General features: G+C 62.4%; 55 protein-coding genes and 1 pseudogene (1 of these 56 running past the window's edge). 23 read left to right on the top strand and 33 right to left on the bottom strand.

Annotated elements, in window-relative coordinates:
* Positions 1–57, bottom strand: partial view of a cation-transporting P-type ATPase gene (locus AC22G6_RS02475; RefSeq protein ID WP_487365467.1) — the start only. 2,655 nt of this gene lie to the left of the window's left edge; the window shows 57 of its 2,712 coding nt (coding positions 1–57); its start codon is at positions 55–57; its stop codon lies off the left edge, out of view.
* Between the two features lie 208 nt (positions 58–265).
* Here AC22G6_RS02475 and fusA point away from each other — a divergent pair, with 208 nt between their 5' ends.
* A complete protein-coding gene (gene fusA / locus AC22G6_RS02470; RefSeq protein ID WP_487365466.1) occupies positions 266–2,302 on the top strand; it encodes an elongation factor G in 2,037 nt (678 codons plus the stop codon).
* Positions 2,303–2,403: 101 nt separating this feature from the next.
* Positions 2,404–2,667, top strand: a complete 264-nt coding sequence (locus AC22G6_RS02465) for a DUF4212 domain-containing protein (protein ID WP_487365465.1) — start codon at positions 2,404–2,406, stop codon at positions 2,665–2,667.
* 85 nt (positions 2,668–2,752) lie between these two features.
* Here the strand turns inward: AC22G6_RS02465 and AC22G6_RS02460 are convergent, their stop codons facing one another.
* From AC22G6_RS02460 to AC22G6_RS02450, 3 genes are all read right to left on the bottom strand, one after another.
* Positions 2,753–3,157, bottom strand: coding sequence for a hypothetical protein (locus AC22G6_RS02460; protein ID WP_487365464.1), 405 nt, complete (start codon positions 3,155–3,157; stop codon positions 2,753–2,755).
* A gap of 151 nt (positions 3,158–3,308) precedes the next feature.
* Positions 3,309–5,117, bottom strand: coding sequence for a sodium:solute symporter family protein (locus AC22G6_RS02455; RefSeq protein WP_487365463.1), 1,809 nt, complete (start codon positions 5,115–5,117; stop codon positions 3,309–3,311).
* Between the two features lie 11 nt (positions 5,118–5,128).
* Positions 5,129–5,383, bottom strand: a complete 255-nt coding sequence (locus tag AC22G6_RS02450; protein ID WP_487365462.1) for a DUF4212 domain-containing protein — start codon at positions 5,381–5,383, stop codon at positions 5,129–5,131.
* A gap of 321 nt (positions 5,384–5,704) precedes the next feature.
* Here AC22G6_RS02450 and AC22G6_RS02445 point away from each other — a divergent pair, with 321 nt between their 5' ends.
* Positions 5,705–6,163, top strand: a complete 459-nt coding sequence (locus AC22G6_RS02445) for a universal stress protein (RefSeq protein ID WP_487365461.1) — start codon at positions 5,705–5,707, stop codon at positions 6,161–6,163.
* Between the two features lie 104 nt (positions 6,164–6,267).
* Here the strand turns inward: AC22G6_RS02445 and icd are convergent, their stop codons facing one another.
* Positions 6,268–7,512: an NADP-dependent isocitrate dehydrogenase gene (gene icd / locus AC22G6_RS02440; RefSeq protein ID WP_108949172.1), complete on the bottom strand. Its 1,245-nt coding sequence runs from the start codon at positions 7,510–7,512 to the stop codon at positions 6,268–6,270.
* A 241-nt stretch (positions 7,513–7,753) separates the two neighbouring features.
* Here icd and aceK point away from each other — a divergent pair, with 241 nt between their 5' ends.
* A complete protein-coding gene (gene aceK / locus AC22G6_RS02435) occupies positions 7,754–9,535 on the top strand; it encodes a bifunctional isocitrate dehydrogenase kinase/phosphatase (protein ID WP_487365460.1) in 1,782 nt (593 codons plus the stop codon).
* A 119-nt stretch (positions 9,536–9,654) separates the two neighbouring features.
* Here the strand turns inward: aceK and soxB are convergent, their stop codons facing one another.
* The 8 genes from soxB to AC22G6_RS02395 form a co-directional block, all read right to left on the bottom strand.
* Entirely contained in the window at positions 9,655–11,379 is a 1,725-nt protein-coding gene (gene soxB, locus AC22G6_RS02430) for a thiosulfohydrolase SoxB (protein WP_487365459.1), read from the bottom strand.
* 123 nt (positions 11,380–11,502) lie between these two features.
* Complete coding sequence (gene soxX / locus AC22G6_RS02425) at positions 11,503–12,102, bottom strand: sulfur oxidation c-type cytochrome SoxX (RefSeq protein WP_487365458.1); 600 nt, start codon at positions 12,100–12,102, stop codon at positions 11,503–11,505.
* 12 nt (positions 12,103–12,114) lie between these two features.
* On the bottom strand, positions 12,115–12,915 hold the full coding sequence (soxA, locus tag AC22G6_RS02420) for a sulfur oxidation c-type cytochrome SoxA (RefSeq protein WP_487365457.1): 801 nt from the start codon (positions 12,913–12,915) through the stop codon (positions 12,115–12,117).
* A 107-nt stretch (positions 12,916–13,022) separates the two neighbouring features.
* Positions 13,023–13,334, bottom strand: coding sequence for a thiosulfate oxidation carrier complex protein SoxZ (soxZ, locus tag AC22G6_RS02415; RefSeq protein WP_199915261.1), 312 nt, complete (start codon positions 13,332–13,334; stop codon positions 13,023–13,025).
* A gap of 30 nt (positions 13,335–13,364) precedes the next feature.
* The gene (soxY, locus tag AC22G6_RS02410; RefSeq protein ID WP_487365456.1) at positions 13,365–13,832 is read right to left on the bottom strand and encodes a thiosulfate oxidation carrier protein SoxY; all 468 of its coding nucleotides are present in this window, start codon (positions 13,830–13,832) and stop codon (positions 13,365–13,367) included.
* Between the two features lie 22 nt (positions 13,833–13,854).
* The gene (locus AC22G6_RS02405) at positions 13,855–14,931 is read right to left on the bottom strand and encodes a c-type cytochrome (protein WP_487365455.1); all 1,077 of its coding nucleotides are present in this window, start codon (positions 14,929–14,931) and stop codon (positions 13,855–13,857) included.
* Positions 14,915–16,252, bottom strand: a complete 1,338-nt coding sequence (soxC, locus tag AC22G6_RS02400) for a sulfite dehydrogenase (RefSeq protein WP_487365454.1) — start codon at positions 16,250–16,252, stop codon at positions 14,915–14,917. The genes AC22G6_RS02405 and soxC overlap by 17 nt, the downstream gene beginning before the upstream one ends.
* 54 nt (positions 16,253–16,306) lie before the next feature.
* Entirely contained in the window at positions 16,307–16,663 is a 357-nt protein-coding gene (locus tag AC22G6_RS02395) for an ArsR/SmtB family transcription factor (protein WP_108949180.1), read from the bottom strand.
* Between the two features lie 262 nt (positions 16,664–16,925).
* Here AC22G6_RS02395 and AC22G6_RS02390 point away from each other — a divergent pair, with 262 nt between their 5' ends.
* Both AC22G6_RS02390 and AC22G6_RS02385 read left to right on the top strand, forming a co-directional pair.
* Positions 16,926–17,231 (top strand): c-type cytochrome, encoded by a 306-nt coding sequence (locus AC22G6_RS02390; RefSeq protein WP_108949181.1) that lies wholly within the window; start codon positions 16,926–16,928, stop codon positions 17,229–17,231.
* An 18-nt stretch (positions 17,232–17,249) separates the two neighbouring features.
* The gene (locus tag AC22G6_RS02385; RefSeq protein WP_487365453.1) at positions 17,250–18,524 is read left to right on the top strand and encodes an FCSD flavin-binding domain-containing protein; all 1,275 of its coding nucleotides are present in this window, start codon (positions 17,250–17,252) and stop codon (positions 18,522–18,524) included.
* Positions 18,525–18,603: 79 nt separating this feature from the next.
* Here the strand turns inward: AC22G6_RS02385 and AC22G6_RS02380 are convergent, their stop codons facing one another.
* From AC22G6_RS02380 to coaBC, 4 genes are all read right to left on the bottom strand, one after another.
* Complete coding sequence (locus AC22G6_RS02380; protein ID WP_487365452.1) at positions 18,604–19,224, bottom strand: c-type cytochrome; 621 nt, start codon at positions 19,222–19,224, stop codon at positions 18,604–18,606.
* Positions 19,225–19,308: 84 nt separating this feature from the next.
* Positions 19,309–19,746: an NUDIX hydrolase gene (locus AC22G6_RS02375; protein ID WP_487365451.1), complete on the bottom strand. Its 438-nt coding sequence runs from the start codon at positions 19,744–19,746 to the stop codon at positions 19,309–19,311.
* Positions 19,747–19,752: 6 nt separating this feature from the next.
* Positions 19,753–20,202, bottom strand: a complete 450-nt coding sequence (gene dut / locus AC22G6_RS02370; RefSeq protein ID WP_108949185.1) for a dUTP diphosphatase — start codon at positions 20,200–20,202, stop codon at positions 19,753–19,755.
* 12 nt (positions 20,203–20,214) lie between these two features.
* A complete protein-coding gene (coaBC, locus tag AC22G6_RS02365) occupies positions 20,215–21,420 on the bottom strand; it encodes a bifunctional phosphopantothenoylcysteine decarboxylase/phosphopantothenate--cysteine ligase CoaBC (protein ID WP_487365450.1) in 1,206 nt (401 codons plus the stop codon).
* 46 nt (positions 21,421–21,466) lie between these two features.
* On the opposite strand from coaBC, the gene radC reads away from it, so the two are divergent.
* The 3 genes from radC (at position 21,467) to rpmG (ending at position 22,710) form a co-directional block, all read left to right on the top strand.
* Positions 21,467–22,144 carry a RadC family protein gene (radC, locus tag AC22G6_RS02360; RefSeq protein ID WP_108949187.1) on the top strand — a complete coding sequence of 226 codons (678 nt, stop codon included), beginning with the start codon at positions 21,467–21,469 and terminating at the stop codon, positions 22,142–22,144.
* Positions 22,145–22,252: 108 nt separating this feature from the next.
* Positions 22,253–22,489 carry a 50S ribosomal protein L28 gene (rpmB, locus tag AC22G6_RS02355; protein WP_108949188.1) on the top strand — a complete coding sequence of 79 codons (237 nt, stop codon included), beginning with the start codon at positions 22,253–22,255 and terminating at the stop codon, positions 22,487–22,489.
* 53 nt (positions 22,490–22,542) lie between these two features.
* Positions 22,543–22,710, top strand: coding sequence for a 50S ribosomal protein L33 (rpmG, locus tag AC22G6_RS02350; protein ID WP_108949189.1), 168 nt, complete (start codon positions 22,543–22,545; stop codon positions 22,708–22,710).
* Positions 22,711–22,841: 131 nt separating this feature from the next.
* On the opposite strand, the gene AC22G6_RS02345 is transcribed toward rpmG, so the two are convergent.
* Entirely contained in the window at positions 22,842–23,045 is a 204-nt protein-coding gene (locus tag AC22G6_RS02345) for a cold-shock protein (RefSeq protein WP_108949190.1), read from the bottom strand.
* 390 nt (positions 23,046–23,435) lie between these two features.
* On the opposite strand from AC22G6_RS02345, the gene clpS reads away from it, so the two are divergent.
* The 4 genes from clpS to aceA all read left to right on the top strand — a co-directional run bounded on the left by clpS (position 23,436) and on the right by aceA (position 28,264).
* Complete coding sequence (clpS, locus tag AC22G6_RS02340; protein WP_108949191.1) at positions 23,436–23,744, top strand: ATP-dependent Clp protease adapter ClpS; 309 nt, start codon at positions 23,436–23,438, stop codon at positions 23,742–23,744.
* Positions 23,745–26,018 (top strand): ATP-dependent Clp protease ATP-binding subunit ClpA, encoded by a 2,274-nt coding sequence (gene clpA, locus AC22G6_RS02335; protein WP_487365449.1) that lies wholly within the window; start codon positions 23,745–23,747, stop codon positions 26,016–26,018.
* Positions 26,019–26,159: 141 nt separating this feature from the next.
* Positions 26,160–26,639, top strand: coding sequence for a ribonuclease E activity regulator RraA (gene rraA, locus AC22G6_RS02330; protein ID WP_487365448.1), 480 nt, complete (start codon positions 26,160–26,162; stop codon positions 26,637–26,639).
* 323 nt (positions 26,640–26,962) lie between these two features.
* Positions 26,963–28,264, top strand: a complete 1,302-nt coding sequence (gene aceA / locus AC22G6_RS02325; RefSeq protein ID WP_487365673.1) for an isocitrate lyase — start codon at positions 26,963–26,965, stop codon at positions 28,262–28,264.
* Between the two features lie 125 nt (positions 28,265–28,389).
* Here the strand turns inward: aceA and AC22G6_RS02320 are convergent, their stop codons facing one another.
* Positions 28,390–28,932 carry a Spy/CpxP family protein refolding chaperone gene (locus tag AC22G6_RS02320; protein WP_487365447.1) on the bottom strand — a complete coding sequence of 181 codons (543 nt, stop codon included), beginning with the start codon at positions 28,930–28,932 and terminating at the stop codon, positions 28,390–28,392.
* A 206-nt stretch (positions 28,933–29,138) separates the two neighbouring features.
* On the opposite strand from AC22G6_RS02320, the gene AC22G6_RS02315 reads away from it, so the two are divergent.
* On the top strand, positions 29,139–29,903 hold the full coding sequence (locus AC22G6_RS02315) for a response regulator (RefSeq protein WP_487365446.1): 765 nt from the start codon (positions 29,139–29,141) through the stop codon (positions 29,901–29,903).
* A complete protein-coding gene (locus AC22G6_RS02310) occupies positions 29,900–31,222 on the top strand; it encodes an ATP-binding protein (protein WP_487365445.1) in 1,323 nt (440 codons plus the stop codon). The genes AC22G6_RS02315 and AC22G6_RS02310 overlap by 4 nt, the downstream gene beginning before the upstream one ends.
* Positions 31,223–31,261: 39 nt before the next feature.
* Here the strand turns inward: AC22G6_RS02310 and AC22G6_RS02305 are convergent, their stop codons facing one another.
* Complete coding sequence (locus tag AC22G6_RS02305; RefSeq protein ID WP_487365444.1) at positions 31,262–32,830, bottom strand: glycerol-3-phosphate dehydrogenase/oxidase; 1,569 nt, start codon at positions 32,828–32,830, stop codon at positions 31,262–31,264.
* Positions 32,827–34,317, bottom strand: a complete 1,491-nt coding sequence (glpK, locus tag AC22G6_RS02300; RefSeq protein ID WP_487365443.1) for a glycerol kinase GlpK — start codon at positions 34,315–34,317, stop codon at positions 32,827–32,829. Before glpK ends, AC22G6_RS02305 begins: the two co-directional genes overlap by 4 nt.
* A 140-nt stretch (positions 34,318–34,457) precedes the next feature.
* Between glpK and AC22G6_RS02295 the strand changes: the two genes are divergently transcribed.
* The 3 genes from AC22G6_RS02295 to AC22G6_RS02285 are packed head-to-tail and all read left to right on the top strand — an operon-like array spanning position 34,458 to position 36,580.
* A complete protein-coding gene (locus AC22G6_RS02295; RefSeq protein WP_487365442.1) occupies positions 34,458–35,306 on the top strand; it encodes a DMT family transporter in 849 nt (282 codons plus the stop codon).
* 57 nt (positions 35,307–35,363) lie between these two features.
* On the top strand, positions 35,364–35,726 hold the full coding sequence (locus AC22G6_RS02290; RefSeq protein ID WP_108949199.1) for a SpoIIAA family protein: 363 nt from the start codon (positions 35,364–35,366) through the stop codon (positions 35,724–35,726).
* Positions 35,723–36,580, top strand: coding sequence for a sulfurtransferase (locus AC22G6_RS02285; RefSeq protein ID WP_487365441.1), 858 nt, complete (start codon positions 35,723–35,725; stop codon positions 36,578–36,580). Before AC22G6_RS02290 ends, AC22G6_RS02285 begins: the two co-directional genes overlap by 4 nt.
* Before the next feature lie 6 nt (positions 36,581–36,586).
* Here AC22G6_RS02285 and murI read toward each other — a convergent pair whose 3' ends face one another.
* Together murI and tyrS are read right to left on the bottom strand one after the other, a co-directional pair.
* Positions 36,587–37,396 (bottom strand): glutamate racemase, encoded by an 810-nt coding sequence (gene murI / locus AC22G6_RS02280; RefSeq protein ID WP_108949201.1) that lies wholly within the window; start codon positions 37,394–37,396, stop codon positions 36,587–36,589.
* Between the two features lie 43 nt (positions 37,397–37,439).
* Positions 37,440–38,636 carry a tyrosine--tRNA ligase gene (gene tyrS, locus AC22G6_RS02275; protein WP_487365440.1) on the bottom strand — a complete coding sequence of 399 codons (1,197 nt, stop codon included), beginning with the start codon at positions 38,634–38,636 and terminating at the stop codon, positions 37,440–37,442.
* Positions 38,637–38,715: 79 nt separating this feature from the next.
* On the opposite strand from tyrS, the gene AC22G6_RS02270 reads away from it, so the two are divergent.
* Positions 38,716–40,044: a peptidoglycan DD-metalloendopeptidase family protein gene (locus tag AC22G6_RS02270; RefSeq protein ID WP_487365439.1), complete on the top strand. Its 1,329-nt coding sequence runs from the start codon at positions 38,716–38,718 to the stop codon at positions 40,042–40,044.
* 69 nt (positions 40,045–40,113) lie between these two features.
* Here AC22G6_RS02270 and erpA read toward each other — a convergent pair whose 3' ends face one another.
* The 3 genes from erpA to rplM all read right to left on the bottom strand — a co-directional run bounded on the left by erpA (position 40,114) and on the right by rplM (position 41,637).
* Positions 40,114–40,464 carry an iron-sulfur cluster insertion protein ErpA gene (erpA, locus tag AC22G6_RS02265; protein WP_108949203.1) on the bottom strand — a complete coding sequence of 117 codons (351 nt, stop codon included), beginning with the start codon at positions 40,462–40,464 and terminating at the stop codon, positions 40,114–40,116.
* A gap of 340 nt (positions 40,465–40,804) precedes the next feature.
* Complete coding sequence (gene rpsI / locus AC22G6_RS02260) at positions 40,805–41,197, bottom strand: 30S ribosomal protein S9 (protein WP_108949204.1); 393 nt, start codon at positions 41,195–41,197, stop codon at positions 40,805–40,807.
* An 11-nt stretch (positions 41,198–41,208) separates the two neighbouring features.
* Positions 41,209–41,637 (bottom strand): 50S ribosomal protein L13, encoded by a 429-nt coding sequence (gene rplM, locus AC22G6_RS02255; RefSeq protein ID WP_108949205.1) that lies wholly within the window; start codon positions 41,635–41,637, stop codon positions 41,209–41,211.
* A gap of 555 nt (positions 41,638–42,192) precedes the next feature.
* On the opposite strand from rplM, the gene AC22G6_RS02250 reads away from it, so the two are divergent.
* Positions 42,193–42,612 carry an OsmC family protein gene (locus AC22G6_RS02250; RefSeq protein WP_108949206.1) on the top strand — a complete coding sequence of 140 codons (420 nt, stop codon included), beginning with the start codon at positions 42,193–42,195 and terminating at the stop codon, positions 42,610–42,612.
* 33 nt (positions 42,613–42,645) lie between these two features.
* On the opposite strand, the gene coq7 is transcribed toward AC22G6_RS02250, so the two are convergent.
* The 3 genes from coq7 to AC22G6_RS02235 all read right to left on the bottom strand — a co-directional run bounded on the left by coq7 (position 42,646) and on the right by AC22G6_RS02235 (position 44,410).
* Positions 42,646–43,266, bottom strand: a complete 621-nt coding sequence (coq7, locus tag AC22G6_RS02245; RefSeq protein WP_108949207.1) for a 2-polyprenyl-3-methyl-6-methoxy-1,4-benzoquinone monooxygenase — start codon at positions 43,264–43,266, stop codon at positions 42,646–42,648.
* Positions 43,266–43,817, bottom strand: coding sequence for a CNP1-like family protein (locus tag AC22G6_RS02240; protein WP_487365438.1), 552 nt, complete (start codon positions 43,815–43,817; stop codon positions 43,266–43,268). The genes coq7 and AC22G6_RS02240 overlap by 1 nt, the downstream gene beginning before the upstream one ends.
* Positions 43,818–43,882: 65 nt before the next feature.
* Positions 43,883–44,410 (bottom strand): RNA pyrophosphohydrolase, encoded by a 528-nt coding sequence (locus tag AC22G6_RS02235; protein WP_108949209.1) that lies wholly within the window; start codon positions 44,408–44,410, stop codon positions 43,883–43,885.
* A gap of 171 nt (positions 44,411–44,581) precedes the next feature.
* Between AC22G6_RS02235 and AC22G6_RS02230 the strand changes: the two genes are divergently transcribed.
* The gene (locus AC22G6_RS02230; protein WP_487365437.1) at positions 44,582–46,327 is read left to right on the top strand and encodes a proline--tRNA ligase; all 1,746 of its coding nucleotides are present in this window, start codon (positions 44,582–44,584) and stop codon (positions 46,325–46,327) included.
* A gap of 20 nt (positions 46,328–46,347) precedes the next feature.
* The gene (locus tag AC22G6_RS02225) at positions 46,348–47,001 is read left to right on the top strand and encodes a lytic transglycosylase domain-containing protein (protein WP_108949211.1); all 654 of its coding nucleotides are present in this window, start codon (positions 46,348–46,350) and stop codon (positions 46,999–47,001) included.
* A gap of 23 nt (positions 47,002–47,024) precedes the next feature.
* Here AC22G6_RS02225 and AC22G6_RS02220 read toward each other — a convergent pair whose 3' ends face one another.
* The gene (locus tag AC22G6_RS02220; RefSeq protein WP_487365436.1) at positions 47,025–47,663 is read right to left on the bottom strand and encodes a bactofilin family protein; all 639 of its coding nucleotides are present in this window, start codon (positions 47,661–47,663) and stop codon (positions 47,025–47,027) included.
* 438 nt (positions 47,664–48,101) lie between these two features.
* Between AC22G6_RS02220 and AC22G6_RS02215 the strand changes: the two are divergent.
* Positions 48,102–49,064: pseudogene (locus AC22G6_RS02215) on the top strand (sigma-54 interaction domain-containing protein); the annotation flags it as partial.
* A 7-nt stretch (positions 49,065–49,071) separates the two neighbouring features.
* Here AC22G6_RS02215 and tldD read toward each other — a convergent pair.
* The 3 genes from tldD to AC22G6_RS02200 form a co-directional block, all read right to left on the bottom strand.
* Entirely contained in the window at positions 49,072–50,514 is a 1,443-nt protein-coding gene (gene tldD, locus AC22G6_RS02210; protein ID WP_420094095.1) for a metalloprotease TldD, read from the bottom strand.
* 78 nt (positions 50,515–50,592) lie between these two features.
* A complete protein-coding gene (locus AC22G6_RS02205; RefSeq protein WP_487365435.1) occupies positions 50,593–51,423 on the bottom strand; it encodes a carbon-nitrogen hydrolase family protein in 831 nt (276 codons plus the stop codon).
* A 12-nt stretch (positions 51,424–51,435) separates the two neighbouring features.
* On the bottom strand, positions 51,436–55,341 hold the full coding sequence (locus tag AC22G6_RS02200) for a YhdP family protein (protein ID WP_487365434.1): 3,906 nt from the start codon (positions 55,339–55,341) through the stop codon (positions 51,436–51,438).
* Between the last annotated feature and the right edge of the window lie 18 nt (positions 55,342–55,359).

The raw sequence follows: 55,359 nt of genomic DNA, 5'->3' as shown, positions 1-55,359 counted from the left end.
ACTGGCGTGCCATTCAGCCTGCGCGCCACCCGGTTCATGTTCAAATCTGGCATTCATTTGCGGACACCTGGATCAGGTTCGGAAACACTGCATACATGCTTGCACATATCTACATGCAATGACGGCTTTGGTTCCCTTGAAACACGTGCTGACGTGCAAATGGGCGTTGGGGAGTGCGCCCGGATCATCCGGCTTGATATAGCGCATTGCCATCGCTTCGACACTGGCGGAAACTTGAGTCATTCGTTTTCCGGAGGGATGTGCCATGACGCCAGAGTCGGTTCACGACATCCGCAACCTCAGCCTGCTCGGCCACGCCGGCTGCGGCAAGACCTCATTGCTCGAAGCGCTGCTCGCAGCGTCCGGCGCAGTTCCGAGCGGTGGCAGTGTGGCACGTGGCGACACCGTTTCCGACCACGACCCGCAGGAAAAGGCCATGGGGCATTCGCTGGCCGCAAGCCTGACCCATCTCGAATGGTCGAGCCACTGGATCAACCTGCTCGACACGCCGGGGCTGCCCGATCTTGCCGGACGCGCACTCGCCACCCTGCCTGCGGTCGAAACGGCGGCAATCGTGGTTCATGCGGCGACCGGGATCGAAAGTGGAACGCGCCGCATGATGGCGGCTGCAGCGGGAAAATGTCGCATGATCGTGGTGAACGCCATCGACGCGGCCGGCGCCGACTTTGCAGCGCTCACCGCTTCCATCGCCGACGAATTCGGCAGCGAGTGCCTGCCGATCAACCTGCCCTCGGCCGACGGCAGTTCCGTTGTCGATTGCTTTTTCGCGCCCGACGCTTCGCTTGCGACCGCATTCTCGACGCCCGCAGCCGCGCACGACGCAATCGTCGATCAGGTCATTGAGCTCGACGAAGCGCTTATGGCGCGCTATCTCGAACAGGGCGAAGCACTCGACCCCGAGCAGCTGCACGCCCCCTTCGAACAGGCATTGCGCGAAGGCCATCTGATTCCGGTCTGTTTCGTGTCGGCCCGAACGGGCGCCGGGGTCAGCGAGCTCCTCGATATCCTGGGGCGGCTGATGCCCGACCCGACCGAGGGCAACCCGCCCCGCTTCATCAAGGGCGAAGGGCCGGCGGCCATCGCCGTCAGCACCGAGCCCGATCCGGCACGACACGTCCTGGCCCATGTATTTCAGATCAGTAACGACCCCTACCGCGGCAAGATCGCACTTTTCCGCGTTCATCAGGGAACGGTCGAGCCCGGCAGCGCGCTGTTCATCGGCGATGCGCGCAAACCCTTCAAGGTCGCCCACCTCCTGCGCCTGCAGGGACGCAACGTAACCGAAACCGCGCACGCAGTACCGGGCGACCTGTGCGCCGTCTCGCGCGTCGACGACCTCCATCGCGATGCCGTCCTGCACGACTCGCACGACGAGGACCAGTTCCACCTCGAACTGCCGGCCTATCCGCAACCCGTGTTCGGCCTGGCGCTGATCGCACGCAAACCGGCTGACGAACACAAGCTGGCCGAGGCCCTGGTGCGCCTGACCGACGAGGATCCCTGCCTGGAGGTGAGCTACGACGCGCGCGGACACCACACGGTCGTGCGCGGGCTGGGCGAGCAGCACCTCAAGATCGTGCTCGATCAGCTCGCCAGTCGCTGGAACCTGCAGCTCGACACCGCCCCGCCGGCAATTCCGTACCGCGAAACCATCTCCGCGAAGGCAGAGGCGCGTTACCGTCACAAGAAGCAGAGCGGCGGTTCGGGGCAGTTCGGCGAAGTTGCCCTGCGCGTCGAGCCGCTGTCCCGCGGCGAGGGCCTGCAGCTGGCCGACGAAGTAAAGGGCGGCGCCATTCCGACGCATTTCATGCCCGCGGTCGAAAAGGGCGTCCGTCAGGCGCTGGCCGAAGGTGCCGTGGCAGGCTTCCCGATCCACGACCTGCGCGTAATCGTGACCGACGGCAAGCACCATGCGGTGGATTCGAACGAGATCTCGTTTTCCACCGCGGCGCGTCACGCCCTGACCGAAGCCGTGCTCGCCGCCCGCCCGCAGATCCTCGAGCCCATGCTCGAGATCACGGTGAAGGTGGCTGACGACCGTTTTGGCGAGGTCAGCGCCGAGCTTGCCGGGCGTCGCGGCCACCTCACCGCCACCGACAGTCCCGCGAGCGGCTGGACCATGATCTCGGCACGTGTGCCGATGGCCAGCATGGATGGGTTTGAAGCGCGGCTGAAAGCAATTTGCGCAGGCGAGAGCGAATTCATGATCGAAGCCGGCGGCTACGAGCCTGCCGCGGCCGAAACACAGGCACAATTGCGCCGGGAACACAGCGCGCAGTAGTCCCGATGCAAGGCCGGCGCGGCTTGCGGGTCACGCCGGCGAATTCATTGACCCGGCATGCCTGGTTGCCAGAAAAAACCTGAGTCGCGACCCGAAACGCAATGGAACTGTCCGAACGTCACCTCACCTACTGGCGGCGCAACCTGATGCTGACCGGCACCCTGCTGGCCATCTGGTTCGTCGGCACCTTCGTCGCCGGCTACTACGCTGAAGAACTCAACACCCTGAGCTTTATGGGTTTTCCGCTCGGATTCTACGTCTTCGCACAGGGCTCGCTGATCGCCTATCTCGTGATCATCGGCATCTACGTGCGGGTCATGAACCGGATGGACCGCCGCTACGGCGTGTCCGAACGCCGCTCCTGAGCCCGCCCCGGCCGGCCTGCTTGCCGAGCCACGAACCTGCCTCCGCAAGACATGAATCTCAAGCCCGAAACATTGCGGCAGGTGCTTACTGCCCCGGCTTTTCTGCGGCGGATGCAGGCTTGCCGCGCTTCTTGATCACCATCGGATGCGCTTGCCGGCTGAGGATGAAGTCGGCGAAGAACTTGCACCAGATCGTGCTGCCAGCAACTGCGCTCCAGGTCTCGTAGTCAGGCGCAGTTCCGCCAACGCCAAACGCGACATACAAAACAACCCAGCCGACGATGAAAATGATGACGCCGGCGCCAATCAGGTTGATCGCTGCTGCATAGGGTGCGTACTTTTCAGGATTGGGTGGTGCCTCGCCACGCTTGAGCGCAACCTCGGAAAAATCCCGCTTGAAGACGATGCGCCACGCACGTCTCATCCAGAAGAAAGTGATAGGAAACAAGGCCAGGAAAAGAATCCAGGTAATGGCAACACTAATAGTCATCAGGCACTCCTCTTATACAGGCTTGCAGACACACCGAAATTGCCTGCAAGGTGCCACAAAACAAAAAACCCTACCATTGAATCCGGCAGGGTTTTACCTGCATCGCGCGCCTCGCTGGGAGCCACGCGATGCAGACTAACTACATGCGTGCTTAGTGCGCGCCGTCGACCGCCTTGGAACCGCGGGGGATACGAACGCTTTCGACCAGAGCCTGGATGTGCTCGGGCGGCTCTTTCGTAACCTTATCGACCATGAAGGCAACTGCGAAGTTCACCAGTGCGCCGATTGCACCGAACGCTTCCGGCGTGATGCCGAAGAAGGAGTTCGGGCCGCCGATCATGTCGGTGAATTCAGTACCCTTGATGAAGAAGATACCCTTGTGAGCGAACACGTAGAACAGGGTGACGAGCAGACCGGAAAGCATGCCGGCAATGGCGCCTTCCTTGTTCATCTTCTTCGAGAAGATACCCATCATGATGGCCGGGAACAGCGAGCTACCAGCAATACCGAAGGCCAGAGCCACGGTACCGGCGGCGAAGCCCGGGGGGTTCAGACCGAGATAACCGGCCAGAACAATCGCGAAAGCCATGGCGATCTTGCCCACGAGCAGTTCGTTCTTGTCCGAGATATCCGGATTGATCACGTTCTTCACCAGGTCATGCGACACGGCGGACGAGATGGCCATCAGCAGACCGGCAGCCGTGGAGAGCGCAGCAGCCAGACCACCGGCAGCGATCAGTGCGATCACCCAGTTGGGCAGCAGTGCGATTTCCGGGTTGGCCAGCACGATGATGTCGGGGTTGACCGTCAGCTCGTTGCCCTTCCAGCCTGCAGCTTCAGCCTTGGCCTTGGATTCGGCGTTGGCAGTCGGCTTGTCGTTGTAGTACTGGATGCGACCGTCGCCGTTCTTGTCTTCGAAGGCCAGCAGACCGGTTTGCTCCCAACGCTTCATCCAGGCCGGACGCTTTTCAGCTTCGAGGCTGGCTTCGGCAGCGTACAGATCACCACCCGTCGCAACAGCGGAGTTCACCGTGGCGTGGAGGTTGTACTTGGCCATGGCGGCAACGCCAGGTGCAGTCGTGTACAGCAGGGCAATGAAGACCAGCGCCCAACCAGCAGACGAACGTGCATCCTTGACCTTCGGCACGGTGAAGAAGCGAACGATCACGTGCGGCAGGCCTGCGGTACCGATCATCAGCGACACGGTGTAGACAAACATGTTCAGCGTGCTGCCCGGAACAGAGGTCGTGTATTCACCGAAGCCGAGATCCGTTACCACTTGGTCAAGACGTGCCAGCAGGGTCGTGTCGGTACCGACCAGCGTGCCACCCAGGCCAAGTTGCGGCAGAATGTTGCCCGTCAGCTGCAGCGAGATGAACAGCGCCGGAACCGTGTAGGCCAGGATCAGAACAACGTACTGGGCTACCTGGGTGTAGGTAATGCCTTTCATGCCGCCGAACACGGCATACATGAACACAATGCCCATACCGATGTAGATACCGGTGTCGTTGGTCACGCCGAGGAAGCGCGAGAAGGCCACACCCACACCCGTCATCTGACCGATAACGTAGGTGATGGAAGCGGTCAGCAGGCAGACCACCGCAACAGTACTGGCAGACTTCGAGTAGAAGCGATCGCCAATGAACTGGGGCACGGTGAATTTGCCGAACTTGCGCAGGTACGGAGCAAGCAGCATCGCCAGCAGAACGTAGCCGCCGGTCCATCCCATCAGGAACAGACCGCCGCCGTAGCCCATGTTGGAGATGAGGCCGGCCATTGAGATGAAGGACGCTGCAGACATCCAGTCAGCGCCGGTTGCCATGCCGTTTGCAATCGGGTGAACACCGCCGCCCGCGACATAGAACTCGCTGGTGCTACCGGCACGCGCCCAGATGGCGATACCGATGTACAGCGCAAAGCTTGCGCCGACCACCACGTAGGTAATTGTTTGAAGATCCATGTGTCCGCCCCTCAGTCTTCGTGAACGTCAAATTGCTTGTCGAGGTCACCCATCTTCTTCGCATAGTAGAAAATGAGGACGACGAACACATAAATCGACCCTTGCTGCGCGAACCAGAATCCCAACGGGTAGCCACCAAGGTGGATGTTGTTGAGCATCGGCGCGAAGAGAATGCCGGCGCCGAACGAAACCAAGAACCAGATGATCAGGATCTTGGTTAACAGCGCCAGCGTAGCCTTCCAATAGGCTGAACTGTTGTTTTCCATACTGTCTCCTCTCGATGATTGTTGCCTGCCTTGCGACCGGAGCGGCCGAAATCAGGCCAGCCGACAAAACTGCAGGGGGATTATATGAATGCGGATCTTACTTCTGGCTTACAAAGTGACACTTCTTAGTCAGTTTTGGCGAACTGCCATTCGCAAATCGCCATCCAGCCAAGGCTGAAAAGGGCGAAATCCCTGCGCCCTGCGCCCTGATTGCCGCGTAATATTCAATCACGCCGGCCACGGCGCTTACAGGAAAACGCCGATGCACTGACGCCCCCTCCGGTGCTAGGCTTGCGGCAATATTTTTCCGGCTCGGGAGCCATGATGTACAAACATATTCTGGTTGCAATCGACGATAGCGAGACCTCGGCCAAAGCCCTCGATGAAGCCATCGCGCTGGCGCGACTGCACGACGCGATACTGGAGATTGCGCACGCTGTGGATGAGTCCATGCTGCAGGCGTTTTCGAATCACGGCGTGACGCTGGTGGACCACGGCAAGATGCAGGACGCCCTGCTCGAAGGCGGACGCGAGACCCTGAAGGCTGCGATGGAGGCGGCACGTGCGGCCGGTCTGACGCCGCGCGAGCGCTTTCTCGCCGCAGAAGACCTGCATGCTGCGGACCAGATCGCACAGGCGGTCGAAAAATCCGGCGCCGACCTGCTGGTCGTGGGCTCGCACGGCCGCCGCGGCTTCCGTCGCATGCTGCTCGGCAGCGTGGCCGAAAACCTGGTGCGCAAGGTTCACGTGTCGGTGCTGATCGTGCGCGGCGAACACTGACCCCTGCCCCCATCCGGCATAAAAAACCCCCGCCATCCGAAAGGATGCGGGGTTTTTTTACTTTGCAGCACGCCTTATCCCGGCCACGACAGGCCGGCGCAGAATTACATGCGTTCGATCATTGCGTCGCCAAAAGCAGAGCAGCTGACTTCGGTTGCACCGTCCATCAGACGCGCAAAGTCGTAGGTTACGACCTTGTCGCCAATCGCTGCTTCCATCGACTTGATCACCAGATCAGCCGCTTCAGTCCAGCCCAGATGGCGCAGCATCATTTCGGCGGACAGGATCAGCGAACCGGGGTTCACCTTGTCCAGGCCGGCATACTTGGGCGCGGTGCCGTGGGTTGCCTCGAAGCAGGCGTACTGGTCCGAGATGTTCGCCCCCGGCGCAATGCCGATGCCACCCACCTGTGCTGCGAGCGCATCGGAGATGTAGTCGCCGTTGAGGTTGCAGCAGGCAATCACGTCGTATTCGCCCGGACGCAGCAGAATCTGCTGCAGGAAGGCGTCCGCGATCGCGTCCTTCACGATGATCTCGCGGCCCGTTTTCGGGTTCTTGAAACTGCACCACGGACCACCGTCGATCGGCGCCGCACCGAACTCGGTCTTTGCCAGCTCGTAGGCCCAGTCACGGAAGCCACCCTCGGTGTACTTCATGATGTTGCCCTTGTGCACGATGGTGACGCTTCTGCGGTCGTTGTCGATCGCGTACTTGATCGCTGCGCGCACCAGTCGGGTCGTCCCCTCCTTCGAGACCGGCTTGATGCCGATGCCCGAGGTATTCGGGAAGCGGATCTTGGTCACGCCCATCTCTTCGGTCAGGAACTTGATGACCTTCTTCGCCCCTTCGGACTCGGCCTGCCACTCGATGCCGGCATAGATGTCCTCGGTGTTCTCGCGGAAGATCACCATGTCGGTCTTGGTGGGGTCCTTCAGCGGCGAGGGGACGCCCTTGAAGTAGCGCACCGGGCGCACGCACTGGTACAGGTCAAGCTCCTGGCGCAGCGCCACGTTCAGCGAGCGGATGCCGCCACCGACGGGCGTCGTCATCGGCCCCTTGATCGACACCGAGAATTCCTTGAGCGCATCGAAGGTTTCCTTCGACAGCCATTCGTCGGGACCGTAGATCTGGGTGGACTTCTCGCCGGCGAAGACCTCCATCCAGTGAATCTTCTTCTTGCCGCCGTAGGCCTTGTCGACGGCGGCGTCGATCACCTTGATCATGACTGGCGTGATGTCCACGCCAATGCCATCACCTTCGATGAACGGGATGATCGGATTGTCCGGGACCGGCTGCCCCGGTACGATTTTCTGGCCACCGGTGGGTACCGTGATTTTGGATTCACTCATTGCTGCTCCCTCACTGGATTCTGATTGACCTTTAGAAGGGTGCGACTGTCATCGACAGCCGGGACGAAGAGGCTTGTCTCTGGAGCCAGATCGCCACGCCACCGGAAAATGATTATCGCCCATATCCGGCGCGTCCGAAACAAGGCATCCCGCTCGCACAGGGGCGCAAATGATAAAATCCCGACCAGCCCCGAGCACCATCCGGGCAATCGCAAACGAGTCCTGACGGAGGCGCGAGAGGATGGATGCACCCATGGGAGAGAATCCGGTTGCTCAGGCGATTGCGCAGACCCTGATCGAAGGCTTCAACAAGCACTACCGGATCTTTCGCGACACATCCCGACGCGCAAAAGAGTACTTCGAGTCGGGCGAATGGCAGGCACAGCTCGACGCGGTGCGCGAGCGCGTGCAGTTTTACGACGACCGGGTGAACGAAACCGTTGCCCGCCTGCACGGGGAGTTCGACGCCGACTCGCTGGACGACACCACCTGGCAGCAGGTCAAACTCCACTTCATCGGCATGCTGATCCGGCACAAGCAGCCCGAGCTCGCCGAAACCTTTTTCAACTCGGTGTGCTGCAAGATCCTGCATCGCACCTACTTCAACAACGATTACATCTTCGCGCGACCCGCAAGTTCGACCGAATACATCGACTCCTACCCGCCGGTGTACTCCAGTTACTACCCGCAGGAAGCCGGGCTGCGCGCTACGGTAAGGAACATCATCGAAGACTTCGACTGGCAGCGCCCGTTCGAGGATCTCGAACGCGATGTCGACTTCATCGTGCGCACCACGCAAGCGCATCTGGCGTCCTGGCCCGAGATGGAGGTCAACTGCCAGATCCAGGTCCTGTACTCGGCCTTCTATCGCAACAAGACGGCCTACATCATCGGCAAGGCCATCAACGGCTATCAGGAATACCCGTTTACGCTGGCGGTGCGCCATACGCCGTCGGGAAAGCTTTTCATCGACACCCTGCTGCTCGATCCGTGGCGCATCTCGGTGCTTTTTTCGCTGTCGCGCGCCTACTTCATGGTCGAAATGGAAGTGCCCTCGGGTTACGTCCAGTTTCTGCGCTCGATCATGCCCAACAAGCCGCGCAGCGAGATCTACACCATGCTTGGCCTCGGCAAGCAGGGCAAGACGATGTTCTTCCGCGATCTCGTCTCGCACCTGCGCCACTCGAACGACCAGTTCAGCATCGCGCCAGGCATTCGCGGCCTGGTGATGCTGGTGTTTACGCTGCCGTCCTACCCTTACGTGTTCAAGATCATCAAGGACGTGTTCGGGGCGTCGAAAAACATGGACCGCGCCACCGTCAAGCGCAAGTACCTGATGGTGAAGCATGTCGACCGGGTTGGTCGCATGGCCGACACGCTGGAGTTTTCCTACGCCGCACTGCCGCTGTCGCGCTTCCATCCAGACCTGCTCGAAGAGCTAAGCCGTCTGGCACCGACCTCGTTCGAGCTCGATGGCGATTCGGTGGTCATCAAGCACCTTTACATCGAACGCCGGATGACACCGCTCAACATCCATCTCGAGCATGCCAGCGACGAAGGCGTGGAACACGCGGTGCGCGAGTACGGCAACGCGATTCGCGAGATGGCGATCGCCAACATTTTCCCGGGCGACATGCTGTGGAAGAACTTCGGCGTCACGCGCTACGGCCGCGTGGTCTTCTATGACTACGACGAGATCGAGTACATGACGGACATGAACTTCCGCGCCATCCCGCCAGCCCCCTATGAGGAAATGGAGATGGCGGCCGAGCCCTGGTACTCGACCGCCCCCATGGATGTATTCCCCGAGGAGTTCGCCACCTTCCTGCTCGGTACGCCCCGCATTCGGAAAGCCTTTCTGAAGCATCACCGCGACCTGCTGGCGCCGGACTTCTGGCGCAAGGCACAGGACAGCATTCGCAGCGGCCATGTGGAAGACTTCTTCCCCTACCCGCAGGAGTTGCGCTTCTGCAATCTCTACCCGGCGCAGGCAGAACAGGCCCCGGAAACGCACACCGACTGAGCATGGCAATACCGGGCAGACGCACTGCCCTGCCCGGTATCCGGTTCAGCTCGGTCGGCGTAATGCACCGCTTGCCACACGCCCGACGGACGGCAGCGCGCCGCCCGTCCTCCCGAGGCTCAGACCGCCACGCCCGGATTGTCGTCCATGCCCTTGAGCGAGGGCAGGTTCAGCGGGCGCTGCGAAATGACCTTCTGCGCCCGCAGGTAGTTGGCCACCACATCCCATACCGCAGGCCCGGAATCCTTTGCGGCCTCCGACACCGGCGCCCAGCCCGCCACCTTGTAGGTCTTGCCGGGCTCGATGCGCTTGCCCTTGAGCATCATGTTGTCGATGCGCTTGCCCATCCCGGCGTTCGGATCGCAGCTGTACTGCAGGCCGCCGACGCGCACCATGTCGCCCCCTTGCTGATAGTAGGGATCGGGGTTGAACAGGTTGTCGGCCACGTCCTCGAGCACGGTCTTGATCATCTCGCCGCTCATGTCGGTCACCGTCGTCCACGGATAGGTGATCGCGGTCTGGTCGAGCAGGTGTTCCATGGTGATGGTGTCGCCCGGCAGCAGCGAGGTGCCCCAGCGGAACCCGGGCGAAAACGCGATCTCGGCGTCTTTTTCCGCGATCAGCGCATCGACCAGCAACTGGTCCCAGGAACCGTTGAAATTGCCCCGCCGATAGAGCATGCCTTCGGTCACCGCGAGCTTTTCCGAGAGCTTCTCGATGAACGGTGCGCGCACCTTGTCGATGAAGCCGGCCATCTCCTTGTCGGCGGGCAGCATGTTCGCGAACACAGGGAGCAGCTTGTAGCGGAAATCCACCACCTTGCCGCCCCGGACGTCGAAATCCATCACCCCGAGGAACTTGCCGTTGGAGCCCGCATTGGTCACCAGGGTCTTGCCACCGGGGTTGGTCACCACGGTCGGCGCCGGCATGCCATCGTGCGTGTGTCCGCCGAAGATCGCATCGATCCCGGTCACGCGGCCAGCGAGCTTGAGGTCGACGTCCATGCCATTGTGCGAGAGCACGACGACCACCTGCGCGCCTTCTGCGCGGGCGGCATCGACCGCCTCCTGCATGCCCTGCTCCTGGATGCCGAAGCTCCAGTTCGGTGTCATCCAGCGCGGATTCGCGATCGGCGTGTAGGGGAAGGCCTGCCCGACGATGGCCACCGGAACGCCGTTGATGTTCTTGATCACGTAGGGCTTGAACACCGGGTCTTCGAAGTCGGTGGTGCGCACGTTCTGCGCCACGATGTCGATCTTGCCGGCGAAGTCCTTCTCCTCGATTTCCTTCACCCGGTCGGCACCGTACGTGGACTCCCAGTGCAGCGTCATCACGTCCACACCGAGCAGCTTGCACGCATCGACCATGTCCTGAGCATTGGTCCACAAGGCCGTGCCCGAACCCTGCCAGGTGTCGCCGCCGTCGAGCAGCAAGGCACCGGGACGGCTGGCTTTCATCTTCTTGACCAGCGTGGACAGGTGGGCAAAACCACCGACCTTGCCGTAGGTCTTCGCGGCCTCGACGAAGTCGATGTAGGTGAAGGCATGCGCCTCGATGCTGCCCGGCTTGATGCCGAAGTTCTTTAGAAAACCGTTGCCGACGACATGCGGCGCCTGGCCGTGCATGCTGCCCACGCCAAGATTGACGTTGGGCTCGCGGAAGTAGATCGGCAGCAGTTGCGCGTGACAGTCTGTCATGTGCAGCAGGCTGACGTTGCCGAAGGGCGGCAGGTCGTAGAGCGCTTCGGCCGCCTTCTCGGCACGCGCAAAGTTCGAGTGCAGCGTCATGCCCCCGGCCGCCGCCACGGCGAGCACCTGCATGAATTCACGACGATTCATCGACATGGATGATTCCTTTGAGAGGGTTCGAGCCGACCGCGCAGGCCCGGGCGCAAGCCTTGCTCGAGATAAAATAAGGGCCCGGGGCCGAGGCCGCGGGCCCTGCTCCGTACCGCTCGTGACCGGTGCTTACTGGTTGACCGGTGAGGCCGGATCGAAAAGGTAGGCCATCACGTGGCGAATCTGCTCTTCGGTCAGGATGCCGCCGTAGCCGTTACGCGGCATGTCGCTGCACGCGTTGTAGGCCTTGGAGTTCCACAGCTTGCCCCAGGTGTACTTGACGATCTCTTCCGAGTTGCCGCGGATTTTGGCGTAGCCCTCGAGACTGACGCCGATGGTGCCTTCGGACACCTCTTTCGGGTCCATCGCGTGACAGTTGTAGCAGCCACCACCGTTGTTGTCGGGCGTCTTGTCGGTCCACGTGAGGCCGCGACCGCTGGCCGCAATCTTCTGCCCTTCCTTCCAGTCGCCACCCGTGTAGTTACCGTCGGACGGCCACTTGATCGTCTTCATCTCGGCGGCTTCGAGCCGCTTCATGGTCTCCGCGTCGAGCGGCGTCAGGCTGGAGCAAGCCTTCTGGATCGCATCCTGCTTCTGGCGATCGAGTGAAGCGATGCCGCTGGCCTTGAACGAGCTCACCATCATCTGCTCGACCTTGCCTTGAATCTCGTCGGCGTGGGCGAACGATGCGGCAAGCACGAGCGGGAGCGCACAGATCAGTTTCTTCATGTCATGTCCTCCTTAGCGCTTCACACCGGGCCACTGGGCCGCGGCACCGTTACCCTTGCCCGCCATGAACACCGACAGGGCAATCGTCACATCCGAAGCGAACACCGGCTCGGCCGTGCGTTGCTGGCGGAAGCAGTCCCACAGGCGGTGCTGCATGGTCCAGAACTGCGAGTTGGACACACGATAGGCCGGCCACGAGCCCCAGCCCGCCGCTGCGCCCTCGGGTTTGGTGATGTTGGGCAGCGACGTCGCACGGATGCGCTTGTCGTCCTGGCTATGGCAGGTGGAGCAGGCAAAATCCATCGAACCGGTGCGGTAGAAGAAGGCACGCTCGCCCATGTCGTACATCGCTTTCATCTTGGGATGCGACAGGTCGACCGCGATCGGCTTGCCCTTCGAGTGCGTGACAACGTAGGCCACCAGCGCTGCAAGCTTGCCGCGCTCACCTTGCAGGAACTTGCCGTTGATGATCTCGGCCGACGGGATGCCCTGCTGGGTTTCCATGCAGTGCATCAGCCGCGACTCGAGATCCTGCACCTTGCCGGTGTCATCGAAGTAGCGCGGCAACTGCGCCGCGGCGCCCTCGACCACACCCGGCCCGAGGCCGAGGTTACACTGCTCGAGCGTCGCGTTCTTGGGCCCGCGTGCGGTGCGCCAGAGCTCTTCGCCCTCCATTTCGTAAAGCTCGGCCGGATTACCGTCGGCGAGCATTTCACGATAGGCGTCGAAGTTCAGCTCCTCGTTCGCCGACGCCAGCGGGCTGGTCAGCATCACGGCAGCGCCGAGCGCGGTGAACATGAATTGTTTTCTCATCGTCTCTCCTCCTGGGACCTTTCGTTAAGACCCCTGCTTGTGGGCGCACCGGCGTGATCGCCGGCACTGCCTGGGTCCGCACACCGCGCGCGGCCCCAGGCGAACGATCAGGAAATCTGCACTTCGTCAGTGCGGCTGTCGCCCTTGTTGTCCACCCAGCTCACCGCGACCTTGTCACCCTTGGCGCCGCCGTTGAACTTGAACGCCAGATAGGGGTTGGTGGACACCGAGGCGCCGAACTGGGCCGAGAGCACCACCTTGTCGTTGTGCTTGGCAGTCAGTTCGGTGATGAAGTGTGCCGGAATCACCGCGCCGGACGAGTCCTTGCGCTGGCCGGTTTCCATGACGTGCGACATCAGCACGCGTACTTCAGTCACGCCTTCCTTGGCTGCTGCGCGAATACGCATCGGATTTGCCATCGATATATCTCCTTGATTTCGTGACCGTGCTCAGCCGCCACAGCCGCCGAGCGTGACCTTGATTTCTTTCTTGGCCATGTAGTACTTGCCGTCGGCCTTGACCACCGCGTACACATCCGACGTCTGACCCATCTTGACCCGGGTCTGGACATCGGGAAGCGTACCTGCCGGAATATCGAAAGTCGCAGCCAGCATGTTCGGATTCTTCTCGATCATGATCGAGATCTGCTCGGTATTGGGAAGGTTGCTCACCACCCCGACCGGCACCACGGCGCCGTTCTCTGCGATATCGGGCGCGGTGATCTGGACATCGGCGCTTTCCGCCGGCTTGCCCGCACCCATGGCCGACATTGCAGTATCAAGCGTCTTGGCATCGAAAGCGCTCTTGTTCCAGGCAGCCTCGGCAAGTTCGGGCTTGATCAGACCGGCCGCAGCCAGCAGACCGAGCACGCCCAGACCGCCGCCCGCCTTCAGGGTCTCCCTGCGTTGATTGTTCATCCCGTCTCTCCTCATTGATTTATTACTGCGCTTTCGCGCCCTCCAGAATCCACTGGACGAGCTGTTTGATTTCCTCGTCCTTCACGTGGCCTTGCGGCGGCATTGGCACCGCCCCCCAGACACCCTGACCGCCCGCCTTGACCTTGGCCATCAGCTTCGCGCCAGCGTCGTCCTGATCCTTGTATTTTGCCGCAATTTCGACGTAGGCCGGGCCCACAATCTTGTTTGCGACGCCGTGACATGCCATGCATCCCTTCTCGCTGGCCAGCGCCAGCGCTGCCGCCGCTCCAGAAGGCGCGGCTGCCTCGGCGGCTGCACTCGGCTCACCGGTCGGCTTGCCACGGGTCTGACCCACGGAACGATTCTGCTCGGCGAGGTTGCCGTGTGCGTCCTGCGCATATTCAGGCAGTGACGACACGACCTGCACCTCTTTCTTGCAGTCCTTCATGCATGCAACGTTCTTCGTGTCCGGCTTGCCACCGTTTCCGATCCCGCCCTTGGCCGCCGACGCGCCCGGCCACATCCCATGATCGGTCGTCATCCCGTTGCGATTGGGCATGCGCTGCTGAACCTCGGCGATGTTCTGGTCGCTGAGCTCAAAGTCTGCAGGCACCACTTCGGCAAGGTTGAGCAGGTAGGCCACAACCGCGTACACCTCGTCGGGCTTGAGCGACTTTGGCGCGGTCCAGGGCATCGCCCGCTGAATGTAATCGAACAGCGTCGATACCGTGGGCACCTTCATCAGCGTGGTGCGTTGCGGAAACGACCCGGTAACGAGCGACTTTACGTGGCCCGTCTTGATGTCATCGCGTGTCGTTCCGCCCACAAGCGGCGTGAACACCTCGTTCGACTCGCCGAACGCCCCATGGCAACTGGCGCAGTGCGCTTCCCACACCTCGATGCCCTGATCAACCGTGCCCTTGCCCTTCGGCAAGCCGGTGAAGTCGGGGCGGACATCGATATCCCACGCCTTGAGCTCAGCTGGCGTCGCTGCGCGGCCAATGCCCTGATAACGATCGAAGGCCGCAGCAGGCGCGACCAGCCCGGCGGTCGCAGCGACAACGACGAGCACTGACAAAGTCTTAGAGAACCTGGACATTGCTCACCTCCCCCGATTCAACCACTTTCCACGACTGGATGGCATTGTTGTGATAGATGGACTTGGTGCCGCGTGCAGCGCGCAGCTGCCCGTAGCCCGGCTGCACGAAGCCGGTTTCGTCTACCGCGCGCGATTGCAGGATGGCGGGCTTGCCGTCCCACACCCAGTCGATATTGAAGCGGGTGACCGCCTTCGACAGTACCGGCGTCTCCAGGCGCGCCTGGCGCCAGTTGATGCCACCATCGGTCGACACGTCGACGCGGGTGACCTTGCCGCGGCCGGACCATGCCATGCCCGAAATGTTGTAGAAACCCTTGTCGAGCAGAAGCTGACCGCCGGAAGGCGTCGTGATGACGGACTTGCACTCCTGCACCGAGGTGTATTGCCGGTGCTGGCCGTCGGGCATCAGGTCCATGTAGTGCACTGCCTCGTCCTTTGTCGCCCAAGGCATGTCACCCACTTCGACGCGGCGCAGCCACTTGACCCAGCTCACGCCCTGCACGCCGGGCACCACCAGACGCAAGGGGTAGCCGTTCTCCGGGCGCAGCATTTCGCCGTTCATGCCGTAGGCCACCAGCACCTCGCCCGACTCGACCAGCTCCATCGGAATGGTGCGGGTCATCGATGAGCCGTCGGCCCCCTCGGCGAGGATGAAGCGCCCCTTCTTGTAGTCGGCGCCGCACATGTCGAGAATGGCCTTCAGCGGCACACCGGTAAATTCCGAACAGGACAGCATGCCATGGCTGTACTGCACCGTCGGCACCGCGACATTGCCCCACTCCATGCCGGTGTTCGCACCGCACTCGATGAAATGAACCCTCGACACCGACGGCAAGCGCATGATGTCGTCCATGGTGAACACCGAACTGGACTTCACCAGCCCGTTGATCATCAAGCGGTGCTTTGACGGATCGATGTCGTGCCAGCCCTGATGGTGACGCTCGAAATGCAGCCCTGACGGGGTAATGATTCCGAACAGCCCCTGCAGCGGCGTGAAGGCGACCGATGAGCCACCGACGCGGGTCAGGCCCGGGCTTTCGCGCCGCACCAGACCACGCTCGTACTTCGACGGCAGGCCATAGGGGTTTGCTGCCACCGGCAGCCCGAGGCTTGTAGACCACGGCGGCAGATTCAGGATCGCCGGATCCCCCTCGCCTGCCGCGCGCGCCACGGCAGGCGCCATCATCGCTGCGCTGGCGCCGATGAACGCCTTGCGCAAAAAGTCACGCCGCCCTTCCTTTACCGACTGAATGTCCTCGTCGGTCAGGAAGTTTTCTGGCGCGGGCCTCACCCGACCGAGCCGGAACTCACTGTTATCCATGCCTACGCTCCCCCTCTGCATTCGATCACTCGTATTTTTGATGTTGCGCATCGTTCAATGCCCGGCGCCGAGATCCTGCTCGAGCCTGAGCAACTCCTCACGCTGTGGTGCCGACATGTCGCCACGCGAGGCAATGCTCACGCACACCGTGCGACACAGATCGGCGAAGTTCGGATCGACGATCCGGTAGATGACCTGAGCGCCATCCCGACGACGATCCAGCACCCCGGCGCGATACAGCAGATTCAGGTGGCGCGAGGCATTTGCCTGCGTCAGCCCGATCGCCTCCACGACCTCATTGACCGCACGCTCCTCACTGCACAGACAGTGAAGAATCTTGAGTCGAGTGGGCTCCGCCAGCAGTCCAAAGTACTCAGCCACGCTTTCGAAGACCTTGTTCAACTCGTTCATGACGCGCTCGGCCTTATGCACTGATTAGATCAATCTATAACCATACACGTATATGGTCAACTACTAATATTTGTGCATTGCGCAAAAATCATCTCGCCGGAAAATTCCAAAGGAATGCGCGAAAAACGGTGCTTTGAATGCAAAACAGCTGGGATATACTGATTTGGCGAAGTGCCTTTCGAGCGCAAGAGACGCGCCCGCACGTGGTCGCAGCGCCGGTCGATGGCGTTCGCACACATCAAGAAATCAAGAGGAGGAAGACGTGAACGCCAAACTCGCACTCACCACGCTGTGCCTGGCGAGCCTCGCCGGGCTCGCGCATGCGAAAGACCAGGATCCCAATCTGGCGCGCAACCTGGCTGCAACCTGCGCCAACTGCCACGGCACCAGCGGCAAGAGCCTCGGAGGCATGGAAAGCCTCGCGGGCGAGCCCAAGGAAAAGCTCCTGCAGAAACTCGCCGACTTCCGCTCTGGCGCAAAACCGGCCTCGATCATGCACCAGATCTCGAAGGGTTACACCGACGAGCAACTCGACATGATCGCCGCGTACTACGCAGCGATGAAGTAAGAACCGGGGGAGAAAACAATGCAGAACAGACGCGATTTCCTGAAATCAGCCGGCGTGCTCGGTGCCGGCTCCACCCTGCTTGGGCTCGCCGGCTGTGCGGGCATGGCACGCGCTTCGGGCGGACATGTGGTGGTGGTGGGCGGTGGCTATGGCGGCGCCACGGTCGCCAAATATCTTCGCATGTGGAGCGAAGGCCGGGTCAGCGTCACGCTGATCGAGCGCAACACCGAGTTCGTCTCCTGCCCGATGTCGAACCTCGTCATCGGCGGACTGAAGAACATGGCCGACATCACCATCAGCTATGACAATCTGCGCACGCGCTGGGGTGTGAAAGTCATCACCGATGAAGTGCTCGCGCTCGATGCAAGCAAACGCACCATCAGTACCGCACGCAACGGCGTCATCGCCTACGACCGTGTCGTCCTCTCGCCCGGCATCGATTTCATGTCCGAGCGCATCGGCGGCCTCGCCGGCAATGAAGAGCATATCCCGCATGCCTGGAAGGCCGGTCCGCAGACGGTCGTGCTGCGCCAGCAACTGCAGGACATGAAGGATGGCGGCGTGTTCGCCATGCACATCCCCAAGGCCCCCTACCGTTGCCCGCCCGGCCCCTACGAGCGCGCCTGCGTGGTGGCCAATTATCTGCGCAAGGAAAAGCCGAAATCCAAGGTGCTCGTGCTCGACTCAAACGGTGAGATCCAGTCGAAGAAGGCCCTCTTCACCAAGGCCTTCGAGGGCTACAAGGGCATGATCGAGTACATGCCCAACAACGAGTTGCGCAGCGTGAATGCAGCCACGCGCACCGCCGAGCTCGACTTCGAGAAGGTCAAGGCCGACGTGCTCAACGTCATCCCGCCGATGCGTGCGGGCAACATCGCCACGCAGTCGGGTCTGCCGCTGATCAACGACCGCTGGGTTGATGTCGAGTGGCTTGGCTACGAAGCCCGTGGTGTGCCAGGGGTGCATGTCATCGGCGATGCGCTGTTCCCGGCGCCGACAATGCCGAAGTCGGGGCACATGGCCAATCAGCAGGCCAAGGTCGTGGCGGCCGCCATCATCAACCTGCTCGCGGGACAGGCACCGAACCCCACTCCGGTGGTCATGAACACCTGCTACAGCTTTGTCGACGAAAAGAACGCCGTGCACGTCGCGTCGGTGCACCAGTACGACGACGTGAAAAAGCAGCCGATGCCGGTTTCGGGTGCGGGCGGCGTGTCGGTTGCGGCAAATGAGATCGAGGGCAAGTTCGCCCATGCCTGGGCACAGAACATCTGGGCCGACATGCTGACCTGAGGCCAGCGCCGCTGCGGCACACCTGATGCATGCATGACGAAGGGGCCCGGACGGGCCCCTTCCTTTTTGCACTGCCGACTCAGTTCAAGGAACTGATGTAGAGTGCAACAGACCTGATCTCAAGCTCGGTCAGCCTGGAGGCAATCGAATGCATCACCGCGTTGTCGTTGGTGCGGTTGCGCGTATTGAACGAGCGCAGCTGTCTTTCGATGTACTGCGGCACCTGCCCCGCGAGCCTGGGCAGTTGCGACGTTCCGAGCCCCCGCTCTCCATGGCAGGACGCACAGGCGGCCACGCCTGAATACTCGTTTCCGCGGCGGAAGATGAAACGACCGATCGCCGCCAGTTCGCCATCCTGCACGTCCTGCGCACGCGTCGGCTTCTTCTCGAAATAGACGCCGAGGGCCAGCATCTCCTCAGGAGAGAGGTCGGCTGCCATGTTCACCATGGTGTCGCTCTGACGCCGGCCGGCCTTGAAGTCAGCCAGCTGCTTGGCGATGTACTGATAGTGCTGCCCGGCCAGGCGCGGATACAGCGCGGTTGTGCTCTCGCCTTCTACACCGTGGCAAAGAAAGCAGCGCCCCATGTTGATCTCTTCTGCGCGTGCAAGGTCGACCTCGGGAAAATCCGCCGCCCCGGCTGCAGACGACACGCACAGCGCCAGTAAGCTCGAAACTACCGCATATTTCCAGTGACTCATCATCGTCTCCCGCCTATTCTTGTGTCTGGACAGGAAAGACTATCAGAACTCGCTAATACATCAAGCGCGTGCCACACGGGGCATTCAGCCCTCGGCAGCCCATCCCAGCTCCATCACCCACGGCCCCGTGCCGGCATCGAGCGCAGCCAGGACGTAAGGCACGACCGGTTCGGGCAAGGCGTCGCGATCAAACCACGCCAGGTGGTCGCACTTTGTCGGCTCGCAGATGACGGGATCCCCCGTCCAGTCGCGGGCGAGCATGAAGAAATCGATGCGGTTGGTGTCGGACAGGCGGTGCACGACACCGAGGAACTGGAGGTCTGCCTCACGCAGCCGCAACCCGGTTTCCTCGCGCATTTCACGCACTGCCGCCTGATGCACGGACTCACCGGGCTCGATATGCCCGCCGGGGAGACTGTACTGGCCGTCAAAGAAACCGGTGCCCGAGCGCCGCATCAGCAGAATGCGGCCCGCTGTCTCGCACAGCACATGCACACCGGTTGGAATACCTGGATGCGTCATGCCTGCTCAATGCTTTCCGGTACTGCCGAAACCACCCGCCCCGCGTTCGCTGGACGCAAAATCGTCAACGACGTTGAAGCCCACCTGCACCACAGGCACGACCACCAGTTGCGCGATGCGCTCCATCGGCTGAATGGTGAACACGTCGCGGCCCCGGTTCCACACGGAGACGAAAATCTGCCCCTGGTAGTCGGAGTCGATCAGACCCACAAGGTTGCCCAGCACGATGCCATGCTTGTGCCCGAGACCCGAACGCGGCAGCACCATCGCTGCGAGCCCGGGATCGGCGAGGTGAATGGCGAGACCACTGGGCACCAGCGTCGTTTCGCCCGGATGCAGCAGGATCGGCGCGTCGAGGCAGGCGCGCAGATCAAGACCGGCCGCACCCTCGGTGGCGTACGCAGGGGGATGGCCCTTGAGGCGGGCATCGAGCAACTTCACATCAATGCGTTGCATGACTCTTCCTTGTCAGTTGTGCTCTCGCCCTGCGGGCGCGAGCAGATTCGCCAGATGTTCGACAATCTCTTGTGCCAGCGCCGACTTGGCCGCGCGCGGCAGCGGGTGGCGGCCACGCTCATCATAGAGAACGATGGTGTTGTCGTCGCCGCCCATGCCGTCTGATACCAGATTGCCCACCAGCATCGGCAGCTTCTTGTTCTTGCGCTTGCCTTCGGCGTAGGCATCGAGATCACGGCTTTCAGCCGCAAAACCGACACAGAACGGCGCATCGGGACGTGACGCCACCTCAGCGAGAATGTCGGGATTGGGCGTCAACTCGATGCGCATTGTATCGCCCGACTTCTTGATCTTGTGCTCTGCAGGCTGCAGCGGCCGGTAGTCCGCCACTGCCGCCACGCCGATAAAGACGTCGGCCGCAGGCAAGGCATCAAATACCGCGGCACGCATCTCGAGCGCACTGCGCACATCGACCCGAAGCACCCCGGCAGGCGTAGCCAGCGCAACCGGGCCACTCACCAGCACCACCTCGGCGCCGGCCCGCGCACATGCCGTGGCGAGGGCATAGCCCATTTTGCCCGAACTGGTATTGGTGATCGCGCGCACCGGATCCACGGCCTCGAAGGTCGGGCCCGCCGTCAGCACCACCTTGCGCCCGGCAAGGCGCTTCGGCGTGAAGAAGGCAAGCACCGCCTCCAGGATCTCTTCCGGCTCAAGCATCCGCCCCATCCCGACCTCGCCGCACGCCTGCTCACCTGCAGCCGGCCCGATGATCGTCACCCCGTCGCCAGCCAGTGTTGCCGCGTTGCGTTGCGTCGCGGGATGCTCCCACATCTGGCGATTCATCGCAGGCGCCACCAGCAGCGGGATGTCGCGCGCAAGGCACAGGGTCGTCAGCAGGTCGTCGGCGCGGCCCTGCGCAAGCCGCGCAAGACAGTCGGCTGTGGCAGGCGCGACCAGCACTGCGTCCGCATCGCGGCTGAGGTCGATGTGGGCCATGTTGTTATCCATGCGCGCATCCCACAGATCCGTCCACACCGGATTGCCCGACAGCGCCTGGTAGGTCACGGCGGTGACGAAACGCGCGCCCCCCTCGGTGAGTACCACGTGCACATCGGCGCCCGCCTTGACCAGAAGGCGGACCAGCTCCGCCGCCTTGTAGGCCGCGACGCCTCCGGTAACGCCGAGAACGAGTTTCCTGCCCTGCAGTTCATTCATGACATTCAGGTTAAACTATCAGTACATTGGTATAAACGGGATCGCCATGGCAATCACCGACTGGCCCGAATGCGAACGTCCTCGAGAAAAGCTGCTTGGTAGCGGCGCGCACGCCCTTACCGACTCGGAACTGCTCGCCCTGTTTCTGCGCGTCGGCATCCGCGGACAGACCGCCGTCGACCTCGCGCGCAATCTGCTGTCCCGCTTCGGCTCACTCACACGCCTGTGCAATGCCAGCGCGGAAGAGTTCTCCGCCGTTCCCGGCATGGGGCTGGCGAAGTATGCCCAACTGCAGGCGGTGATGGAACTGGCCCGACGCGCCCTGGCCGAGCAGATGAGCGAACGCAGCCTGTTCGACTCACCCACCGCCGTGCGGGACTGGCTGCAACTTCACCTTGGCCACCTGCCGCATGAAACCTTCTGCATTCTCCTCCTCGATGCCCGCAACCGCCTCATCGAAGCCGTCGACCTGTTCCGGGGCACGCTGACCCAGACCAGCGTCTACCCGCGCGAGGTCGTCAAGCTCGCGCTCGAACACAACGCCGCCGCCGTGATTCTCGCCCACAACCACCCGTCCGGCGCGGCCGAGCCCAGCACCGCAGACGAGTTGCTGACCCGCACGCTGCGCAATGCGCTCGACCTCGTAGACATCCGGGTCCTCGATCATTTCATCGTCCCGGCCCACGGCCGGCCGCTGTCTTTTGCCGAACGCGGACTGCTGTAGTCGCCTGCAACAATCGAAGGATGCAAATCCTGATAATGCACTTGCCTTAACCCCTGCTCTTACGCTATCCTCCATCGTTTTCGCAATCCGAATTCCCTGGAGCATCGTATGGCTCGCGTCTGCCAAGTGACCGGTAAAGCACCGATGGTGGGAAACAACGTTTCCCACGCAAACAACAAAACCAAGCGTCGTTTTCTCCCCAACCTGCAAAACCGTCGGTTCTGGAGCGAATCCGAGAACCGCTGGATCCGCTTGCGCGTATCCAATGCCGGTCTGCGGACGATCGACAAGAAGGGCATCGACATCGTCGTTGCCGAACTTCGTGCCCGCGGCGAAAAGCTTTAAGCCCTGGCGTTAACCCTGCGGCCCAGCGCCGCGCGAACTGAACGGAGAACGCCATGGCAAAAGGCATCCGCGAAAAGATCAAGCTGGAATCAACCGCCGGCACGGGTCATTTCTACACCACGTCGAAGAACAAGCGCACCACCCCGCAGAAGCTCGAATTCAACAAGTACGACCCGGTCGCGCGCAAGCACGTCCCGTACAAGGAAATCAAGCTGAAGTAAGGATGCAGCGGGCTACGGCCTGCTACGTTCGGCGTCAGACGCCGCGCGTTACATGCTCCAAAAGAGAAAGGCCACCTTTGCAGGTGGCCTTTCTCTTTTGGCTGCGCCACCGGGGCGCAGCCTAAGCATAATCAGGCGCTCTGGATATTCGAAGCCTGCTTGCCCTTCGGACCCTGGGTCACGTCGAACGAAACCTTTTCACCTTCCTTCAGGGTCTTGAAACCGCTCATGGTGATGGCGGAGAAGTGTGCGAACAGATCGTCACTACCATCATCAGGCGTAATAAAACCAAAACCTTTGGAATCGTTGAACCACTTAACAGTGCCAGTTGCCATATTGCCTTAATCCTTCAAAGTGACTTAGTACAGCCCGGGGCCCTCCCGGACGGCGCGTCAATCAGGCATTCGAACATTTCACCTGACGCCTTTGTCGATTAACCGACAAGCCGACGACCGACTCAACGCTTGCAACACGCGATCAACACACGTCTCGGTTTTTACGCACTTGTCCGCATAGCGTCAACGGATAAATGCAGGCACTGAGCTGCTGCATCGCAACAACATCCTGCACTTTCCGCCCCTTCATGGCACGTTTCTGGCTTGAATTCCAGTGCGATTCATGTGACGACGCGGCGCAGGGAAGACCTTGATATCCCTTTTTCCAACCCCAGATATTCTGGCAAACGCTCAGTTGCACTCTGCATCGAGTTGATTAGAATGAGTCGCATGGCCACTCAGAAACAAGACGGATTCGTACTGGAAGCAAAGCGGACAAGTACTCGTCCGCCCCCGCTCTTCAAGGTGCTTCTGCTGAACGACGATTTCACACCAATGGATTTCGTTATCGAAGTTCTGCAGAAATTTTTTGCCATGGACCGCGAACGCGCCACGCGGGTCATGCTCCAAGTCCACAGAGAGGGCATGGGCGTGTGTGGTGTTTTTCCACGGGACATCGCATCAACCAAGGTGGAACAGGTCGTTTCCCATGCTCGTCAGCACCAGCATCCGTTGGTATGCGTGATGGAGGAAAATTGAATGATCGCGCAAGAACTTGAAGTCAGCCTGCACATGGCCTTTGTCGAAGCCCGGCAGAAGCGTCATGAGTTCATCACGGTGGAGCACCTGCTGCTCGCACTGCTCGACAACCCCTCTGCCGCCGAGGTGCTTCGCGCCTGCGCCGCCAATACCGACGAACTCCGTCGGGAACTGACCAACTTCATCAACGAGCACACGCCCAAGGTTGAAGGAAGTGACGAGATCGACACCCAGCCGACGCTCGGCTTCCAGCGCGTCATTCAGCGCGCCATCCTGCACGTCCAGTCGTCGGGAAAAAAGGAAGTGACCGGCGCCAACGTCCTGGTGGCAATCTTCGGCGAGAAGGATTCTCATGCCGTCTATTTCCTCCAGCGGCAGAACATCTCGCGCCTTGATGTGGTGAATTTCATCTCCCACGGCATTGCAAAAACGCCCCAGGGTGGTGCATCCCCGCAGAACCGCAGCGAACCCGAACAGGGCGAGCAGGAGCAGGAAGAGAAAGGCGCCGGTGGCGCGCTCGAGAACTACACCCAGAATCTCAACCAGCAGGTCCTGATGGGCAAGATCGATCCGCTCATCGGACGCGACAAGGAAGTCGAGCGCGTCATCCAGACCCTGTGCCGTCGGCGCAAGAACAATCCGCTGCTGGTTGGTGAGGCGGGTGTCGGCAAGACCGCCATCGCCGAAGGCCTCGCTCATCGCATCGTGGAAGGACGCGTGCCCGAGATCCTCGAGAACGCTCAGGTCTTCTCGCTGGACATGGGTGCCCTGCTCGCGGGCACCAAGTACCGCGGCGACTTCGAACAGCGCCTCAAGGCGGTGCTCAAGCAGCTTGTAGAGAACAAGGATGCCGTCCTGTTCATCGACGAGATCCACACGCTGATCGGTGCAGGCGCAGCATCGGGCGGCACGCTCGACGCCTCCAACCTGCTCAAGCCGGCGTTGTCCTCCGGACAGCTGAAGTGCATCGGCGCGACCACCTACAACGAGTTCCGTCAGATCTTCGAGAAGGATCACGCCCTGTCGCGGCGCTTCCAGAAAGTGGACGTGGTGGAACCCTCGGTGGCCGAAACGGTGGAGATCCTCAAGGGGCTGAAGTCGCGCTTCGAGGAGCACCACGGCATCAAGTACTCGGCATCGGCCCTTGCCAGCGCAGCGGAGCTGTCGGCCAAGTACATCAATGACCGTCACCTCCCGGACAAGGCGATCGACGTCATCGACGAGGCCGGCGCCGCACAGCGCATTCTGCCCAAGTCGAAGCAGAAGAAGACCGTCGGCAAAAACGAGATCGAGGAAACGGTTGCCAAGATCGCCCGCATTCCGCCGCGCTCGGTGTCCAACGACGACAAGACCGCACTCAAGACGCTCGAGCGCGATCTCAAGAACGTCGTGTTCGGTCAGAACGCTGCCATCGATGCGCTTGCGAAGGCCATCAAGATGTCGCGCTCCGGCCTGGGCAATCCGGCGAAGCCCATTGGCTCTTTCCTGTTCTCCGGCCCGACCGGGGTGGGCAAGACCGAGGTCGCCCGTCAGCTGGCCTACACGCTCGGCATCGACCTGGTTCGCTTCGACATGTCGGAGTACATGGAGCGTCACGCGGTCAGCCGTCTGATTGGCGCGCCACCGGGTTACGTCGGCTTCGACCAGGGCGGCCTGCTCACCGAGCAGATCACCAAGAAGCCGCACTGCGTGCTCCTGCTCGACGAGATCGAGAAGGCGCATCCCGACATCTACAACATCCTGCTGCAGGTCATGGATCATGGCGCCCTGACCGACAACAACGGCAGACAGGCGGACTTCCGCAACGTGATCATCATCATGACCACAAACGCGGGCGCCGAGACGATGCAGAAGTCGGTGATCGGTTTCTCCGCCAAGCGCGAAGCAGGCGACGAACTCGCCGACATCAAGCGCATGTTCTCGCCCGAGTTCCGCAACCGGCTCGACGCGACGATCTCGTTCAAGGCGCTCGACAGCGAGATCATCCTGCGCGTTGTCGACAAGTTCCTGATGCAGCTCGAAGCCCAACTGCACGAGAAGAAGGTGGAGGCCCACTTCACCGATCAACTCAAGGCCTGGCTGGCCGAGCAGGGTTTCGATCCGCTGATGGGTGCGCGGCCGATGGCGCGACTGATCCAGGACACCATCCGCTCGGCACTGGCGGACGAGCTCCTGTTCGGACGGCTCGCCAGCGGCGGCAAGGTCACGATCGATCTCGACGAAGACGACAAGGTCAAGCTGGTGTTCGATCAGCCGGAAGTTGCAACCGCCTGACCCTCCGGGTGTGGGCTCAGGAAAGCGCGACCAAGATGGTCGCGCTTTTTTTTCGCCCCTGCCCGGCTGTTCGCCGGCACGGCCCCTCCGTTATGATCACTGCCTGAACCCGATCCGAACCCAATCACACAGGGAGCTCTCATGCCTATTCAGACAGCCGATCTTTGCGACGCCCACGAAGACAAGGTCAGCGTGGTTGCACCGATGTTCCGCAGTTTCGGTGGCCGCAGCGCCTTCGGCGGCGCCATCAGTACACTCAAGCTGTTCGAGGACAACGCGCTTGTACGCAAGACACTTGAGTCGGCAGGCAATGGTCGTGTGCTGGTCGTCGACGGCGGCGGCTCAATGCGTTGCGCACTGGTCGGCGATCAGCTCGCCGAGCTCGGCGTGAAGAACGGCTGGGCGGGCATTCTCGTCTATGGCTGCATCCGTGACTCGAAAGCCATCGGCGAAATGGATCTGGGCGTATTCGCACTCGGCACCCATCCACGCAAGACCGTCAAGCGCAATACGGGCGAGCCTGAGCTACCGGTGACCTTCGGTGGCGTCACCTTCACGCCCGGACACTATGTCTATGCTGACGAGGACGGCGTGATCGTCTCGGCCACGCCGTTGATCTGAACACCGGACCACTTCCAGGCCCTCGATCGTCGGGCATGTTCTGTGCGCCGCAACAGGACATGCCCGACTTTTCATTTCACCAGCCTGATTCGCGTTCCACGATACAAAATATTGAAAACAAGTTACTGTTTTAATTAAATAACTTTTTTTCTTATGTCTTATATAAGACATATTGCTGCTAAGCAGAATGCAACCTATACTGTTTTGCAACCGGCGCTGATTTCTCCCTCGAATATGCGCTGGCAGAAATCGATCGGTTGAGCCGGTTCCTGATCCCGGCAAACCCTGGTTGTCCCCCCTTATCAAACAGACAAGGAAGCATGATGAACCTGACTCGCGAACAGCAAATTGCCGCCCTCGAAAAAGACTGGGCCGAAAATCCCCGCTGGAAAGGCATCAAGCGCGGCTATACCGCTGCTGATGTCGTCCGCCTACGTGGTTCCTTCCAGGTCGAGAATACGCTGGCCCGCCGCGGCGCCGAAAAGCTGTGGAGCCTGGTGAACAACGAGCCCTACGTAAACTGCCTCGGCGCACTGACCGGCGGTCAGGCCATGCAGCAGGTCAAGGCCGGCATCAAGGCGATCTATCTGTCCGGCTGGCAGGTTGCCGCCGACAACAACGAATACGCAGCCATGTACCCGGACCAGTCCCTGTACCCGGTTGATTCGGTGCCGAAAGTCGTGGAGCGCATCAACAACGCCTTCACCCGCGCCGATGAAATCCAGTGGTCCAAGGGTGTAAACCCGGGCGACACCGGCTACATCGACTACCACGCTCCTATCGTGGCTGACGCCGAAGCAGGTTTCGGCGGCGTGCTGAACGCCTTCGAACTGATGAAGGCCATGATCCGCTCCGGCGCTGCCGGCGTGCATTGGGAAGACCAGCTGGCTTCCGTGAAGAAGTGCGGCCACATGGGTGGCAAGGTGCTGGTCCCGACCCAGGAAGCCGTACAGAAGCTGATCGCTGCCCGTATGGCTGCGGACGTCTATGGCGTGCCGACACTGGTGATCGCTCGTACCGATGCTGAAGCAGCCGACCTGCTGACGTCCGACTACGACGAGAACGACAAGCCCTTCCTGACCGGTGAGCGCACTGCCGAAGGCTTCTACAAGACCAAGAAGGGTCTTGACCAGGCCATCTCCCGCGCCATCGCCTACGCTCACTACGCCGACCTGGTGTGGTGCGAGACGGGCACGCCGGATCTGGAATTTGCCCGCAAGTTCGCTGAAGCCGTGCATAAGGTCCACCCGGGCAAGATGCTGGCCTACAACTGCTCGCCGTCCTTCAACTGGAAGAAGAACCTGGACGATGCCACCATCGCCAAGTTCCAGCGCGAACTCGGCGCCATGGGCTACAAGTACCAGTTCATCACTTTGGCTGGTATTCACAACATGTGGTACAACATGTTCGACCTCGCCCAGGACTACGTCGCACGCGGCATGTCGGCCTACGTCGAGAAGGTTCAGGAACCGGAATTCGCTGCTCGCGAGCGTGGTTACACCTTCGTGTCGCACCAGCAGGAAGTCGGCACCGGCTACTTCGACGAAGTGACCACCGTCATTCAGGGCGGCAAGTCCAGCGTGACCGCACTGACGGGCTCCACCGAAGAAGAGCAGTTCCACTAAGCCGAACGATTTCGGGGGCGTTTTTTTCCGCACCCGGATTCAGTCGCAAGAAAAACCGCCCGGTGCAAATGCACCGGGCGGTTTTTTCATGTGCTTCCACGGGCCTCACTCAAGCCCGGCGACGCTCAGTCGCGGCCGGCGCCCCTGCCGTCAGCCTTGCCCGACCCCATCTTGTGGTGCCCACCACCGTGGCGGCCTCCCATACGGTCAAACTCGGCGTCGAAGACGGTTTTCTGCGCATCGGAGAGCTGCGCATAGAAGACTTCCACCGCCTTGCGCATCTCGGCCATCTCGGTTTGACGCAGCTTGCTCATTTCCTCCATTTTCGCCATGCGATCAAGGACGGTCACCGGGCGATCCTCGGCGTTGCGGGCCATCATTTGCGACGCCATGCGCTCGCCACGATCCTTCATCGCAGCCTTGAAGTCATTCCATGCCGGCTTCTGGGCGGGTGTCAGCGCCAGCGCCAGTTCGAGCTTGGCGGCCTGGACTTCACCACGCTGCGCCATCCGTTCCTTCATCTTTTCGGGACTCATTTGCTGCATGCCCTGCCTGCCGTCCCGCATGCCCATGCCATCGCAGTCGCCTCCACGCGCAATGGCCGAAGCGCCAATTGCAGAAGTAGCGATGATTGCTGCGGCGATCGAAGTCTTGATCCAGTTTTTCATGATGATGCTCCTCGAGTTTCTCGGTTGATCTCCCGCCCATTGAATTCCTGTCATCGGGCGACGGGTTCATTTGACCACCACGATGTAAATGGCAAGTGTCAGGATCGGGCGGAATTGCACGCTGATGTCTCTGAGGGTGCACTTGATACGCTGGGATACAAGAATGCTGGCGCGGCAGCTTAAGATTCGGGCTGAGGAGAACCTGAATGTCAAACCAGCAAGACCATATCCTGATTGTTGACGACGACCGTGATATCCGCGGACTGCTCGCAGACTACCTTGAGAAGCAGGGCCTGCGCTGCACGACGGCTGCAGACGGGCGCGAGATGAAGGCTGCCCTTGAAAGCCACAGGATCGACCTGATCGTACTCGACGTGATGATGCCAGGCGAAGACGGGCTCACCCTGTGCCGCAACCTGCGCGCCGGGAACGGGCCGAATGCGGCCACCCCGATCCTGATGCTCACTGCGCGCGGAGAAGACATGGACCGCATCCTGGGGCTCGAGATGGGCGCCGACGACTATCTGCCCAAGCCCTTTGTGCCGCGTGAGCTCTATGCGCGCATCCGGGCCATTCTCCGCCGCGCACGCGCGCTGCCGCCCAATCTCGAAGCTACTGCATCTGCCAGCGCACGCGAACTGCGTTTCGCACACTGGCGGCTCGATACCGTGAATCGCCACCTCGTCGACGAGGATGGCACCGTGGTTGCATTGTCGGGTGCCGAATATCGCATGCTTGGCGTCTTCCTCGCCCACCCCCAGCGCGTGCTGTCACGTGACCAGTTGATGGAGCTCACCCAGGGGCGCGAAGCCGAAGTGTTCGACCGCTCCATCGACCTCCTGATCAGCCGCCTGCGCCAGCGCCTCGGTGACAATGCGCGCGAGCCTGCAATCATCAAGACGGTGCGCAATGAAGGTTACGTGCTGGCCTGCGAAGTCACCCCGGGCGATCGCGGGAAAGCACCGCAATGAAACTGCCCTGGCCCAGGAGCCTGTTCTCGCGCCTGATGCTGATCTGGCTCGCCGGTATCACGCTGGTGCTCGCAGTGAGCTTCATTCTGTTTGTCGGCGAGCGCGATCGGGTTGGTCGCAATGCGCTGTTCCATGGCATCGCACAGGAAGTTGCCGCCACCGCCGACGTCCTCGACCGCATGCCAGAGAACGAGCGTGAGCGCTGGGTGGATCAACTTGGGCGCAGACGTCTGCGACTGAGCCTGCGCCCCTTGCCGGACGACCTGCCCCCGCTGCCGATCGACCATCCGCTCCTCCCTGCCCTCAAGGAAGCCATGCCTGAGCGCGAAGTCGCTCTCTTTGCCAGCAGACACGGACACGAAGGGCGCCCATCCCTTTTTATTGCGCTGCGCTTGAGCGACGGATCGCCACTCAGCATCCGAATGCCCGGCATTCCCTTTGCACCCGACCTGCGCACCCCGCACCCCGGACAACTGATCTCCGCCCTGCTCGCACTGATCGTGGGTGTCAGCCTCCTCACATGGTTCAGCGTCCGCATTGCAACCCGACCGCTGTCGCGCATGGCCGACGCTGCGCGCGCGCTCGGAGAGGATCCCGAACGCGCCCCCATGGACGTTCGCGGACCGACGGAAGTGGCCAGTGCGGCCGCAGCCTTCAACCAGATGCAGCAGCGCATCGGCGAACACGTGCGTGAGCGCACCCGCATCCTGGCCGCGATCTCGCATGATCTGCAGACCCCGATCACGCGACTGCGCCTGCGTGCCGAAATGGTCGATGACGATGCCTTGCGCGCAAAGGTACAGTCCGACCTCGATGCGATGCAGAGCCTGATCAGGGAAGGACTGGACTACGCCCGCAGCATGGAGGGCAGCAAGGACAGGCAGCCCATCGATCTGACCCGCCTGCTCGAAGCCCTGTGCGACGACGCTCAGGACATGGGGTGGACGGTCACTCTGAAAGGCCGCGCGGACCGCCCCTTCAACGGGCAGGTCACGGCGCTGCGGCGCGCACTGTGGAATCTGATCGAGAACGGTGTGAAATTCGGCGGACAGGTCGATATCACGCTGAGCGGGCAGCCCGATCATGTCGAAATCCGCATCCGCGATCATGGCCCCGGACTGGAAAAAGCCGAACTCGAGAAAGTATTCGAGCCCTTCTACCGCACGGAATCCTCACGCAACCGTGAAACCGGCGGCACCGGGCTGGGCCTTGCGATTGCACGCAACCTGCTGCGCACCCAGCACGGTGAGGTGAGCCTTGCAAACCACCCGGAAGGCGGACTGGAGGCGACGGTCACGCTGTCCGGGACGCAGGCCTGAAGGCGAAGCCAGGTCGCCGTGCGCACATCGGCTGGTGCGTCACGGGCCGACCTGATACTGCGCAGCCAGCGCCCTGAAGCGATCGACTTCTGCCGCGGCCCAGTCCGGCGCCCTTCCAAGCTCTTCGGCCAGAATCGCTGCAACCGCAGGTGCGGCGCTCACGGCCGCCGCGGCATCGAAGAACAGCGCCCGATGGCGACGGGCAAGGACATCTTCAACCGTGCGCGCGAGTTCGGCGCGCGCGGCATATCGGACCTCGGCTTCGGTCAGCGTCAGCCCTTCTGCGAGGATGTTGTCCGCGCCGGGCAGGCGCAGCACCTCCTTGCGATCGAGCCCATAGACATCGCCATCACTCTTCTCCGGCGCACCATGCAAACGCAGACGGGCAGTCGCCGAAGAACGCAGCGGCAGCCCGCCAACCGGCTGTGCGGCATCGATTGCATCCTCGGCCATCACTCGATAAGTCGTCCATTTGCCACCGGTGATACTGACCAGCCCCTCGGCCGAGACATCCACAAGATGCTCACGTGACAACTGTCGCGTGGGTGAGTCGCGCCCCCCTCCGATGAGCGGCCTCAGGCCGACGAAGACCGCGCGTACATCCGCTCGGGATGGAGGCCGTTCAAGATAGCGTGCTGCGGTCTCAAGGATGAAGCCGATCTCGCCCGGCAGGGGCCGTGGCTCGAGTGGCAGATCGCTGCGCGGCGAGTCGGTGGTGCCCAGCAGCACCTTCCCCTGCCAGGGAATCATGAACAGCACGCGGCCATCGTCGGTATGCGGCACCAGCAGCGCGTCCTCACCAGGCAGGAACGCGCGATCCACGACCAGATGCACACCCTGACTGGGGCTGAGCATGTCATGGGCGTCAGCCCGCGCCAGGCGGCGCACGCTGTCGGCCCACACCCCGGACGCATTGATCACCACCTTGGCACCAACGCGATATGCCTGCCCGCTCTCGACATCGCGCAGATCCACCCCGCAGACCTTCCCGCCTTCGATTGCAAGCCCCGTCGCGGCGCAGTAATTCACTGCCAGACCGCCGAAATCGCCAACGGTGCGCGCCAGCGTCAGGGCCAGTCGCGCATCGTCGAACTGGGCATCCCAGTAGGCGATTCCGCCGCGCAAACCATCACGCTTTACAGTGACCAGCGCGGCAAGCGTGTCGTCGACGTTCAGCACCTTGCTGCGGGCAATGCCGCGGCGGCCGGCCAGCAGGTCGTACAGGCCGAGCCCGGCCGCGAGCATCGGTTTGTCGTGCAGCCGGTATGCAGGCACGACAAAGCGCAGAGGATGGACCAGATGGGGGGCGTTCTCGAGCAGACGGGCGCGTTCGGCCAATGCTTCCCGCACCAGCGGCAGGTTGCCCTGCGCGAGATAGCGCACTCCGCCGTGAATCAGCTTGGTCGCACGCGAGCTCGTACCCTTGGCAAAATCCTCTGCATCCACGACCAGCACCGAATATCCGCGCGCGGCAGCGTCGACTGCGCAGCCCAGCCCGGTTGCCCCGCCGCCAATCACGACCACGTCCCATACTCTTGGCTCCGACAGACGGACCAGCAAGGCCTGTCGCGCACGTTCGGCCAGACCGCTCTTCGCCGTCGCCGTCATGAATGCCCCCAACTGCGGACGCACGCGATGCCTCGCGCCCATGCGGTGCGTCGTGCAAGCCGCCGATCCTCGGCAAGGCCTGGCTCGAACACCCGGTCGACCTGCCACTGCCGGCTAAGCGCATCGGTGTCAGGCCAGACGCCCACACCGAGTCCGGCGAGATAGGCCGCGCCCAGCGTCGTGGTCTCGAGCATTTTCGGGCGCACGACCGGCACCCCCAGGAGGTCGGCCTGCATCTGCATCAGCAAGTCGTTGGCGGCCGCGCCACCATCGACCCGCAGTTCGCGCAGCGGGCTTGCACCGTCGAGCTGCATCGCTTCAACCAGATCCAGTGTCTGCATCGCGATCGCCTCCAGCGCGGCGCGTGCCACGTGCGCGGCCCCCGTTCCGCGCGTGAGCCCGAGCAAGGTGCCACGGGCGTTCGGATCCCAGTAAGGCGCGCCAAGACCGGTAAACCCCGGAATCATGACGACGCCACCGCTGTCCGGCACACTGCCGGCCAGGGTTTCGATGTCCGCCGAGTCCTTGATCAGGCCAAGCGAGTCGCGCAGCCATTGCACGATGGCGCCGCCCATGAACACGCTGCCCTCGAGCGCATAGATCGGCGGCCCGTCGCCCGACCAGCCAATCGTGGTCAGCAGGCGATGGGTGGAAACCACTGCCTCGGTGCCCGTGTTCATCAGCAGGAAACAGCCCGTGCCGTAGGTATTCTTGGCCATGCCCGGTGCAAAGCAGCACTGGCCGAAGGTCGCGGCCTGCTGGTCGCCGCCGATTCCGGCAATCGGGATCGAAGCGCCGAACACATCGGGATCGGTCTCGCCGCACACACCGATACTGTCCACGACGCGTGGCAACACCGACGCCGGAATCCCGAAGCCTTCAAGCAGGCTTTCGTCCCAGGTCCGGGAATGGATGTCGAACAACAGGGTGCGTGCGGCGTTGCCCGGATCCGTCAGATGCAGCCTTCCACCGGTGAGATGCCAGATCAGCCAGCTGTCGATGGTTCCGAACGCGAGTTCGCCGCGCTCGGCCCGTTCGCGGGCACCCGGCACATGATCCAGGAGCCAGGCCAGTTTGGTCGCTGAAAAATAGGGGTCAAGCTCAAGCCCGGTACGGGCGCGAACATCCTCGCTCCAGCCGCGTGCGCGCAAGGTCTCGCAGCGATCGGCCGTGCGCCTGTCCTGCCATACGATCGCAGGCGCGACCGCCCGTCCGTCGCTGCGCGACCACAGCACCGTGGTCTCGCGCTGATTCGCGATCCCGATCGCGGCAATCTCGCTCGCCGTCAGTTTCGCGCTCTCGAGCGCAGCTCGTGCGCAGTCAAACTGGGATTGCAGGATCTCGTGCGCGTCATGCTCAACCCAGCCCGGTTGCGGAAAATGCTGAGCAAACTCCAGCTGGGCATGACCGCACACCCGTCCCTCCGCATCGAAGACCATCGCGCGCGAACTGGTCGTTCCCTGATCCAGGGCAAGAACATGTGCCATTGGCGACTCCCGGGCAGAATTCAGACAAAGCGTAGCCCCTCAGGGCCAAACTGACCAGCGCCCGGCGCAATCCGCGCCCGTGGGCACGCGCAGGTGTGGTTCAATGCGGCCCTCATACATTGCAATGCAGCATCAAGGCCATGCCCGCCATCTGGATGATCATCGCCAGCTTTCTCTTCGCCTGCATGGGCGTTTGCGTAAAGCTGGGTGCCGATCAGTTCTCCACCGGAGAGCTGGTTTTCTACCGTGGGGCGCTGAACATCGTGATGATGACCATTGCCTCGCGCATGACCCACATCGCGCTCAGCACCCCGCACTGGCGCATGCAGCTGTCACGCAGCCTGTCGGGCTCGCTCGCGCTGATGTGCTACTTCTTCACCATCGGCGTCCTGCCTCTGGCAACCGCGGCCACCCTGAGCTACACGTCGCCGATGTTCGTCGCCATCCTGCTGATCCTGCTTTTCGGCGAACGACTCCGGTTTGCGGTCGCGGTCGCGCTGCTGGCAGGCTTCGCGGGCGTCGTCCTGCTGCTGCGCCCCACCCTGCAACCGGGTCAGTGGCTTGGCGCGATTACGGGCCTGGGCGCGGGGATGATTTCCAGTCTGGCTTACATCAGCGTGCGTGAGCTGGGCAAGGCCGGCGAGCCCGAGATCCGCACGGTATTCTGGTTTTCCTGCGTGACCACGGTGCTTGGCGGGGTCTGGGCCCTGACCGGCGAACTGCATCGACCTGATGCGGGCGGGCTCGCCATTCTGCTCGGCATCGGCCTGTTTGGCGGACTCGCCCAGCTGGCGATGACGCGCTCCTACCGCTTCGGCAAGACGGTCGTCTCGGCCGCGCTCAGCTACAGCACGGTCATTTTCGCGAGCCTTTTCGGCATGGTGATCTGGGACGAGACGCATCCCCCTTCGGCCTGGCTCGCGATCGCACTGATCATCGTCAGCGGTCTCATGGTTTCCTTCGCATCGCGGCGCAGGGCCGACGATTGAGCCCGACAGCGGCGAGGGCTATAGTAGGCACACAAGCACAACAGCACGGAGGCCGTCATGATCAGCACCGACCACAAGGGCAATCTGGTAGCAGTGACCGTATTCGGCGAATTTACCCTGGCCGACTATCGCGAGTTCGAGGAACTGGTGAACTACAAGATCCAGTTTGTCGGAACGGTGGATCTGCTGTTCGACCTGCGGGAGATGGCGGGCTTCACGCTTGATCTGGCTTGGGAGGAGATCAAGTTTTCGCGCGAGCATGCGCACGATTTCCGCCGCATCGCGATTCTCACCGACGACCAGTGGGTGACCTGGAGTGCATGGATTTCCCAGCTCTTCGTCGATGCCGAAGTGCAGGTCTTCAGTTCGGACGAGGACGCACGCGCCTGGCTCGGCGTTGCGGCTGAGGCCACCCCGTGAGTGCCTCCTATTCGGCCCTGATCGGCGCACGGGATCTGGCTGAACGCATTCACGACCCGGACTGGGTCATCTTCGACTGCCGGTCCGACCTTGCCAACCCGGATTTCGGCCGCGACTCCTATGCAAGCGGCCATATTCCGGGGGCTTTCTTCATGGATCTCGATGAAGATCTCAGCGGCCCCAAGACGGGTACCAACGGACGCCACCCCCTGCCCGATCCCGCAGCCCTTGCCGCCCGCCTCGAGGCCTGCGGCGTAGGCAACCATACCCAGGTCGTGGCTTACGACGACGCTGGCGGCATGTATGCCGCACGCCTGTGGTGGATGCTGCGCTGGCTTGGACACCACCGTGTTGCCGTGCTCGACGGTGGTCTGCAGGCGTGGTGCAGCGAATCCCAGGCGTTGAGCGCTGCAATTCCGGAAGCGCACGCGACACCGTCCTACTCCCTGTGCCTGCAGCCCTGCCGCATCGACGTCGACACGGTTCTGGCGCATCTCGGCCAGCCAGACATGCTGCTGATCGACGCGCGCAGTCCGGACCGCTTCCGCGGCGAAAACGAAACCCGCGATCCTGTCGGCGGACATATCCCCGGCGCGATCAACCGTTTCTTCGGCGACAACCTCGACACCCGGGGCTGCTTCAGGGATTCGCAGACGCTGAGAGCGGAGTTCGAAGCGCTGCTCGATGGCCGCGACCCTTCCGAAGTCGTTCATCAGTGCGGCTCCGGCGTCACCGGCTGCCACAATCTGCTCGCCATGGAAGCTGCGGGCCTGTCCGGCTCGCGCCTTTACGCCGGTTCGTGGAGCGAATGGTGCGCCGATCCGAAACGTCCGTTCGCAACCGGGCCGGCCTGAGCCCGCCTACCAGTCAATACGCTCCACCAGCCCGAGCGAACGCCCGAGAAAGCGTTCGCCGATAGTCTGAAAGCGCAAGGGCACATCGGTCACCACGTAGCGGTAGCTGGCCGGCCGCCTGCCCACATGAGCCAGCCCTTCGGCATGCAGGCAGCGGGCTGCAAGCTCGGCCGTCGTGACCGCGGAATCGATCAGACGCACCCCCTCCCCGACCACATCGCGCAGCAAGGGCTTGAGCAGGGGATAGTGCGTGCAGCCGAGAACGAGGCTGTCCACCTCTTCCGCCAGCACCGGACGCAGATACTCCTGCGCCGTCATGCGCGTGACCGGGTGCTCCAGCCAGCCCTCCTCCACCAGCGGCACGAACAGCGGACAGGCTTGCGAATACACCCGCACCCCGGAGTCGAGCGCGTGCATCCGCACCGCGTAGGCGTTGCTGTTGATCGTCGTCGGCGTACCGATCACGCCGATCCTGCCGGCGGGCGAGGCTGCGACCGCGGCCTGCGCCCCGGCCTCGATGACGTTGATGACCGGAATGCCGCCGGCACGCTCGGCCACCACGTGTGCCGCCACGGCGGCCATCGTGTTGCACGCGACGATCAGCATCTTCACATCCTGCTGAAGCAGAAAGTCGGTGATCTGTCCGGTGAAGTGCTCGATCGTCGCCACCGACTTGACCCCGTAGGGTACCCGGGCGGTATCGCCGAAATAGACGATGCTCTCCAGCGGCAGGCGCTCCATCAGCGCCCGCACCACGGTCAGCCCACCCACGCCGGAGTCGAACACGCCGATGGGCCGCGTTGCATCCGCCCTCATGCGGCCCCCGCCAGGGCGTGCATGTCTGCCCGACCCGGATCCTTCATTCGAGCACTACGGCAGCAAACTTGCGCTTGCCGACCTGCAGCACCACGGTTTCGCCCGCGAGCAGCACCAGCCCCTTGTCGGCGACGCGTTCGCCGTTGAGCCGCACTGCCCCCTGGTCGATCATCCGCATTGCCTCGGACGTCGTTCCGGTCAGGCCCGCCTGCTTGACCACCTGGAACACCGGCAGGCCCTCTCCCACGACCACCCTGACCTCCGGAAGATCGTCGGGAATCGCATTGCGCTGGAAGCGTGCCTCGAAGTCGCTCAGCGCATCTTCGGCGGCCTGCTGGCCATGGAAGCGGGCGACCAGCTCCTGCGCCAGCATCACTTTCACGTCGCGCGGGTTCCGGCCCTCGTCGATCGAACGCCGAAGGCCTGCGATATCGGCAGTGGAGCGGAAGGACAACAGGTCGAAGTAACGCCACATCAAGGTGTCCGACACCGACATTGTCTTGCCGAAGATTTCCTTCGGCGCCTCGGCAATGCCGATGTAGTTGCCGAGCGACTTCGACATCTTGTTCACACCGTCCAGGCCCTCGAGCAGCGGCATCATCACGACGCACTGCGGCGACTGCCCGTGACTCTTCTGCAACTCACGCCCCATCAGCAGGTTGAAGCGCTGGTCCGTACCGCCTAGCTCCACATCGGCCTTCATGGCCACGGAGTCGTAACCCTGACACAAGGGGTACAGGAATTCGTGAATCGCAATCGGCTGATTGTTCGCGTAGCGCTTGGAAAAGTCTTCTCGCTCAAGCATGCGCGCAACCGTCTGCTGCGCAGCGAGGCGAATCATCCCGGCCGAACCGAGACCTTCCATCCATGCAGAGTTAAAGCAGATCTCGGTCCGTTCCGGATCCAGAATCTTGAAGACCTGCTCCTGATAGGTCTTGGCATTCTCCAGGATCTGTTCCCGCGACAGCGGCGGCCGCGTGCTGTTCTTGCCGCTGGGGTCACCGATCATTCCAGTGAAGTCACCAATCAGGAACATGACTTGATGCCCGAGCTCCTGAAAGTGCCTCAGCTTGTTGATCAGCACCGTATGCCCAAGGTGCAAGTCAGGCGCGGTCGGATCGAAACCTGCCTTGACCCGCAAAGGCCGTCCGCTTTTGAGCTTCTCAACGAGTTCGCTTTCAATCAGCAACTCGTCGACTCCCCGCTTGATCAGCTCGATCGCGGCCTGCACATCACTCATCATGTATCTCCAGTCATTCGTTCACCGGCCTGCTGCAAATCTTTGTTAAACTCGAAAAAGTTTTTGCCCGGGTCAAATCATGCAGGTCAGAAAAACCACGATTCTAGCCGAACTGCCGTCCAAGCTCCTCAGCCGTAAACGTCCGTGGCTCATCGCAGGCGTCGCTGGCGTCTCGCTCCTCGGCGTCGTGGCAGCCACCGCAGTCGTCCCGCAAACCTCCCCCGCTGCGCCATTCATCGCCAGCACTGTGGTCGAGGACATTGCGATCGCGCCGGTAAGCGTCGCTGCCGCACACACGCTGCCCTACGTTCACGACGACAGAATTCAGCCAGGCGACACGCTTCCCGCAATCTTCCGACGCCTTGGCATCGACGACAGCGAAGCGCTCTCCTTCATCCAGAACGACGAGGCAGGCTCCCAGGCACTGCGCCAGCTGCGCGCAGGCCGCTCGATGACCGCCATGGTCACGCCCGATGGCAGGGTGCTGTCCATCAGCCTGCCGCTGAGCGGCGGCCGCTACACCATCGAACGCGATCAGGCGGGCCAGGACTTCCAGGTCCGCAGCGAAGAAAGCACTGCGGTCGAGACGATTGTCGAAATGCGTACCGGCACCATTCGCCACTCGCTTTTCGGTGCTACCGATGAAGCCGGCCTTCCGGACAGCGTCGCCAGCAAGCTGGTGGACCTGTTCGGCACGGAGATCGACTTCCATACCGATCTGCGCAAGGGCGACAGCTTCAGCGTGGTGTACGAAACCATCTACGACGAAGGCTCGAGCATCCGTTCGGGCCGCGTGCTTGCGGCCGAGTTCATCAATCAGGGCAAGCGCCACGTCGTGGTGCTGCATGACACCGCGAACGGCAAGGAACAGTACTACTCGGGTGACGGGCACAGCCTGCGGCAGGGCTTCCTGCGCTCGCCCCTTGAGTTCTCCCGCGTCACCTCGGGCTTCGGCCGCCGCCTGCATCCGATTCACAAGAGCTGGCGCGCGCACAAGGGCGTCGATTTCGGCGCACCGCGAGGCACCCCGGTCAAGGCCACATCTGACGGCGTCGTCGCCTTTGCCGGCAAGCAGGGTGGCTACGGCAACATCGTGATTCTCCGCCACCGCGGCAAGCTCACCACTGCCTACGCCCACCTCAACAACTTCAGCCGCAACCTGAAGCCGGGAATGGCAGTCGACCAGGGTGACGTCATCGGCTTCGTCGGCTCCACCGGATGGGCGACCGGCCCCCACCTGCACTACGAAGTGCGCGTGGACAATGTCGCACACGACCCCATGAAGATCGCCCTCCCGGCCGCGGACGCACTGGAAGGAAAAGAACTCGCTCGCTTCAAGCGCAATGCCGAGCCTCTGCTGCAGCGCATCGCACTGCTCAACTACAAGGCAACGGTCGCAAGCCGCTGAAAGCCGGCACGCAGTCAAAAAAATGGGGCGCCAAGGCGCCCCATTTTTGTTTCATCCCGACCAGATCAATCAGGCCGAGAACGAAGACCCACAACCGCAGGTGCTGGTTGCATTCGGGTTACGAATGACAAACTGCGACCCTTCGAGGCCTTCCGTGTAATCGATTTCAGCACCGACAAGGTACTGGTAACTCATCGGGTCAACCAGCAGCATCACGCCATTCTTCTCGAACGTCGTGTCATCCTCATTCACTTCCTCATCGAAAGTGAAACCGTACTGGAAGCCGGAGCAACCACCACCGCTGACAAACACGCGAAGCTTGAGCGAAGGGTTGCCTTCTTCTTCGATCAGTTCGCGCACCTTGCCGGCTGCGTTATCGGTAAATACCAGGATGTCCGGGGTTTCAACTTCAGCGTTCATGTTCTCTCCTCTGTCAAGGGCAGGGGGCGATGATGCGCCATCCGCCCTCCCACGTCAAAGTCGGATCATCTCCGACCGTACAAGTTCCCAGATGGGCCGACGCAAACCGTGTCTGGAGCGGGCATTGCGGACATGATGCATGTGCGCCCAATTCCCGACCACAGCCACTTCTCAGGGCTGTCGATCACCGACACTAGCACACGCACGTCCGCTCTGCGCATACTGAGCCGCCAGCCGACTCCGACTCGATGCGCGCAGCCCTGACAACTCTCCGTCCGGAAAGCCCGGAAACGCAAAAAGCCGCCCCAGGGGACGGCTTCTCGTGCAGCACAAAACGCGATTAGCGCTTCGAGAACTGCTTGGCGCGACGTGCTTTACGCAGGCCGACTTTCTTACGCTCGACTTCACGTGCATCGCGAGTCACCAGGCCTGCGGTACGCAGATCCGGCTTCAGGTCGGCACTGTAATCGATCAGCGCACGGGTGATGCCGTGACGCACGGCACCAGCCTGACCGGACTCACCGCCGCCAACCACGTTGACCATGATGTCAAAGCGATCTTCGTTGCCGGTAAGCACCAGCGGCTGACGCACGATCATGCGGCCGGTTTCACGGGAAAAGAACTCATCAACGGGCTTGCCATTGACGACGATGTTGCCGGAGCCCGGCTTGATGAATACACGGGCGACCGCGGTCTTGCGGCGACCGGTACCGTAGTTGTAAGTCACAGCCATTTATGGCTCCTTCAGATCTCGAGAACTTTCGGCTGCTGGGCGGCATGCGGGTGCTCGGCACCGGCATAGCACTTCAGCTTCTTCAGCATGGCATAACCCAGCGGACCCTTCGGCAGCATGCCTTTCACGGCTTTTTCCAGCACGCGCTCGGGGAAGCGCTGCTGCAGCTTGGTGAAGTTGGTCTCGTAGATACCGCCCGGGTAGCCGGAGTGGCGATAATACTTCTTGTCCAGCGCCTTGTTGCCGGTCACGCGCAGCTTCTCGACGTTCACGACGACAATGAAGTCACCGGTATCGATGTGCGGCGTGTAAATGGACTTGTGCTTGCCACGCAGGCGGCGGGCCACTTCGGAAGCAAGACGGCCAAGCACCTTGTCCGTGCCGTCGACAACGAACCAGTCGCGCTGTACTTCGTGCGGCTTGGCAGAAAACGTTTTCATTTGAAACCTCGATCTTGTCAGGCCTGGCGTGCCGGCCACCAAACGGAAAGCTCGAAATCATAGACCCTTCCCGTACCTCATGTCAATGAGAACACGCGAAAGAAATCCGGCACAACATCCAGGACCGAGCGTAGAAAAAAAAACGCAGCCCCTGCGGGACTGCGTTAAATCCACACCAAAGGAGGAGGGTGGAGGAGACACTGATTTGGATCGTTGGCTGCTGTTCGCAACACGTTTCCGACCCGACTGGGGAGAATTATCCAGAAAGACCTACACGCGGGCAAGTATTATTTGTGCGCCGCACTACAAATGTTTTGATTGATTTATAAATTTACTCTATGCGGACTCTAGCATATGTTTTCAAACAGATTTTTCACACAACTGAGCAACCCGGAGGCTCCATTTATTCCATTCAAATAAACATCAAACCACCGTCATTGTGCATTGCACAATACATGCACATCAAGCTATACAGCGCCACCCCTGCTCTTCGGTAGAATCCTGCAAACTTTGCATCCCCGCCCAACCTTCAACCTCCCAAGGAGAGCTTCAACAATGGAATGCACCATCAAATGGGTCGATGGCATGAGCTTCAGAGCCGAAACCGGCAGCGGCCACCTGATCAACATGGACGGCGCACCGGACGCAGGGGGACGTAATCTTGCACCACGCCCGATGGAATTGATGCTCGCCGGCGCAGGCGGATGTACCGCCTTTGACGTCGTGCTGATTCTCAAGCGCGGCCGTCAGGACATTCGCGACTGCGCTGTCCGGCTGGAAGCCGATCGTGCCGATACCGACCCCAAGGTCTTTACCCGCATCCGCTTTCATTACACGGTGACCGGCAAGAACCTGAAGCCCGAAAGCGTCGAGCGCGCAATCCACCTTTCGGCAGAAAAATACTGCTCGGCATCGATCATGCTCGGCAAGACCGCCGAGATCACGCACGAATGGACGATCGTCGAAGCAGAATGATTCGACGCACGGAGGGCGCCAGGCGCCCTCCTCTCAAACGCGGTAGACCGTTTCGGTCATCACCCGCGAGAACAGCCTCATCAGCCCCTTGACGGGCGCCGGGAGCTCATTAGCCCCAAGCCGGACTGCCGTGTTGGCATGACTGATTTCATCCGCCTTCATCTGCTCGACGATCGCGCGTGACTTGCGATCTTCGGCGGGGAGACGCTCCAGGTGTCCGTGGAGGTGAGACTCGACCTGGCGCTCGGTCTCCGCCAGGAAGCCGAGATTCCAGCGATCGCCAAAACGCCCCGCCAGCATGCCGACAGCAAGCGAGCTGCCATACCAAAGGGGGTTGAGCAGACTCTTGCGCCCGCCGAGTTCGGCGATGCGCTGTTCGGTCCAGGCGAGGTGCTCGGTCTCTTCCTGGGAGGCCTGCTCAAGCGCCTTCCGGATCGATTCGTCCTTGGACATCAGTGCCTGCCCCTGGTAGAGGGCCTGCGCGCAGATCTCGCCGCAGTGATTGACACGCATCAGCGCGGCGGCATGACGCTTCTCGTCTTCGTCAAGCGGCGCATCGGGCAAATCATTGCCCGGCACCGGCCTGACGGTCATTGCCGGCGCGAAGACCGTCCGCAGCGCCTTGTCGAAATGAATGATGGCCTGATCGAGCATTACCTGCCTCCCTGCATCGGACTCGCCACCGTCCCGTAGCCGGATTTCAGGCGGCGCAGCACTTCATCGACACTGCGCGGGGGAGCGGGCCCGTCGCAGAACAGCTCGTAGGCCAGCGCAGCACGCGGACGGTTGTAGGTGTTGTCGAGGATCGGAGCCCATTCGCTCCCCTTGACCGGCACCCACTCGCCACTCTTGCTGGCACTGGCATAGATCCGGCGCTCGTTGGTGTTGCAGCGGATACCCTCGAACGTGACGTTCTCGGCACCACCCGGCGTGCGAATCACCAGCACATAGCGCACGATCTGATCGGCCCCGACGGTGAGTGTGTCGCGGTCGAACATGAAGCGATTCGGCGACGACGCACTGACGAAGAACTCCTGCAGGCTGGCCTCGGCAGGCGCAGCCGGCATGACGACATCACCTTCCTTCCAGCTGGCGACCCGATCCTCGAACGATTCCTGAGCAAATGCGCTCGAGGAGGCCAGCACAGACAACATCACTGGCGTCACCAGCCTGTTCAGGATGCGACGCACATTACGGAGATTCAAGACAATAGCTCCCGTTACGAGGCCGGTGGCCCCGATCTGCAAGATGAACGACGAGCACCTCCGCCTCAGGCGGAAGGTCCTTCGTCAAGCCGGTAGGCATCGGGCAGTTCGAAAGAGCGGGCGCGAAACAGCACTCTGGACAGTTCCGTCAGCGCCAGTTGGTACACTTGACGCTTGAACTCGATGACCGCATCGAGCGGAACCCAGAAGTCGTTCCAACGCCAGGCATCGAACTCCGGGTGAGTACTGGCGCGCAGGCATACATCCGTATCACGCCCAACCAGTCGCAACAGAAACCAGATCTGTTTCTGTCCGCGATAGGTGTTGCGCCATTCCCGCTTTATCCAGTGCTTGGGAACGTCATAGCGCAACCAGCCGCGCGTGCGGCCGAGGATCTTGACGTGCTCGGGGCGCAAGCCGACCTCCTCGAACAATTCCCGATACATGGCCTGCTCCGGCGTTTCGCCGTGCTTGATGCCACCTTGAGGGAACTGCCACGAGTGCTCACGAATGCGCTTGCCCCAAAACACCTCATTACGCGTGTTGACCAGGATGATGCCGACGTTCGGGCGATAGCCTTCACGATCGAGCATGATCAAACCTTCAATTTGGCTTAGTTGACACGGATTTTTCCACACTTGCGACCACTTTGAAAGCACGCCCCATCCGTCGTTCCCGCCAATCGACTTGGCGGGACCTCCGCACCCCGGTGCCGGCATACGCTAGAATTCGCAGATTCGACACTACAATCCGACGAAATTCCCATGCGCGCCAGCCAGTTTCATCTGTTCACCCTCAAGGAAGCCCCTTCAGACGCCGAAGTTGTCAGCCAGAAGCTGATGCTGCGCGCAGGCATGATCCGCAAGGTCGCCGCGGGCATCTACAACTACATGCCGATGGGCCTGCGTTCGATTCGCAAGGTGGAGGCCATCATCCGCGACGAACTTGATCGCGCAGGGGCAATGGAAGTGGTGATGCCGATCGTGCAGCCTGCCGAACTGTGGCAGGAGACAGGTCGCTGGGACAAGATGGGTCCGGAGATGCTGCGCTTCAAGGATCGTCACGATCGCGACTTCGCCATGCAGCCGACTTCGGAAGAGGTCGTGACCGATATCGCCCGCCAGGAACTGAAGAGCTACCGTCAGCTGCCGAAGAACTTCTACCAGATCCAGACCAAGTTCCGCGACGAGCGCCGTCCCCGCTTCGGCGTGATGCGTGGGCGCGAATTCGTGATGAAGGACGCCTACTCCTTCGACCGCGATGCGGAAGCAGCCGGCCGCAGTTACGACAACATGTACGCGACGTACTGCCGCATCTTCGACCGCATCGGCCTCGAGTACCGTGCCGTTGCGGCCGACACCGGCGCCATCGGCGGCGATCGCTCGCACGAGTTCCAGGTGATTGCAGATACCGGCGAAGACGCCATCGTCTATTGCCCGGACTCCGACTACGCGGCCAACATCGAACTTGCCGAGGCGCTCGCGCTGCAGGCTGTTCGCGGCGAGGCGCGGGTCTCGCTCGAGAAGACGCCGACGCCGGGCAAGGCGACCTGTGCCGATGTCGCCGACCTGCTGCAGGTTGGGCTCGACACAACGGTCAAGTCGCTCGTACTGGCAAGCGATGAAACCGACGACAAGGGCGAACTGGTCAAGACCACCGTGTGGCTGCTGCTGGTTCGCGGAGACCACTCGCTCAATGAGGTGAAGGCCGGCAAGATCGAAGGACTGGGGAGCGATTTCCGCTTCGCAACCGAGACCGAGATCATCGAGCACTTCGGCTGCAAGCCCGGCTACCTCGGCCCGATCGGGCTCAGGAAGCCTGTCCGCGTTGTTGCCGACCGCAGCGTTGCCAACATGGCCGACTTCATCTGCGGTGCCAACGAGGAAGACTTCCACTACACCGGCGTGAATTGGGGGCGGGACCTGCCCGAACCCGATTTCGTTGCCGACATCCGCGACGTGGTCGAGGGCGACCCCTCACCCGACGGCAAGGGTGTGCTCGCCATCCAGCGCGGCATCGAGGTGGGCCACGTGTTCTATCTCGGCAACAAGTATTCGAAGGCCATGAATGCGAGCTTCCTCGATATCGACGGCAAGCCGAAGCACTTCGAGATGGGCTGCTACGGCATCGGGGTGACCCGCATTGTCGGCGCTGCCATCGAGCAGAATCACGATGAGCGCGGAATCATCTGGCCAGCCGCCATCGCACCGTTCGAGGTGGTGATCTGCGGCGTCGGCTGGGGCAAGTCCGAACTCGTGCGCGACGAAGCGACCCGGCTCTACGAAACGCTGAAGAGTGCAGGCATCGACGTCATCCTCGACGACCGCGACGAACGTCCAGGCGTCATGTTTGCCGACTGGGAACTGATCGGTGTGCCGCACCGGGTCACGATCGGCGACCGCGGGCTGAAGGAAGGCATGGTCGAGTACCAGACCCGCCGCGACGGCGAGCAACACAAGCTCGCGCCTGCAGACATCGCCGCCCACGTCATCGCTCAGCTGCGCGCCTGAGCAGGCCAGCACGCTAGCTCATGACAGCTCCCCGCCCGTTCCGGAACACGCGCCGCCTGCTGGGGGCTGTGCTACTGTCGCTTGCTGCGAGCCAGGCGTTTGCTGGCGCGCAGCAGTACGAACCGCTCGCGGCGAGCGTGCGCGCAGCCCTGCATGAAGCGGTCAGTGACGCCGCCCCGCCCACCCTGCCGATCGGCGACGCAGGCGAGCGCGCGCGTTGGCTGAGCGACATGTCGCGCAGACTGGAAAAGCGCATCCCCGACGAGAACTACCGCACCGAACTGCTCACTTCGATTCATTACGAGGCGACGCGAGCAGGGCTTGACCCGCAGATGGTGCTCGGTCTGATTCAGGTCGAAAGCAACTTCCGCAAATACGCGATCTCGTCTGCGGGTGCGAGGGGGTTCATGCAGGTCATGCCGTTCTGGCTGAAGGTCATCGGGCGCGAAGATGACAACCTGTTCCACCTGCGCACGAACCTGCGCTACGGCTGCACCATTCTTCGCCACTATCTCGACATCGAGAAAGGCGACCTCTACCGCGCCTTGGGGCGGTACAACGGCAGCCTGGGCAAACCGACCTACCCCAACCTGGTGCGCACCGCCTGGGAGCGCCACTGGTCGTGGACACCCACACGCCTTGCGGCCGGCGAGGGCGCGGTAAAGCCCAACTGACTACCGCGCCCGACGGCGCGCAGTCAGCCAGCCACGGCCGTCAGCGACTTCACCTCGGGACTCGAGGTCGAGGTCGAGCTTGAATATTTGTCCTGCGGACGCTGCTCGGACTTCGCTGCGGCTGCCAGCGGCTGAACATCGCCCGACACTTCACCGCCTTCTTCGATCAGGATCCGGCCATAGCGGATCTTGCCGCTGACACGGCCGGTGGAATGAATGAACAACTGCTCGCGTGCGGTCAGCTCACCGTCGAACACGCCGTGAATCTCGGCGATGTCGATTCCAACCTTGCCACTGAAGGCACCCGCTTCGGCGATGCGGATTACCCGGCTGTCCATCGTTGCCTCGACGCGGCCCTCGACCACCAGCGTATCGCAATCGAGAATCTCGGCGCCCTTGAGCTTGACGTCAGGACCGACGATCAAACGGCTGCCACTGCCCGTCGCTTCCGCCGCGCTTGCGCCCCCATCGGCCCGGTTTACGTCCTGATCCACAGGCTTCGACACACTGTCGGGTGCAGGCGACACCGTACTCGGCGATGTGCTCGCGCCGGAAGACGTCGTGCTCGTCGTGAGCGCCGGCGAAGTACTGCCGACAGGCCTCGAACTGCGACCTACAGCGGGTTCGGATGATTTGGGGAACATGCTGGGCTTGTTGAACATGGCATCTCCTGATTGAGGCGACGCTCCGGAATGGAGCATCAAGGCAGCGTAATGCAAGCACCGTACCCGACAGGAAAAAGCCTTACACGACAATAACCTGAAGAATGGCGACGTGCGGAATCTCTCCGCCCACCCGCGCGACACATCGAAATGTGTCGCCATCAGGCGACAGAGGCCGGCGCCAAAGACCGAATTGCTTGCTGCAAATGCACTTCCCGATGTCGTGAAACGGCGACGCCCCGGCATTGAAACATCATCTTGCACTTGCTTACCGGAGGCAGCCGCTCGCCCCGCCTACACTCGGTTCATTGCGCTTTACCATTCAAGCATAGACGACACCATCACCCAATGCTCCTCCAACCGTCTTCCGACCGCCCAAGCCGTCGCGCGCATCTGCCGCAGCCGGCCACGCGCGCGACCGGCAGCAGCGCCGGACCGGCCATCATCAGCCGCAGCGAGCGCATGCAGACTTTGCTGGATGAAGCGCGGATGCTTGCCAATACCGATGCGAGCGTGCTGATACAGGGAGAGAGCGGCAGTGGCAAGGAGCTGCTGGCGCGCTTCATCCACCAGTCCAGTCCGCGCGCCGCCGCCCCCTTCATCGCGATCAACTGCAGTGCGATTCCCGAGCATCTGCTCGAATCCGAGCTGTTCGGTCATGTCCGCGGCGCATTCAGCGGCGCCATCAACGCCCATCCAGGCCTGTTCGAGGCCGCCAATGGGGGCACCTTGCTGCTCGATGAGATCGGAGACATGCCGCTGACGCTGCAGACCAAGCTGCTGCGGGTGCTGCAGGAGCGATCAGTGCGGGCCGTCGGCGCCATGCACAGTCGGCCGGTCGACGTGCGCATTCTGTCTGCGACGCATTGCGACCTGCGCAGCGCGCGGGCAGAGGGACGCTTTCGGGAGGATCTCTACTACCGGATCAAGGTCGTCGGCCTGCACCTGCCCTCGCTCGATGAACGGCGCGAGGACATTCCCCTGCTCGCCACGCACTTCCTGGAGAACATTGCCCGGCGCGACGGCAAGCGTGTGCGCGGATTCTCGGCGCGGGCACTGCAGGCCTTGTGCCTGGCCGACTGGCCGGGAAACATCCGTGAGTTGCAGAACGTGATCGAGCAGGTGTGCGCCCTCAGTACCGGCACACAGATTTCACTCGCGCAGGTCGAGCGCGCACTGCACGGGAGCTCGTGCACGCGCCTGAGCTATGCCGAAGCGAAAGCACGCTTTGAACGGGACTACCTGACCCAGTTGCTGTCCCTGACCGGCGGCAACGTGTCCGACGCGGCCAGACTGGCCGAGCGCAATCGCACCGAGCTCTACCGCCTGCTGCAGCGCCACGAACTGGATCCGGAGCGCTTTCGCAGCAAGTGCCACCCAGCCCCCGGCGCGCCGGGCTGAGCACCCCTCAGGCGGTGCCGCCGACGGTAAGCCCATCGATACGCAGGGTGGGCTGACCGACGCCAACCGGCACGCTCTGACCGTCCTTGCCACAGGTACCGACACCGGGGTCGAGTGCCATGTCGTTGCCGATCATGCTCACCCGTGTCAGTACATCGGGGCCATTGCCGATCAGCGTTGCGCCCTTCACCGGACGCGTCACCTTGCCGTTCTCGATCAGATAGGCCTCGGCGGTCGAAAACACGAACTTGCCCGACGTGATGTCGACCTGTCCGCCACCGAAGTTCACCGCATACAGACCCTTCTTGACCGACTTGATGATCTCGGCCGGATCCTTGTCGCCATTGAGCATGTAGGTATTGGTCATGCGGGGCAGCGGCAGGTGCGCATAGGACTCGCGACGACCGTTGCCGGTCGGCGCCATGCCCATCAGGCGGGCATTCATCGTGTCCTGCATGTAGCCGGTGAGGATGCCATCCTCAATCAGCACGGTATTTTCGGTCGGGTTGCCTTCGTCGTCGATGCTCAGGGAGCCGCGACGGTCCGGGATGGTGCCGTCATCGACCACCGTGACGCCGCGTGCTGCGACCTGCTGACCGATGCGGCCCGCAAATGCCGAACTGCCCTTGCGGTTGAAGTCGCCCTCCAGCCCGTGACCGATTGCCTCGTGCAGCAGGATGCCCGGCCAGCCGGGGCCGAGCACGACCGGCATGGTGCCGGCCGGCGCCGGGTCGGCATCGATGTTGACGCTGGCCTGATGCACCGCGGCCCTGGCGAAGTCCTGAAGGCGTTCGTCGCAGAAATAGCCGTAATCGTAACGTCCGCCGCCGCCGGCACTGCCCTGCTCGCGCCGTCCGTTGGACTCCATGATCACCGTGATCGAAACCCGCACCAGCGGGCGCACATCGGCGGCCATGTGGCCATCGTTGCGCGCCACCAGCACGACCTCCCAGGAGCCGGCGATGTGCGCCATCACCTGGGTGACGCGCGGGTCTTCGGCGCGGGCAAAGCCCTCCAGCCGCTCCAGCAGCTTCACCTTGGCGGTGTCGTCGAGCGAATCGAGCGGATCGTCCGCACGATACAGGCGGCTGCGCGTCTTGTAAGGCGTGATCACTGCCTTGCGCCGATCGCCGACGTCGGCGATCGCACGGGTTGCGGTCGCGGCACCGACAAGCGCGTCCAGCGAGATATCGTCCGAATAGGCAAAGGCCGTCTTCTCGCCACTGATGGCACGCACACCGACGCCCTGTTCGATGTCGAAGCTGCCGGACTTGACGATGCCCTCCTCCAGGCTCCAGGCCTCGGAGCGCTGATACTGAAAATACAGGTCGGCGTAATCGATCTGATGCCGCATCAGCTTGCGGAACACCTTTTCCAGCTCGGCCTCTCCCAGCCCATAGGGCGAGAGCAGGTATTTGTCGGCAACTTTCAGGGGGTTCTTGCTCATCATGTATCCAGTTTAGGCGCTACCGCTTTGACCCGGCTCGCGCGAATTCGATCATTCTGCCACTCAGGCAAGGGCTGCCGGTTAACCGAGACAGCGGTGGCGCAAGGCCGGCAGGCTGTCCCGCAGCGAGGCAAGACGCTCAAAGTCCACATCCGCCGTCACCACACCGGGCCCGGTTTCGAGCACATTCATCACTTCGCCCCAGGGATCGACGATCATCGTATGCCCCCAGGTCACCCTGCCACCGGGGTGCTCGCCGCCCTGCGCGGGCGCCATGACGTAGCACTGATTCTCGATCGCACGGGCACGCAGCAGGACTTCCCAGTGCGCACGACCCGTCGTGTAGGTGAAGGCCGCCGGCAGGATGATGAGATTCACCACCCCCATGGCCCGGAACAGCTCCGGAAAACGCAGGTCGTAGCACACAGACAGGCCCGTGCGGCCCACGGGCGAATCGAAGGCGCTCACCGTCTGTCCCGGCTCAATGGTAACCGACTCGTCGTAACGCTCGGCACCGCGCTGAAAACCGAACAGGTGAATCTTGTCGTAGCGGGCGCGTCGTTCGCCGCGGTCGTCGAACACCAGCGTGGTGTTGCGCACCTTGTTGTCGGCCTCCGCCACCAGCGGCAGCGTGCCGCCGACCAGCCATACGCGGTGACGTCTTGCCGCCGCGCTCAGGAAATCCTGTATCGGCCCGCTCCCCTCGGACTCGCGCGCCCTGACCTTGGCCATCTCGTCGGTCGACATCAGGGGGAAGTATTCCGGGAGCGCGACAAGGCGCGCTCCCTCCGCAGCAGCCCTGGCGATCAGGACTTCGGCTGCCGCCAGATTGGCCTCGACGTCCGGGCCTGACACGGTCTGGATCGCAGCAATTCTTACGGTTCCGGACAGGGGCGCATCAGCTTCGGACATCAATCGGTTTCCTCATGGTTTGGTCGCTGCGGGTTTGGCCGCCGGCGTCGAGCGCCCGGGTATCAGGCCACCCACCGGTGAAGCCAGCTTCTCGACCACGGGATCGTTCCAGCTGCCGGTAATCGAATAGTCGAAAGCGAAGAGCTTCTCGATCGGGTCGCTGAGTGCCTTCTGCGCCAGATAGGTCACGACCCCCGCTACCGGATTGATCAGTCCCGCAGCGGCGCCAATCGCAATCGACTCCGACAGCGTCGGTTGCACGGTGACCCGCAGGTCCTGTGTTTCCTTGTCGATGTCTGCCACACCACGCATCAGCACCCGCGCCGCCGGCCCCCGGATCTCGAGATCTTCCGAGTGCATCACCCCGGCAGCGACATCGATGCTACCGGAAATGCGATCAAAGGCGAATCCTTGGGAGAAGACGTCGCGGAAATCGAGCGAGATCCGCCTTGGCAGCGCCTGCAGGCTGAGAATGCCGAGCAGTCGCCCAACGCCGGGCTCCAGCTGGTTGAACTGCCCTTTCTCGGCATCGAGGTCGAGCTTGCCGTTCAGCGTCGGATAGTCGATGCGGGTCGGCGCCCCCTGCCAGCTCACCTGCCCGCCCAGGGTCGCCCGCCCGCCGCGCACGGCATCGGGGTAACCCAGCGCCCGGGTAAAGCGCCCGATGTCGGCCGTCTCCAGCACGAAGTCCAGTTGCGTGCGCGCGCTGGCACCGGGCTGCCACAGGCCATTCCCGCTCAGGCGCCCATCGGGATGCACCAGCAGGAAGCGCTCCAGCCACCATTGCGCACGCCGGTTGCGTGCAAGCACTTCCAGCCGCCCGAGCTCAATGCCGCCGACTGCGAACCGCTCGACCCGGACATCCAGGCCGGGCAGACTTCGCGGCAAGGTCGTGCGCGTGGCCGCAGCATCTTCCGTGTTCTCGCTATTGCTGATCGCCAGGCGCCGGAAACGTGCGGCGAGCGTGCCATCACCCGCTTTGCGCCAGTCGAAATCGCCCTCGGCTTCAGTGCTGTCGATACGCGCTTTCCAGCCCCCGTCGTCGGCCACCGCCTTCAGCCTGAGGTTGTTGAGCTGCTGCCCGAAGGCCTCCACCCGGGCCGCCTCAAGGTTCAGCCCGGCCAGCGACGGCATGTCGCCGGACCCCGCCGACGCGGAAGCGCCCTCCGCCTCCACATCCGGCTCTTCGCTGCTGCCGAGCGCGCGACGCCACGCGTCCACATCCAGTTGCTCAAGTTTCGCGTTAACCTGCACGCCCTTGGCGGCCATCCGCACGGGCTGAAAAACGCCGATGCCGCCGCGGACGATGGCCCCGTCGGAGCCCTGCTCCACTGCCAGCGACAGCCGGTCGCCCAGACTCGCGCCGAGGGTCTTGACTCCGTCCGTGGGAAACACGATATCAACTGTCAGCGGCCAGCGCTCTGCCGCACGTTTGTTGAACGGATAGGGCAGGCTCGAGCCGATGCCCTCAAGCTCCGAGCGCACCGCAACCTTCGTGGCGTCGCGCCCGATGGCAATGTCGGTGAGCCAGGTGCTCGTTCCCGACAGGTGGTCCAGCGCAGCCCACCCCATTTCGGCCTGCGCGGCACTTGCATTGATACCGCCACGCACCTTGAACTGCACCCGTCCGTCGGGCAGGGTCGCAGCGCTCAACTGCATGGGCTCGCCAAAAAGACGGGCTCGCGCTTCCGGGATATTGAGCTGCGCCGCGGTGAAGCGCAGGTTGCCGGCGGCCTCTTCCATCGGCGGCAACCCCTTCACCACCCACAGGCGATTGCCACTGAAACGGTAGTCACCGGTCACCGCGGTATCGACCACGTGACGCAGGGGCATGACCAGCTTGAGGCTGAGGCTGCCATTGCCCTCGGCACGCATGTGGTCGGTGAAGCCATCGATCTGCTTGCGCACCGGGCTCTCGCTCACGAAGCGCAGAAAATCGGCCGTCGTGCCATTTGCGCGACCGGTCAGCGTCATGGTTTCACTCGGCATCACGTCCAGATCGGGCACGTTCGCCACCACATTGCTCAGCCTGACCCCGAAAATCTGGCCACGCGAGGCTTCGATGCTCATCCCCGGCCCTTCGAACCGCACCTCGCCGTCAATGCCTTCGATTGGCGGCCAGTCGGGCGCGTACTCAAGCCGCCCGTCCGCCACCTTGATGGAGACCAGAAACTGCCCCTGCCCATCGCGGAAGGGAAACTCATCCAGGCGCCCCTTCAGCCGCAGCCTCGCATCGGGCACGGTGGCACGCTTGATCGCAGTGCGCACCCACTCTTGGGTGTCGTGGTTGATCACCAGGGGCAGGTAGCGCCACACGGTCGTGCCGTCGGCCCGCGTGAGCCGCGCGGAGAGGTCGATCTCGCCCGCACCGCCGGGCTCCACCCAGTAGCGGCCGGCAGCGCTGCCCTCCGCATCCTCATTGTTGAAACTTGCCGAATCCAGTGCAATCTCGATCCGCCCGTCACGCCGGGCCCAGCCCCCGTCCGCCCTGAAAGTGGAAAAGACCAGACGCGGATTGACGAACACCTCGGGCAAATCGACATGCGTGTCGCGACCGGCAAGCAGAAATCGCCCCGACTGCTCGGTGCCTTCCACTTCGCCGGACAGCCCCCCCACGCCGGGCAAGGACTCCCGCGCTGCGAGCCCCATGCCTTCGAAGCGGGCAGCGAGCGTCCATGACTGCGGGCTTTCGACACTCCCTTTCCAGTCGAGCTTCAGCGCCGTGACCTGACCGCGCGGATCGAAGGCTGCCAGACGCTCACGCACGCTGTCACCCAGCGGCAGATGTGCGGCAAGTCGCGCCAGAACGGCGAAATCGAGCGCATTGGCGCTCACCGCGCCATCTCCCGCCCGGCTTCCCTCGGGGTGATGCACCCGAAGGCGGAAATCGGTCGGCGCCATCTCCACCCCATCGCCGGTGGCCAAGGCAAGCCCACGCGACTCGAACTCGAATCCGCTGCCCCAGCGGCGGGCTGAGAGGCGTCCGCTCAGCTGAGTCAGCTGCAGTTCGGGCAAGGCCGGCGCCAGTCGCATCGCAGCTGCGCTCAGTGCCACATCCGCATTCATTGCCGTGGCGGCCGCGCCGTCGAAATCGATCCACAGGCGCACGCCGCCTTGCCCACTGAGTTCGACCGGATAGTCCACCCAGGACTTCCATCCGCCGAGATCGGCACGCTCGAGATCGACATACAGCCGCCCAACCGTCGCTGTCAGATCCGCGGCGGAGAAATGCGTCAGCTCGCCACGCACATCGAGCGCGGACGCCAGCGCACCTGGAGGCTGAGCATGGAGCGCGAAACGCTGCTTGCTGAAGCCCTTCTCGAACGTGAATTCGACATCCTCAAGCTGCAGCTCGGGCGCCTCGCGCAGCACATCGGTCCACGACAGCCGGGCATTGCGCACAACCACCTTGCGCTGCGCGAGCAACCAGTCGAGGAAGCTGCCGTCGCCGCCCTCGCCCTCGATCTGCAGTCCGGCGATGACGACGCTGCCATCGGCGTTGCGCCGCGCCTCGATCGAAGGCCCCACGATTTCAAGGCGATGAAAGTAGGGACGCAGGCGCAGCAAGGAGGACCATGCCAGCGTGGCATCCACCTGTTCGAGGCGCAGGGCCGGACGCCCTTCCGCATCGCTCACTGACAGCCCGGCAAGATGCAGGCGCGGGCGCAGACCGGACCAGTCGGCGCTCAGCCCCTCGATACCGACCGGCAGACCACTGACGCGCGACAGCTCGTTTGCGATCTCGGCCCGGTACGCGCCCACCTGCGGCACCACCACCCAGCGCAGCACCAGAAACAGTCCACCGAACAGGAACCACACCAGCAACAGCGCTGCACCAAACCTGCGCGGAAGACGGCTGCGCGCCCGCGCGCCCTCGGCAGCGGGGGAGGAATCGGCTGAAAGCGGTTTCGTGCTCATGTGCATGGGACCGGCACG

Source organism: Parazoarcus sp. PS-13 R2A (genome assembly GCF_057621855.1).
Note: the sequence above shows the minus strand (reverse complement) of the source record. Positions and strands in the feature narration are given on the sequence as shown.

Excerpts from the sequence above, each read along its gene's own strand:
- coaBC (WP_487365450.1), bottom strand. The coding sequence starts at position 21,420 with ATGAATGAACTGCAGGGCAGGAAACTCGTTCTCGGCGTTACCGGAGGC.
- coq7 (WP_108949207.1), bottom strand. The coding sequence starts at position 43,266 with ATGCTCGATCAGGCCATCATTCATTTCGACAAGGCGCTGCGGACGGTC.
- fusA (WP_487365466.1), top strand. The coding sequence starts at position 266 with ATGACGCCAGAGTCGGTTCACGACATCCGCAACCTCAGCCTGCTCGGC.
- AC22G6_RS02225 (WP_108949211.1), top strand. The coding sequence starts at position 46,348 with ATGACAGCTCCCCGCCCGTTCCGGAACACGCGCCGCCTGCTGGGGGCT.
- AC22G6_RS02395 (WP_108949180.1), bottom strand. The coding sequence starts at position 16,663 with ATGAACGAGTTGAACAAGGTCTTCGAAAGCGTGGCTGAGTACTTTGGA.
- rraA (WP_487365448.1), top strand. The coding sequence starts at position 26,160 with ATGCCTATTCAGACAGCCGATCTTTGCGACGCCCACGAAGACAAGGTC.
- soxC (WP_487365454.1), bottom strand. The coding sequence starts at position 16,252 with ATGGATAACAGTGAGTTCCGGCTCGGTCGGGTGAGGCCCGCGCCAGAA.
- AC22G6_RS02290 (WP_108949199.1), top strand. The coding sequence starts at position 35,364 with ATGATCAGCACCGACCACAAGGGCAATCTGGTAGCAGTGACCGTATTC.
- soxA (WP_487365457.1), bottom strand. The coding sequence starts at position 12,915 with ATGAGAAAACAATTCATGTTCACCGCGCTCGGCGCTGCCGTGATGCTG.
- icd (WP_108949172.1), bottom strand. The coding sequence starts at position 7,512 with ATGAGTGAATCCAAAATCACGGTACCCACCGGTGGCCAGAAAATCGTA.
- rpsI (WP_108949204.1), bottom strand. The coding sequence starts at position 41,197 with ATGGCTGTGACTTACAACTACGGTACCGGTCGCCGCAAGACCGCGGTC.
- AC22G6_RS02375 (WP_487365451.1), bottom strand. The coding sequence starts at position 19,746 with ATGACGCATCCAGGTATTCCAACCGGTGTGCATGTGCTGTGCGAGACA.
- AC22G6_RS02445 (WP_487365461.1), top strand. The coding sequence starts at position 5,705 with ATGATGTACAAACATATTCTGGTTGCAATCGACGATAGCGAGACCTCG.
- AC22G6_RS02385 (WP_487365453.1), top strand. The coding sequence starts at position 17,250 with ATGCAGAACAGACGCGATTTCCTGAAATCAGCCGGCGTGCTCGGTGCC.
- clpA (WP_487365449.1), top strand. The coding sequence starts at position 23,745 with ATGATCGCGCAAGAACTTGAAGTCAGCCTGCACATGGCCTTTGTCGAA.
- soxX (WP_487365458.1), bottom strand. The coding sequence starts at position 12,102 with ATGAAGAAACTGATCTGTGCGCTCCCGCTCGTGCTTGCCGCATCGTTC.
- tldD (WP_420094095.1), bottom strand. The coding sequence starts at position 50,514 with ATGATGAGCAAGAACCCCCTGAAAGTTGCCGACAAATACCTGCTCTCG.
- AC22G6_RS02460 (WP_487365464.1), bottom strand. The coding sequence starts at position 3,157 with ATGACTATTAGTGTTGCCATTACCTGGATTCTTTTCCTGGCCTTGTTT.
- AC22G6_RS02345 (WP_108949190.1), bottom strand. The coding sequence starts at position 23,045 with ATGGCAACTGGCACTGTTAAGTGGTTCAACGATTCCAAAGGTTTTGGT.
- glpK (WP_487365443.1), bottom strand. The coding sequence starts at position 34,317 with ATGGCACATGTTCTTGCCCTGGATCAGGGAACGACCAGTTCGCGCGCG.
- AC22G6_RS02270 (WP_487365439.1), top strand. The coding sequence starts at position 38,716 with ATGCAGGTCAGAAAAACCACGATTCTAGCCGAACTGCCGTCCAAGCTC.
- tyrS (WP_487365440.1), bottom strand. The coding sequence starts at position 38,636 with ATGAGTGATGTGCAGGCCGCGATCGAGCTGATCAAGCGGGGAGTCGAC.
- AC22G6_RS02450 (WP_487365462.1), bottom strand. The coding sequence starts at position 5,383 with ATGGAAAACAACAGTTCAGCCTATTGGAAGGCTACGCTGGCGCTGTTA.
- aceK (WP_487365460.1), top strand. The coding sequence starts at position 7,754 with ATGGATGCACCCATGGGAGAGAATCCGGTTGCTCAGGCGATTGCGCAG.
- AC22G6_RS02320 (WP_487365447.1), bottom strand. The coding sequence starts at position 28,932 with ATGAAAAACTGGATCAAGACTTCGATCGCCGCAGCAATCATCGCTACT.
- AC22G6_RS02315 (WP_487365446.1), top strand. The coding sequence starts at position 29,139 with ATGTCAAACCAGCAAGACCATATCCTGATTGTTGACGACGACCGTGAT.
- AC22G6_RS02220 (WP_487365436.1), bottom strand. The coding sequence starts at position 47,663 with ATGTTCAACAAGCCCAGCATGTTCCCCAAATCATCCGAACCCGCTGTA.
- rplM (WP_108949205.1), bottom strand. The coding sequence starts at position 41,637 with ATGAAAACGTTTTCTGCCAAGCCGCACGAAGTACAGCGCGACTGGTTC.
- soxB (WP_487365459.1), bottom strand. The coding sequence starts at position 11,379 with ATGTCGATGAATCGTCGTGAATTCATGCAGGTGCTCGCCGTGGCGGCG.
- AC22G6_RS02250 (WP_108949206.1), top strand. The coding sequence starts at position 42,193 with ATGGAATGCACCATCAAATGGGTCGATGGCATGAGCTTCAGAGCCGAA.
- radC (WP_108949187.1), top strand. The coding sequence starts at position 21,467 with ATGGCAATCACCGACTGGCCCGAATGCGAACGTCCTCGAGAAAAGCTG.
- AC22G6_RS02465 (WP_487365465.1), top strand. The coding sequence starts at position 2,404 with ATGGAACTGTCCGAACGTCACCTCACCTACTGGCGGCGCAACCTGATG.
- clpS (WP_108949191.1), top strand. The coding sequence starts at position 23,436 with ATGGCCACTCAGAAACAAGACGGATTCGTACTGGAAGCAAAGCGGACA.
- AC22G6_RS02380 (WP_487365452.1), bottom strand. The coding sequence starts at position 19,224 with ATGAGTCACTGGAAATATGCGGTAGTTTCGAGCTTACTGGCGCTGTGC.
- AC22G6_RS02205 (WP_487365435.1), bottom strand. The coding sequence starts at position 51,423 with ATGTCCGAAGCTGATGCGCCCCTGTCCGGAACCGTAAGAATTGCTGCG.
- soxY (WP_487365456.1), bottom strand. The coding sequence starts at position 13,832 with ATGAACAATCAACGCAGGGAGACCCTGAAGGCGGGCGGCGGTCTGGGC.
- AC22G6_RS02455 (WP_487365463.1), bottom strand. The coding sequence starts at position 5,117 with ATGGATCTTCAAACAATTACCTACGTGGTGGTCGGCGCAAGCTTTGCG.
- rpmB (WP_108949188.1), top strand. The coding sequence starts at position 22,253 with ATGGCTCGCGTCTGCCAAGTGACCGGTAAAGCACCGATGGTGGGAAAC.
- erpA (WP_108949203.1), bottom strand. The coding sequence starts at position 40,464 with ATGAACGCTGAAGTTGAAACCCCGGACATCCTGGTATTTACCGATAAC.
- AC22G6_RS02310 (WP_487365445.1), top strand. The coding sequence starts at position 29,900 with ATGAAACTGCCCTGGCCCAGGAGCCTGTTCTCGCGCCTGATGCTGATC.
- AC22G6_RS02305 (WP_487365444.1), bottom strand. The coding sequence starts at position 32,830 with ATGACGGCGACGGCGAAGAGCGGTCTGGCCGAACGTGCGCGACAGGCC.
- murI (WP_108949201.1), bottom strand. The coding sequence starts at position 37,396 with ATGAGGGCGGATGCAACGCGGCCCATCGGCGTGTTCGACTCCGGCGTG.
- dut (WP_108949185.1), bottom strand. The coding sequence starts at position 20,202 with ATGCAACGCATTGATGTGAAGTTGCTCGATGCCCGCCTCAAGGGCCAT.
- AC22G6_RS02295 (WP_487365442.1), top strand. The coding sequence starts at position 34,458 with ATGCCCGCCATCTGGATGATCATCGCCAGCTTTCTCTTCGCCTGCATG.
- aceA (WP_487365673.1), top strand. The coding sequence starts at position 26,963 with ATGAACCTGACTCGCGAACAGCAAATTGCCGCCCTCGAAAAAGACTGG.
- AC22G6_RS02405 (WP_487365455.1), bottom strand. The coding sequence starts at position 14,931 with ATGTCCAGGTTCTCTAAGACTTTGTCAGTGCTCGTCGTTGTCGCTGCG.
- soxZ (WP_199915261.1), bottom strand. The coding sequence starts at position 13,334 with ATGGCAAATCCGATGCGTATTCGCGCAGCAGCCAAGGAAGGCGTGACT.
- AC22G6_RS02230 (WP_487365437.1), top strand. The coding sequence starts at position 44,582 with ATGCGCGCCAGCCAGTTTCATCTGTTCACCCTCAAGGAAGCCCCTTCA.
- AC22G6_RS02200 (WP_487365434.1), bottom strand. The coding sequence starts at position 55,341 with ATGAGCACGAAACCGCTTTCAGCCGATTCCTCCCCCGCTGCCGAGGGC.
- rpmG (WP_108949189.1), top strand. The coding sequence starts at position 22,543 with ATGGCAAAAGGCATCCGCGAAAAGATCAAGCTGGAATCAACCGCCGGC.
- AC22G6_RS02235 (WP_108949209.1), bottom strand. The coding sequence starts at position 44,410 with ATGCTCGATCGTGAAGGCTATCGCCCGAACGTCGGCATCATCCTGGTC.